49 protein-coding genes and 1 tRNA gene (1 of these 50 running past the window's edge) are annotated in these 56,417 nt (G+C 72.0%); 17 read left to right on the top strand and 33 right to left on the bottom strand.

All coding sequences use genetic code 11. The features are described 5' to 3' along the window. From ACYVO2_RS27845 to metH, 3 genes are all read right to left on the bottom strand, one after another. Window positions 1–1,289: the 5' portion of an ABC transporter substrate-binding protein gene (locus tag ACYVO2_RS27845; RefSeq protein WP_461010773.1), read on the bottom strand. It extends 283 nt beyond the left edge of the window; 1,289 of the gene's 1,572 nt are visible here — the first part of the coding sequence; the start codon lies at window positions 1,287–1,289; the stop codon falls past the left edge of the window. Between the two features lie 394 nt (window positions 1,290–1,683). Next, window positions 1,684–2,418, bottom strand: a complete 735-nt coding sequence (locus tag ACYVO2_RS27840) for an HAD family hydrolase (RefSeq protein ID WP_461010772.1) — start codon at window positions 2,416–2,418, stop codon at window positions 1,684–1,686. Between the two features lie 316 nt (window positions 2,419–2,734). Continuing rightward, window positions 2,735–6,262: a methionine synthase gene (gene metH, locus ACYVO2_RS27835; RefSeq protein ID WP_461010771.1), complete on the bottom strand. Its 3,528-nt coding sequence runs from the start codon at window positions 6,260–6,262 to the stop codon at window positions 2,735–2,737. A gap of 540 nt (window positions 6,263–6,802) precedes the next feature. Between metH and ACYVO2_RS27830 the strand changes: the two genes are divergently transcribed. The 5 genes from ACYVO2_RS27830 to ACYVO2_RS27810 all read left to right on the top strand — a co-directional run bounded on the left by ACYVO2_RS27830 (window position 6,803) and on the right by ACYVO2_RS27810 (window position 13,490). Further along, window positions 6,803–7,567, top strand: a complete 765-nt coding sequence (locus ACYVO2_RS27830) for an IclR family transcriptional regulator (protein ID WP_461010770.1) — start codon at window positions 6,803–6,805, stop codon at window positions 7,565–7,567. 358 nt (window positions 7,568–7,925) lie between these two features. Next, window positions 7,926–8,735, top strand: a complete 810-nt coding sequence (locus ACYVO2_RS27825) for an MIP/aquaporin family protein (protein ID WP_461010769.1) — start codon at window positions 7,926–7,928, stop codon at window positions 8,733–8,735. A 100-nt stretch (window positions 8,736–8,835) separates the two neighbouring features. Then, a complete protein-coding gene (glpK, locus tag ACYVO2_RS27820; protein WP_461010768.1) occupies window positions 8,836–10,359 on the top strand; it encodes a glycerol kinase GlpK in 1,524 nt (507 codons plus the stop codon). Then, a complete protein-coding gene (locus tag ACYVO2_RS27815) occupies window positions 10,359–11,960 on the top strand; it encodes a glycerol-3-phosphate dehydrogenase/oxidase (protein WP_461010767.1) in 1,602 nt (533 codons plus the stop codon). The genes glpK and ACYVO2_RS27815 overlap by 1 nt, the downstream gene beginning before the upstream one ends. 294 nt (window positions 11,961–12,254) lie before the next feature. Then, window positions 12,255–13,490: a PAC2 family protein gene (locus tag ACYVO2_RS27810; protein WP_461010766.1), complete on the top strand. Its 1,236-nt coding sequence runs from the start codon at window positions 12,255–12,257 to the stop codon at window positions 13,488–13,490. Window positions 13,491–13,566: 76 nt separating this feature from the next. Here ACYVO2_RS27810 and ACYVO2_RS27805 read toward each other — a convergent pair whose 3' ends face one another. The 5 genes from ACYVO2_RS27805 to ACYVO2_RS27785 form a co-directional block, all read right to left on the bottom strand. After that, window positions 13,567–13,698 carry a hypothetical protein gene (locus ACYVO2_RS27805; RefSeq protein WP_461010765.1) on the bottom strand — a complete coding sequence of 44 codons (132 nt, stop codon included), beginning with the start codon at window positions 13,696–13,698 and terminating at the stop codon, window positions 13,567–13,569. Between the two features lie 129 nt (window positions 13,699–13,827). After that, window positions 13,828–15,057, bottom strand: coding sequence for a cysteine--1-D-myo-inosityl 2-amino-2-deoxy-alpha-D-glucopyranoside ligase (gene mshC / locus ACYVO2_RS27800; RefSeq protein ID WP_461010764.1), 1,230 nt, complete (start codon window positions 15,055–15,057; stop codon window positions 13,828–13,830). 191 nt (window positions 15,058–15,248) lie between these two features. Next, entirely contained in the window at window positions 15,249–16,103 is an 855-nt protein-coding gene (locus tag ACYVO2_RS27795) for an SCO1664 family protein (protein ID WP_461010763.1), read from the bottom strand. Continuing rightward, window positions 16,064–16,660: a DUF3090 domain-containing protein gene (locus ACYVO2_RS27790; protein ID WP_461010762.1), complete on the bottom strand. Its 597-nt coding sequence runs from the start codon at window positions 16,658–16,660 to the stop codon at window positions 16,064–16,066. Before ACYVO2_RS27790 ends, ACYVO2_RS27795 begins: the two co-directional genes overlap by 40 nt. A 271-nt stretch (window positions 16,661–16,931) precedes the next feature. Next, on the bottom strand, window positions 16,932–17,639 hold the full coding sequence (locus ACYVO2_RS27785) for a histidine phosphatase family protein (protein WP_461010761.1): 708 nt from the start codon (window positions 17,637–17,639) through the stop codon (window positions 16,932–16,934). Between the two features lie 143 nt (window positions 17,640–17,782). Here ACYVO2_RS27785 and corA point away from each other — a divergent pair, with 143 nt between their 5' ends. Continuing rightward, window positions 17,783–18,775: a magnesium/cobalt transporter CorA gene (gene corA, locus ACYVO2_RS27780; protein WP_461010793.1), complete on the top strand. Its 993-nt coding sequence runs from the start codon at window positions 17,783–17,785 to the stop codon at window positions 18,773–18,775. A gap of 22 nt (window positions 18,776–18,797) precedes the next feature. On the opposite strand, the gene ACYVO2_RS27775 is transcribed toward corA, so the two are convergent. Next, complete coding sequence (locus ACYVO2_RS27775; protein WP_461010760.1) at window positions 18,798–19,583, bottom strand: ferritin-like domain-containing protein; 786 nt, start codon at window positions 19,581–19,583, stop codon at window positions 18,798–18,800. 466 nt (window positions 19,584–20,049) lie between these two features. On the opposite strand from ACYVO2_RS27775, the gene ACYVO2_RS27770 reads away from it, so the two are divergent. After that, window positions 20,050–20,658, top strand: a complete 609-nt coding sequence (locus ACYVO2_RS27770) for a hypothetical protein (protein WP_461010759.1) — start codon at window positions 20,050–20,052, stop codon at window positions 20,656–20,658. A 67-nt stretch (window positions 20,659–20,725) separates the two neighbouring features. Here ACYVO2_RS27770 and ACYVO2_RS27765 read toward each other — a convergent pair whose 3' ends face one another. Further along, complete coding sequence (locus ACYVO2_RS27765; protein WP_461010758.1) at window positions 20,726–21,775, bottom strand: LLM class F420-dependent oxidoreductase; 1,050 nt, start codon at window positions 21,773–21,775, stop codon at window positions 20,726–20,728. A gap of 320 nt (window positions 21,776–22,095) precedes the next feature. Between ACYVO2_RS27765 and ACYVO2_RS27760 the strand changes: the two genes are divergently transcribed. Together ACYVO2_RS27760 and ACYVO2_RS27755 are read left to right on the top strand one after the other, a co-directional pair. After that, window positions 22,096–23,076 carry an aldo/keto reductase gene (locus tag ACYVO2_RS27760; protein WP_461010757.1) on the top strand — a complete coding sequence of 327 codons (981 nt, stop codon included), beginning with the start codon at window positions 22,096–22,098 and terminating at the stop codon, window positions 23,074–23,076. Then, on the top strand, window positions 23,061–24,890 hold the full coding sequence (locus ACYVO2_RS27755) for a helix-hairpin-helix domain-containing protein (RefSeq protein WP_461010792.1): 1,830 nt from the start codon (window positions 23,061–23,063) through the stop codon (window positions 24,888–24,890). Before ACYVO2_RS27760 ends, ACYVO2_RS27755 begins: the two co-directional genes overlap by 16 nt. A gap of 13 nt (window positions 24,891–24,903) precedes the next feature. Here ACYVO2_RS27755 and ACYVO2_RS27750 read toward each other — a convergent pair whose 3' ends face one another. After that, window positions 24,904–25,539 carry a hypothetical protein gene (locus ACYVO2_RS27750; protein WP_461010756.1) on the bottom strand — a complete coding sequence of 212 codons (636 nt, stop codon included), beginning with the start codon at window positions 25,537–25,539 and terminating at the stop codon, window positions 24,904–24,906. 47 nt (window positions 25,540–25,586) lie between these two features. On the opposite strand from ACYVO2_RS27750, the gene ACYVO2_RS27745 reads away from it, so the two are divergent. After that, window positions 25,587–25,772: a DUF5703 family protein gene (locus tag ACYVO2_RS27745; RefSeq protein WP_461010755.1), complete on the top strand. Its 186-nt coding sequence runs from the start codon at window positions 25,587–25,589 to the stop codon at window positions 25,770–25,772. Window positions 25,773–25,869: 97 nt separating this feature from the next. On the opposite strand, the gene ACYVO2_RS27740 is transcribed toward ACYVO2_RS27745, so the two are convergent. The 3 genes from ACYVO2_RS27740 to ACYVO2_RS27730 form a co-directional block, all read right to left on the bottom strand. Beyond that, window positions 25,870–26,817 carry a chaplin gene (locus ACYVO2_RS27740; protein WP_461010754.1) on the bottom strand — a complete coding sequence of 316 codons (948 nt, stop codon included), beginning with the start codon at window positions 26,815–26,817 and terminating at the stop codon, window positions 25,870–25,872. 350 nt (window positions 26,818–27,167) lie between these two features. Then, entirely contained in the window at window positions 27,168–27,425 is a 258-nt protein-coding gene (locus ACYVO2_RS27735; protein WP_461010791.1) for a chaplin, read from the bottom strand. Window positions 27,426–27,612: 187 nt separating this feature from the next. After that, window positions 27,613–28,965: a M20/M25/M40 family metallo-hydrolase gene (locus tag ACYVO2_RS27730; protein WP_461010753.1), complete on the bottom strand. Its 1,353-nt coding sequence runs from the start codon at window positions 28,963–28,965 to the stop codon at window positions 27,613–27,615. Between the two features lie 130 nt (window positions 28,966–29,095). Here ACYVO2_RS27730 and ACYVO2_RS27725 point away from each other — a divergent pair. Beyond that, a tRNA-Leu gene (locus ACYVO2_RS27725) sits at window positions 29,096–29,180 on the top strand. 3 nt (window positions 29,181–29,183) lie between these two features. Here ACYVO2_RS27725 and ACYVO2_RS27720 read toward each other — a convergent pair. Next, a complete protein-coding gene (locus ACYVO2_RS27720; RefSeq protein WP_461010752.1) occupies window positions 29,184–29,354 on the bottom strand; it encodes a hypothetical protein in 171 nt (56 codons plus the stop codon). Between the two features lie 705 nt (window positions 29,355–30,059). Between ACYVO2_RS27720 and ACYVO2_RS27715 the strand changes: the two genes are divergently transcribed. From ACYVO2_RS27715 to ACYVO2_RS27700, 4 genes are all read left to right on the top strand, one after another. Beyond that, the gene (locus ACYVO2_RS27715) at window positions 30,060–31,100 is read left to right on the top strand and encodes an NAD(P)/FAD-dependent oxidoreductase (protein ID WP_461010751.1); all 1,041 of its coding nucleotides are present in this window, start codon (window positions 30,060–30,062) and stop codon (window positions 31,098–31,100) included. An 809-nt stretch (window positions 31,101–31,909) separates the two neighbouring features. Next, on the top strand, window positions 31,910–32,866 hold the full coding sequence (locus ACYVO2_RS27710) for an ABC transporter ATP-binding protein (RefSeq protein ID WP_461010750.1): 957 nt from the start codon (window positions 31,910–31,912) through the stop codon (window positions 32,864–32,866). Window positions 32,867–32,901: 35 nt separating this feature from the next. Next, window positions 32,902–33,663, top strand: coding sequence for an ABC transporter permease (locus tag ACYVO2_RS27705; RefSeq protein WP_461010749.1), 762 nt, complete (start codon window positions 32,902–32,904; stop codon window positions 33,661–33,663). Window positions 33,664–33,671: 8 nt separating this feature from the next. Then, the gene (locus ACYVO2_RS27700) at window positions 33,672–34,472 is read left to right on the top strand and encodes an ABC transporter permease (RefSeq protein WP_461010748.1); all 801 of its coding nucleotides are present in this window, start codon (window positions 33,672–33,674) and stop codon (window positions 34,470–34,472) included. 247 nt (window positions 34,473–34,719) lie between these two features. Here ACYVO2_RS27700 and ACYVO2_RS27695 read toward each other — a convergent pair whose 3' ends face one another. The 17 genes from ACYVO2_RS27695 to ACYVO2_RS27615 form a co-directional block, all read right to left on the bottom strand. Beyond that, a complete protein-coding gene (locus ACYVO2_RS27695) occupies window positions 34,720–36,039 on the bottom strand; it encodes a glycosyltransferase family 4 protein (protein WP_461010747.1) in 1,320 nt (439 codons plus the stop codon). A 129-nt stretch (window positions 36,040–36,168) separates the two neighbouring features. Continuing rightward, window positions 36,169–37,614: an NAD(P)/FAD-dependent oxidoreductase gene (locus tag ACYVO2_RS27690; RefSeq protein WP_461010746.1), complete on the bottom strand. Its 1,446-nt coding sequence runs from the start codon at window positions 37,612–37,614 to the stop codon at window positions 36,169–36,171. Continuing rightward, the gene (gene mpaD, locus ACYVO2_RS27685) at window positions 37,611–38,882 is read right to left on the bottom strand and encodes a daptide-type RiPP biosynthesis aminotransferase (RefSeq protein ID WP_461010745.1); all 1,272 of its coding nucleotides are present in this window, start codon (window positions 38,880–38,882) and stop codon (window positions 37,611–37,613) included. Before mpaD ends, ACYVO2_RS27690 begins: the two co-directional genes overlap by 4 nt. 34 nt (window positions 38,883–38,916) lie before the next feature. Beyond that, window positions 38,917–39,675: an SDR family NAD(P)-dependent oxidoreductase gene (locus ACYVO2_RS27680; protein ID WP_461010744.1), complete on the bottom strand. Its 759-nt coding sequence runs from the start codon at window positions 39,673–39,675 to the stop codon at window positions 38,917–38,919. Beyond that, on the bottom strand, window positions 39,672–41,516 hold the full coding sequence (locus ACYVO2_RS27675) for a M3 family metallopeptidase (RefSeq protein ID WP_461010743.1): 1,845 nt from the start codon (window positions 41,514–41,516) through the stop codon (window positions 39,672–39,674). Before ACYVO2_RS27675 ends, ACYVO2_RS27680 begins: the two co-directional genes overlap by 4 nt. Window positions 41,517–41,552: 36 nt before the next feature. Beyond that, complete coding sequence (locus ACYVO2_RS27670) at window positions 41,553–42,233, bottom strand: pentapeptide repeat-containing protein (RefSeq protein ID WP_461010742.1); 681 nt, start codon at window positions 42,231–42,233, stop codon at window positions 41,553–41,555. A 26-nt stretch (window positions 42,234–42,259) separates the two neighbouring features. Next, the gene (locus ACYVO2_RS27665; RefSeq protein ID WP_461010741.1) at window positions 42,260–42,907 is read right to left on the bottom strand and encodes a DUF6445 family protein; all 648 of its coding nucleotides are present in this window, start codon (window positions 42,905–42,907) and stop codon (window positions 42,260–42,262) included. A gap of 2 nt (window positions 42,908–42,909) precedes the next feature. Next, complete coding sequence (locus ACYVO2_RS27660) at window positions 42,910–43,419, bottom strand: hypothetical protein (RefSeq protein ID WP_461010740.1); 510 nt, start codon at window positions 43,417–43,419, stop codon at window positions 42,910–42,912. Window positions 43,420–43,456: 37 nt separating this feature from the next. After that, window positions 43,457–44,086, bottom strand: coding sequence for an O-methyltransferase (locus tag ACYVO2_RS27655; protein WP_461010739.1), 630 nt, complete (start codon window positions 44,084–44,086; stop codon window positions 43,457–43,459). A 29-nt stretch (window positions 44,087–44,115) separates the two neighbouring features. Continuing rightward, complete coding sequence (locus ACYVO2_RS27650; protein ID WP_461010738.1) at window positions 44,116–45,933, bottom strand: M3 family metallopeptidase; 1,818 nt, start codon at window positions 45,931–45,933, stop codon at window positions 44,116–44,118. Continuing rightward, complete coding sequence (locus ACYVO2_RS27645; protein ID WP_461010737.1) at window positions 45,924–47,711, bottom strand: M3 family metallopeptidase; 1,788 nt, start codon at window positions 47,709–47,711, stop codon at window positions 45,924–45,926. The genes ACYVO2_RS27650 and ACYVO2_RS27645 overlap by 10 nt, the downstream gene beginning before the upstream one ends. Further along, on the bottom strand, window positions 47,708–48,844 hold the full coding sequence (locus ACYVO2_RS27640) for an outer membrane protein assembly factor BamB family protein (RefSeq protein ID WP_461010736.1): 1,137 nt from the start codon (window positions 48,842–48,844) through the stop codon (window positions 47,708–47,710). Before ACYVO2_RS27640 ends, ACYVO2_RS27645 begins: the two co-directional genes overlap by 4 nt. A gap of 40 nt (window positions 48,845–48,884) precedes the next feature. Next, window positions 48,885–50,099 (bottom strand): hypothetical protein, encoded by a 1,215-nt coding sequence (locus tag ACYVO2_RS27635; protein WP_461010735.1) that lies wholly within the window; start codon window positions 50,097–50,099, stop codon window positions 48,885–48,887. A gap of 71 nt (window positions 50,100–50,170) precedes the next feature. Beyond that, window positions 50,171–50,326, bottom strand: coding sequence for a hypothetical protein (locus ACYVO2_RS27630; protein WP_461010734.1), 156 nt, complete (start codon window positions 50,324–50,326; stop codon window positions 50,171–50,173). A gap of 878 nt (window positions 50,327–51,204) precedes the next feature. Beyond that, on the bottom strand, window positions 51,205–52,029 hold the full coding sequence (locus tag ACYVO2_RS27625) for an alpha/beta hydrolase family protein (RefSeq protein ID WP_461010733.1): 825 nt from the start codon (window positions 52,027–52,029) through the stop codon (window positions 51,205–51,207). Between the two features lie 140 nt (window positions 52,030–52,169). Then, window positions 52,170–53,066, bottom strand: a complete 897-nt coding sequence (locus ACYVO2_RS27620) for an RNA polymerase sigma-70 factor (protein WP_461010732.1) — start codon at window positions 53,064–53,066, stop codon at window positions 52,170–52,172. A gap of 105 nt (window positions 53,067–53,171) precedes the next feature. Then, window positions 53,172–54,371 carry an NAD(P)/FAD-dependent oxidoreductase gene (locus tag ACYVO2_RS27615; protein ID WP_461010731.1) on the bottom strand — a complete coding sequence of 400 codons (1,200 nt, stop codon included), beginning with the start codon at window positions 54,369–54,371 and terminating at the stop codon, window positions 53,172–53,174. Window positions 54,372–54,750: 379 nt separating this feature from the next. Here ACYVO2_RS27615 and ACYVO2_RS27610 point away from each other — a divergent pair, with 379 nt between their 5' ends. Then, on the top strand, window positions 54,751–54,984 hold the full coding sequence (locus ACYVO2_RS27610) for a hypothetical protein (RefSeq protein ID WP_461010730.1): 234 nt from the start codon (window positions 54,751–54,753) through the stop codon (window positions 54,982–54,984). Window positions 54,985–55,022: 38 nt separating this feature from the next. Here ACYVO2_RS27610 and ACYVO2_RS27605 read toward each other — a convergent pair whose 3' ends face one another. Next, window positions 55,023–55,400 carry an ArsR/SmtB family transcription factor gene (locus ACYVO2_RS27605; protein ID WP_461010729.1) on the bottom strand — a complete coding sequence of 126 codons (378 nt, stop codon included), beginning with the start codon at window positions 55,398–55,400 and terminating at the stop codon, window positions 55,023–55,025. 216 nt (window positions 55,401–55,616) lie between these two features. Here ACYVO2_RS27605 and ACYVO2_RS27600 point away from each other — a divergent pair. Then, window positions 55,617–56,417 (top strand): FAD-dependent oxidoreductase (locus tag ACYVO2_RS27600; RefSeq protein ID WP_461010790.1); only part of this gene is annotated, 801 nt, incomplete at its 3' end.

Raw genomic sequence — 56,417 nt, 5'->3', positions numbered from 1 at the left:
GGGTCCGGGAAGTCCGGGTACCAGCCGAGGCCGAAGACCGGGTACTGGTCCTCGTCGAACGCGGCCTTCTGGTACTGCTCCCAGGCGCTGCTGTCGAGGTTGACCTTGAACAGGCCGGACTCCTCGAGCTGGCGCTTGATCTCGGTGAACTCGTCGGTGGTGACGGCGCCGTACTTCTCCGGGCTGTACCACATGTCGACGCTGACCGGGGTCTTGACCTTGGCCTTCTTCAGCAGCTCGGCGGCCTTGTCCTTCGACGGGGTGCCGTACTTGTCCTTGAAGGACTCCACCGCGCCGTCGACGCCCTGCGGGACCATCGAGTACAGCGGCACGACGTTGTCGTTGTAGACGTTCTTGGCGATGGACTCGCGGTCGACCAACTGGGCGATGGCCTGGCGGACGGCCTTGTTGTCCACGGGCTTGCTCTTGACGTTGAACGTCAGGTAGCGGATGTCCGCGCCCTGGCCCTGGACGACCTTGACGCCCTTGGAGGCGCCGGACTTGCCGATGGCCTCGAGGGTGGTCGGCGACAGCTTGCCGTAGGCGACGTCGACCTTGCCGTTCTCGACGGCCTGCTTGAGGGTGGACTCCTCGCTGAAGAACTGGAGCACGAACTGCTTGTTGTTCGCCTTGCGAGCACCCTTGTACTGGTCGTTCGTGACGAACGAGATGAGCTGCTTCGGCTTGTACTTGTCGATCTTGTACACGCCGGAGCCGATGCTGTCGCCGTCCTTGATCTTGTCCGCCGGGTACTTGTCCGAGGGAACGATCGCGGCGGCGCCGGTGGTGAGCACCTGCGGGAAGGTGGCGTCGGGGCGCTTGAGGTTGAAGACCACCGTCTTGGGGTCCTTGGCCTCGACCGACTGCATCGAGCCGAACAGCGAGGAGGCGCCCACCGGGTCGGCGATGGTGACGACGCGCTTGATGGAGAACGCCACGTCCTCGGCGTCGAGCGCGCTGCCGTCGGAGAACTTCAGCCCGTCCTTCAGGGTGCAGGTGAAGGTCTTGGGGTCGGTGAACTCGCACTTCTCGGCGGCGTCACCGGTGTACGCCGTGGCCCCGGCCTCGTACGTGAGCAGCGTCTGGAAGGTGTTGTAGATGACCGTCCAGGAGCCCAGGTCGTAGGTCTTCGCCGGGTCGAGCGACTCCACGGGCTCGGTGGTGCCCATGATCACGGCCTTGCCGCCGCCGCCGGACTTGGAACCGCTGTCGCTGTCGCCGCACGCGGCCACCGTCAGAGCCATCAGGCCGACGGTGGCGGCAGCCACGACGCGCTTGCTGCGTGACATCAAAGAATCCCCTTGCTCAAACACCGACCGAGATTCGGCATTGATCAGGCAGGAACCCTAGTGCGATGACGTCTCCGGCTTATGACACGGAACAGTCCCGGCGGAATCACGCGCCGATAACAGCAGCCCGGTGACCGATTTCCGGACAGCAGAATCAATGGCTCCTACTGCCATCAAAGCGGACACAAGGGCCGGGCCCGACCCCCTCTCAACCCCCTTGAGAACAAGGTCTACCCGCGTTGTCGATGGGGTCGGGTGTGAGATTAATCACGAAGAGGTTTGAGACCGGGGGAACGCGAATCGGCCACCGCCGGAGTCACGGGGCAGCACCGTGCCACGACCCAAAGTAATGAGCGAGGGGAATTACTTCGTAATCACGGCGGGTCCGGCACGCTCAGTGCGCGGCCATGACCACAGAGCGCAGGAAAGGCAGATCGACTTCTTCCAGCGAACTCACCACCGTGCGTCCCGGCGCGGTTTCGATGGGTGCGATCGAGGGCACGGCGACGACCCGGCAGCCCGCCGCCTCGGCGGACGCCACACCGGTCGGGGTGTCCTCCACGACCACGCAGCGGGACGGGGCCACGCCGAGCCTGCGCGCGGCCGTCAGGTACGGCTCGGGGTGCGGCTTGGTGTGCTCGACCTCGTCCCCGGCGATGGAGAAGGCGAACCGGGAGCGGCCCAGGGTGCGCAGCACCACGTCGATGATCCGCCGGTGCGAGGCGGAGACCAGGGCGGTCGGCACGTGGTGCGCGGCCAGCTCGGCCAGCAGGCGCTGCGCGCCCGGCATCAGCGGCACCCCGCGGGAGATCAGCTCGGTGAAGCGGTCGTTGATCAGCTTGGACAGCTCCGGGTAGGTGATGCGGGCGCCGGTCTCCTTGATCAGGTAGGCGCCGACCCGGGTCATCGGGCCGCCGACCACGTGCGCCCGGTGCTCGGGCCGCAGCTCGTGGCCGAGTTCGGCGAAGACCTCGACCTCCGCGTCCCACCAGAAGCCCTCGGTGTCCACGAGGGTGCCGTCCATGTCCAGCAGGACGGCGTCCGGCCCCGGCCGCCCTCCGGCGGCGGTCACCGGGCCCCGCGAGGCTCCGCTCCGATCGGTTCTGTCACCGGGGACGGTACTGGTCACGTGGGTCCTCTCTTCCTCGTCTGCGCGTCGTGCTCCCGCCGGGCGCCCCGGGGCCTGTTTCCTGCCCCGGAAGGCCGCCGGAGACACCACGGCCGGTCGGGAGGCTCCCGCCGCCTCCGGGGGGGCGTCCGTCCCCCGTGAGGGACGGCTGCCCGCCCCCTGAGGGACGAGAAGGCCGGCCGCCTGCCCCCCGTGGGGGCGGCGACCGGCCTGTGCCGGACCATCCAGTCTACGACGGATGCTCCGGAACGCCCCGAACGCGCGCCTCCGCCCCCGGGGACGGGCCGCGGGAGGGCGGGGCGGGACCCCCGGCCGGCTACCTGGCGTTGAAGTACTTCGCCTCCGGGTGGTGGATGACGAAGGCGTCGGTGGACTGCTCCGGGTGGAGCTGGAACTCCTCCGAGAGCCGCACCCCGATCCGCTCCGGCCCGAGGAGGTCGGCGATCTTGCCGCGGTCCTCCAGGTCGGGGCAGGCGCCGTAGCCGAGCGAGAACCGGGCGCCGCGGTACTTCAGCGCGAACATGTCCTCGACATCGGCGGGGTCCTCCCCGCCGAACCCGAGCTCGGCGCGCACCCGCGCGTGCCAGTACTCCGCCAGGGCCTCGGCCAACTGCACCGAGAGGCCGTGCAGCTCCAGGTAGTCCCGGTAGGCGTCGGACTCGAACAGCTTCGCCGTGGCCTGGGAGACCCGGTTGCCGACGGTGACCACCTGAAGGCCCACCACGTCGGTCTCGCCGGACTCCTGGGGGCGGAAGAAGTCGGCCAGGCACAGCCTGCGGCCCCGGCGCTGGCGGGGGAAGGTGAACCGGGTGCGCTCGCTGCCGTCCTCGTGCAGCACGATCAGGTCGTCGCCCTTGGACACGCAGGGGAAGTAGCCGTAGACCACCGCGGCCTCCAGCAGGCCCTCGGTGTGCAGCCGCTCCAGCCAGCCCCGCAGCCGGGGCCGGCCCTCGCTCTCCACCAGCTCCTCGTAGGTGGGGCCCTCGCCGGTGCGGGCCTGCTTCAGCCCCCACTGGCCCTTGAACAGCGCGCCCTCGTCCAGCCAGGAGGCGTAGTCCGCCAGCGGGATCCCCTTGACCACCCGGGTCCCCCAGAACGGCGGCTCGGGGACGGGGTTGTCGGTGGCCACGTCGGAGCGCACCTGGCCCTCGGGCTCGTCCGGCGCGCTCTCGGCGGTGACGCCCTCGCGGGCCGGCACCCGGCGCTTGCGCAGCTCGGGCAGCTCGGCGCCGGGCACGCCGCGCTTGACGGCGATCAGGGCGTCCATCAGCCGCAGCCCCTCGAAGGCGTCCCTGGCGTAGCGGACCTCGCCCTCGTAGATCTCGTGCAGGTCCTGCTCGACGTAGGCGCGGGTCAGCGCGGCGCCGCCGAGGATCACCGGGTACTGGGTGGCGAGCTTGCGCTGGTTGAGCTCCTGGAGGTTCTCCTTCATGATCACGGTGGACTTCACCAGCAGCCCGGACATGCCGATCACGTCCGCCCGGTGCTCGACGGCGGCGTCCAGGATCGCGGACACCGGCTGCTTGATCCCGAGGTTGATCACGTTGTAGCCGTTGTTGGACAGGATGATGTCCACCAGGTTCTTGCCGATGTCGTGGACGTCGCCCTTGACGGTGGCGAGCACGATCGTGCCCTTGCCCTCGGTGTCCGCCTTCTCCATGTGCGGCTCCAGGTGGGCCACCGCTGCCTTCATCACCTCGGCGGACTGGAGCACGAACGGGAGCTGCATCTGGCCGGAGCCGAACAGCTCGCCGACCACCTTCATCCCGCCCAGCAGCGTCTCGTTGATGATCTCCAGGGCGGGGCGCTCCCGGAGGGCCTCGTCCAGGTCGGCCTCCAGGCCGTTGCGCTCGCCGTCGATGATCCGCCGCTGGAGCCGCTCGTCCAGCGGCAGCGCCGCGAGCTCCTCGGCCCTCCCGGCCCGGACCGACTTCGTGTCCACGCCCTCGAACAACTGGAGGAAGCGCTGGAGCGGGTCGTAGGCGGGCTCGTCTGCGGTGGCGGGGCGGCGGCGGTCGTGGATCAGGTCGAGGGCGACCTCGCGCTGCTCCTCGGGGATCCGGGCGATGGGCAGGATCTTGCTGGCGTGGACGATGGCGGAGTCCAGGCCGGCCTCCACGCACTCGTGCAGGAAGACGGAGTTGAGCACGATGCGGGCGGCCGGGTTCAGCCCGAAGGAGACGTTCGACAGGCCGAGGGTGGTCTGCACGTCGGGGTGGCGGCGCTTGAGCTCGCGGATGGCCTCGATCGTCTCCACGGCGTCGCGGCGGGACTCCTCCTGACCGGTGGCGATGGTGAAGGTCAGGCAGTCGATGATGATGTCGCTCTCGTGGATGCCCCAGTTGCCGGTGAGGTCGGCGATGAGCCGCTCGGCGATGGCGACCTTGTTCTCGGCGGTGCGGGCCTGGCCCTCCTCGTCGATGGTGAGCGCCATCAGCGCGGCGCCGTGCTCGACGGCCAGGGTGGCGATCCGCGCGAAGCGGGACTCGGGTCCGTCGCCGTCCTCGTAGTTGACCGAGTTGATCACGGCGCGGCCGCCGAGCAGCTCCAGGCCCGCCCGGATGACGTCGGGCTCGGTGGAGTCCAGCACGATCGGCAGGGTGGAGGCGGTGGCCAGCCGGCCCGCGACCTCCTTCATGTCGGCCACGCCGTCCCGGCCGACGTAGTCCACGCACAGGTCCAGCAGGTGGGCGCCCTCGCGGATCTGCTCGCGGGCGATCTCCACGCAGTCGTCCCAGCGGCCGTCCAGCAGGGCCTCGCGGAACTTCTTGGAGCCGTTGGCGTTGGTGCGCTCGCCGATCGCCAGGTACGAGGTGTCCTGCCGGAACGGGACCGTCTGGTAGAGCGACGCGGCGCCGGGCTCGGGCCGGGGGTCGCGGTGCCCGGGCGCCAGGTCCCGGACCCGCTCGACGACCTGCCGCAGGTGCTCGGGGGTGGTGCCGCAGCAGCCGCCGACCAGGGACAGGCCGTACTCGCGGACGAACAGCTCGTGGGCGTCGGCCAGCTCCGCGGGCGACAGCGGGTAGTGGGCGCCGTCCTTGCCCAGCTCGGGCAGGCCGGCGTTCGGCATCGCCGACACCCTGGTGCGCGCGTGCCGGGACAGGTACCGCAGGTGCTCGCTCATCTCGGCGGGACCGGTCGCGCAGTTCAGCCCGATCATGTCCACGCCGAGCGGCTCCAGCGCGGTCAGCGCGGCGCCGATCTCCGAGCCCAGCAGCATGGTGCCGGTGGTCTCCACGGTGACCTGGACCAGCAGCGGCAGGCTCAGGTCCGCCTCGGCCAGCGCCCGCCGGGCGCCGATCACCGCGGCCTTGGCCTGGAGCAGGTCCTGCGAGGTCTCCACCAGCAGGGCGTCGGCGCCGCCCGCGATCAGGCCGGCGGCGTTGGCCTGGTAGGCGTCGCGCAGCGCGGCGTAGGGGGCGTGGCCCAGCGTGGGCAGCTTGGTGCCGGGGCCGATGGAGCCCAGCACCCAGCGGGGGCTGCCGGGGGTGGTGAAGCCGTCGGCGACCTCGCGGGCGAGGCGGGCCCCGGCCTCGGACAGCTCGAAGATGCGCTCGGTGATGCCGTACTCGCCGAGGTTGGCGAAGTTCGCGCCGAAGGTGTTGGTCTCCACACAGTCCGAGCCGACCCCGAAGTAGGCCTCGTGCACGGAGGTGACGATGTCGGGGCGGGAGACGTTGAGGATCTCGTTGCAGCCCTCGTGGCCCTGGAAGTCGTCCAGCGTGGGATCCTGCGCCTGGAGCATGGTGCCCATGGCGCCGTCGGCGACGACGACTCGTGTGGCCAGTGCCTCGCGCAGTGCTTCGGCTCGTTGGACGCGGGCGGAATGGGACGGCGAGGCCATGAAGACTCCCTGGGGTGCGACGGCTGTCGGCTTGGCGTGCCCGGGCACGGCCGGGGCACGTGGCCAGCGTAACCGGGGAGTCTCAAGCGACCATGGAGCGAGGGGGATCCTCTCAAGGAGTGGACACCGGGCGGGGGCGCGGCGGGCCGGGCGGGGTTGCCCCCGAAGCGCCGGATCAGGGGTGCTGTGCGCCGTTTCGCCGGGGGTCCGGGCGGGGTCCGCGGGGCCGGGGCGGGCGGTGCGCCCGGGGCGGGGGCGGGCGCGGCGGCGGGGGCGGCCCGGGCGAGGCGGCGCGGGGGCGGGGGCGCTGCTCGGGCGGGAGGCGGCGGGTGGGCCGCGGAGCGGGGGACGGCCGGGGTCCGGGGGCGGGATTGGGCACGGGGCGGTGCGGGGAGCCTGGGTTTGGGTGGATGATTCGGCATAGCCCGATACCGTTCTGCATTGCCGACCACTTGTCCGACCGTTCACCCGACCGCCCCGACGACGGCTCCGCCCACCGCCCGTCCGCCCCAACTCCCCTACTGCGCGTGGAGGTTCCCCATGCCCGGACCCATCCAGTCCCTGGAGCGGGCCGCCGCGATCCTGCGGCTGCTCGCCGGCGGGACCCGGCGGCTGAGCCTGTCCGAGGTGTCCTCCACCCTGGGCCTGGCCAAGGGCACGGCGCACGGGATCCTGCGCACCCTCCAGCGGGAGGGCTTCGTCGAGCAGGACCCGGAGTCCGGAAAGTACCAGCTCGGCGCGGAACTGCTGCGCCTGGGCAACAGCTACCTGGACGTGCACGAGCTGCGGGCGCGCGCCCTGGTGTGGGCGGACGACCTGGCCCGCGCCAGCGGGGAGAGCGTGTACATCGGGGTGCTGCACCAGCGCGGGGTGCTCATCGTGCACCACGTGTTCCGGCCGGACGACAGCCGCCAGGTGCTCGAGGTGGGCGCGCTGCACCCGCTGCACAGCACGGCCCTGGGCAAGGTCCTGGCGGCGTACGACCCGGTGGCGCACAGCGAGGCGCTGGAGGCGGGCTGCACCTCGTTCACCTCGCGCACGGTGGTGGACGTCGCGGAGTTCGAGGGACTGCTCCAGGTGACCCGCGAGCGCGGCTGGGCGTGCGACCTGGAGGAGACCTGGGAGGGCCTGGCGTCGGTGGCGGCGCCGATCCACGACCGGCGGCGGATGCCGGTGGGCGCGGTGGGCGTCACCGGCGCCGTGGAGCGGGTCTGCGCGGACGGCGAGGTGCGCCCGTCGCTGGTGGCGGCGGTGCGGGACGCGGCGCGGGCGGTCTCGCGGGACCTGGGCGCCAGCCCGTTCTGAGCCCGGGCTCCTCCCCCGGGCCCGCGGCGGGCCGCCCCCGCGCCGCCGGGCGGCCCCCGGCCCCCGACCCCGCGGACGCCCTCGCCCGGCGCCGCGCCCGGGCCCCGTCCCGTCTCCGCCCCGTCTCCGCTGCCTCTCCGGCGCCGCCCCGGCCGCGTCGTAACCGAAACGACTCCGGGCGTATGCCGCTGAACCCTTGACGATTAACCCGCCCGGTACAAAACTGGCGCGCGGCGGTCGGCATTGTCGAACACGCGTCGGCAGAGTCATACAGTGTTCTCGTCCCTACGGCGTGTCACTCACCGTCAGGGTGTTCACCGCCCAAGTCCCCACCTGGGCAGGCCACAAAGGAGTCGCGATGTCCAGCGGCAACATCTTCATCGGCGAGATCATCGGTACCGCCATCCTCATCGTCCTGGGCGGCGGCGTCGTCGCCGCCGTCGTCCTGAAGAAGTCCAAGGCACAGGGCGCCGGTTGGCTGGCGATCACCTTCGGCTGGGGCTTCGCGGTCCTGACCGGCGCCTACACCAGCGCGTCGCTGTCCGGCGCCCACCTCAATCCCGCCGTCACCTTCGGCGTCGCCGTCAAGACCGGCGACTGGGGCGACGTCCCCGTCTACCTCGCCGGGCAGCTCCTCGGCGCCATGCTGGGCGCGACCCTGGTGTGGCTCGCCTACTACGGCCAGTTCCAGGCGCACCTCACCGACCCGGAGATCGTCGGCGCCGGGCAGGCGTCGGGTCCCGGCGCGGACCCCGCGGGCCCGCTGACCAAGTCCGAGCAGGCCCGCCGGCAGCCCGGCGGCCCGGTGCTGGGGATCTTCTCCACCGGCCCGGAGATCCGCAACCCGGTGCAGAACCTCACCACCGAGATCATCGGCACCACGGTGCTGGTGCTGGCCATCCTCGCCTTCGGCGACGACAAGGGCCTGGCCGCCTCGGGCACCACGATCCTGATGGTCGCCCTGCTGGTCGTCGGCATCGGCCTGTCCCTCGGCGGCCCCACCGGCTACGCCATCAACCCCGCCCGCGACCTCGGCCCGCGCATCGTCCACGCCCTGCTGCCGCTGCCCAACAAGGGCGGCTCCGACTGGGGCTACGCCTGGATCCCCGTGGTGGGCCCGCTCCTCGGCGGTCTTCTCGCCGGCGGCATCTACAAGCTGGCGTTCTGAACGTACAAGCTGGCGTGGCGGACGGCTGCCCCGGCGAACGCCCCGGCCCGGCCCGTCCGCTCCTCCCGACGACCACCTCCACTACCGCCCGGAGCCTGACATGACCGACACGCACAGCACCGGCCCGTTCATCGCCGCGATCGACCAGGGCACCACCTCCAGCCGCTGCATCGTCTTCGACCGCGACGGCCGCATCGTCTCCGTCGACCAGAAGGAGCACGAGCAGATCTTCCCCAAGCCCGGCTGGGTCGAGCACGACGCGGCGGAGATCTGGCGGAACGTCCAGGAGGTCGTGGACGGGGCGCTGGACAAGGCCGGGATCACCGCAGCCGACATCAAGGCGCTGGGCATCACCAACCAGCGCGAGACCACCCTGCTGTGGGACAGGAACACCGGCGAGCCGGTGCACAACGCCATCGTCTGGCAGGACACCCGCACCGACGCCCTGTGCAAGGAGCTGGGCCGCAACGTCGGCCAGGACCGCTTCCGCCGCGAGACCGGCCTGCCGCTGGCCAGCTACTTCGCCGGGCCGAAGATCCGCTGGCTGCTGGACAACGTCGAGGGCCTGCGGGAGCGCGCCGAGCGCGGCGAGATCCTGTTCGGCACCATGGACTCCTGGGTGATCTGGAACCTCACCGGCGGCGTGAACGGCGGCAAGCACTACACGGACGTCACCAACGCCTCCCGCACCCTGCTGATGAACCTGCGCACCCTCGACTGGGACGAGCGCATCTGCTCCTCCATCGGCGTGCCCATGGCGATGCTGCCGGAGATCCGCTCGTCCTCCGAGGTGTACGGCACCGCCACCGGCAGCCTCGCCGGCGTGCCGGTGGCCTCCGCGCTCGGCGACCAGCAGGCGGCCCTGTTCGGCCAGACCTGCTTCTCGCCCGGCGAGGGCAAGTCCACGTACGGCACCGGCACGTTCCTGCTGATGAACACCGGTGAGGAGATCGTCAACTCCTACAGCGGACTGGTGACCACGGTCGGCTACCGCATCGGCGACCAGGCGCCCGTGTACGCGCTCGAGGGCTCCATCGCCGTCACCGGCTCGCTGGTGCAGTGGATGCGCGACCAGATGGGTCTGATCAAGAGCGCGGCCGAGATCGAGACCCTGGCCAGCTCGGTGGAGGACAACGGCGGCGCCTACTTCGTGCCCGCGTTCTCCGGCCTGTTCGCCCCCTACTGGCGCCCCGAGGCGCGCGGCGTGATCGCGGGCCTGACCCGGTACGTCACCAAGGCGCACCTGGCCCGCGCCGTGCTGGAGGCCACCGCCTGGCAGACCCGCGAGGTCGTGGACGCGATGACCAAGGACTCCGGGGTGCGCCTGTCCACGCTCAAGGTGGACGGCGGCATGACGTCGGACAACCTGCTCATGCAGATGATCGCCGACTTCTGCGACGCGCCCGTGGTGCGCCCGATGGTCGCCGAGACCACCTGCCTGGGCGCCGCCTACGCCGCCGGGCTCGCCGTCGGGTTCTGGCCGGACACCGACACGCTGCGGGCCAACTGGCGGCGGGCCGCCGAGTGGACCCCCCGGATGGACGCGGAGCTCCGGGACCGCGAGTACCGCTACTGGCTCAAGGCCGTGCAGCGGACCATGGGCTGGCTGGACGAGGAGAACTGATGAGGACCGTTGGGAGCGTGCCGAGCCTCGGCACCCACGTCGCCGAGACGCGCAACGCGAGCCGGGCCGAGACCCGTGACACCCTCGCGGGCGCGGCCTACGACCTGCTGGTGATCGGCGGCGGCATCCTGGGCACCTCGGTGGCCTGGCACGCGGCGCAGTCCGGCTTGCGGGTGGCGATGGTGGACGCGGGCGACTTCGCGGGGGCGACCTCCTCGGCGTCGTCGAAGCTGGTCCACGGCGGTCTGCGCTACCTCCAGACCGGGGCGGTCCGGCTGGTGGCGGAGAACCACCACGAGCGGCGCGTCCTCAGCCGGGACGTGGCCCCGCACCTGGTGAACCCGCTCACCTTCTACCTGCCGGTCTACAAGGGCGGGCCGCACGGAGCCGCCAAGCTCGGCGCGGGCGTGTTCGCCTACTCGGCGCTGTCCGCGTTCGGCGACGGCGTCGGACGGGTCATCAGCCCGGCCAGGGCCGCCCGGGACGTCCCCGGGCTGCGCACCGACAACCTCAAGGCCGTGGCGGTCTACGGCGACCACCAGATGAACGACGCGCGCATGGCCGTGATGACGGTGCGCGCGGCCGTGGAGGCCGGGGCCGTGGTCCTCAACCACGCCGAGGTCACCGGGCTGCGCTTCACCGGCGGCCGGGTCAGCGGGGCCGAGCTGCGCGACCGGGTGGACGGCAGCGAGTTCGGCGTGCAGGCCCGGCTGGTGCTCAACGCCACCGGTCCGTGGGTGGACCACCTGCGGCGCATGGAGGACCCGGGGGCCGCCCCGAGCGTGCGCCTGTCGAAGGGCGCGCACCTGGTGCTCAGGCGCCGGGCGCCGATGCGGGCGGCGCTGGCCACGCCGGTGGACAAGTACCGCATCACCTTCGCCCTGCCGTGGGAGGACCACCTGCTGCTCGGCACCACCGACGAGACGTACGAGGGCGACCCGGGCGAGGTGCGGGCCACCGAGGCGGACATCGCGCAGATCCTCGACGAGGCGGCGTTCTCGCTGCGCGACGAGCACCTGACGCGGGAGCTGATGACGTACGCGTTCGCGGGTCTGCGGGTGCTGCCGGGCGGGCCGGGTGACACCGCGTCGGCCAAGCGGGAGACCGTGGTCACCGAGGGCCGCGGCGGCATGCTGTCGGTCGCGGGCGGCAAGTGGACGACCTACCGGCACATCGGCCGCACCGTGATGGACAAGCTCGCCAAGCTCCCCGGCGCCCCGCTCGCCGAGGACATGGAGCCGGTGGACCGGCTGCCGCGCCGGCTGCCGCTGCCCGGGGTGGCCAACCCGAACGCGGTCGCGCACCGCCTGCTGGTGGACCGCGAGCCCAGCGCCCGGCTGGACCCGCTGACCGCCCGGCACCTGGCCACCCACTACGGCGCGCTGTCCTTCGAGATCGCCCGCCTGGTCAACGACGACCCCTCGCTCGGGGAGCGCATCCACCCGGACGCCCCGGAGATCTGGGCGCAGGTGGTGTACGCCCGGGACCACGAGTGGGCGGTCACCGCGGACGACGTGCTGCGCCGCCGCACCACCCTGACGGTGCGGGGCCTGGACACCCCCGAGGTCCGGGAGCGGGTGGAGGCGATGCTGAAGCGCTGAGCCGTCCGTGCCCCGCGACCGCGCCCCCGCCCCGCCCGCTCCCCCTCCGGGCCGGGGCGGGGGCGTGCTCCCTCCCGCGCCGGGCCGCGCGCCGGCGACCCCCGCGCCCGGCCCGCGGGCCGCCCCCTTCCGCCACTTCCGCCGCTCGCGCCGCACGGACCCCGGCCGCCCGGGCCCCGTCGCGGAGCCCGCCGCGGGCTGCGGCGGCGGGGGAAACTGCCCGTAGGCTTTGCTGGTACGGCCGCACGCGAGACCCTTTCGCGGCGGCATGGCATGAGGCAAAGGAGGCACTGGGTGATCGAGCTCGAGGGTGTGCCCGAGCTGATCGACCCGGTCATGGTGGCCGCGTTCGAGGGCTGGAACGACGCCGGGGACGCCGCCTCCACCGCGGTCGCGCACCTGGACCGGGAGTGGAAGGGCGAGGTCTTCGCCGCGCTCGACGCCGAGGACTACTACGACTTCCAGGTCAACCGGCCCCATGTGTGGCTGGACGGCGGCACCCGGCGGATCACCTGGCCCACGACCCGCCTGTCCGTGGTCAGGGTCACCGATCCCAAGCCGCGCGACCTGGTGCTGGTGCGCGGCATCGAGCCCAGCATGCGCTGGCGCTCGTTCTGCAACGAACTGCTCGGCTTCGCGCACGAGCTGGGCGTGGAGCTGGTGGTCGTGCTGGGCGCGCTGCTCGGCGACACCCCGCACACCCGGCCGGTGCCGGTCAGCGGCACCACCTCCGACCCGGCGCTCGCCAGGACCCTGAACCTGGAGGAGAGCCGCTACGAGGGCCCGACCGGGATCGTGGGGGTGCTCCAGGAGGCGTGCACGCACGCGGGCGTCCCGGCGGTGAGCCTGTGGGCGGCGGTGCCGCACTACGTCTCGCAGCCGCCGAACCCCAAGGCCACCCTGGCGCTGCTCAACCGCCTCGAGGACCTGCTGGACATGCGGCTGCCGCTGGGCGAGCTGCCGGAGGACGCACGGGCCTGGCAGTTGGGCGTGGACCAGCTCGCGGCCGAGGACAGCGAGGTCGCCGAGTACGTGCAGTCGCTTGAGGAGGCGCGGGACACCGCGGAGCTGCCGGAGGCGTCCGGCGAGGCGATCGCCCGGGAGTTCGAGAAGTATCTGCGCCGCAGGGACGGCCACGGCCCGCACGCCCGCGAGGGCGGGGAGGGCGGCGAGGCCGGGCAGTTCCGCAGGGGCGTCCCCGGGCCGCAGCCGGGGCCCGCGCGGCGCGGCGAGGACCCCGCGGACGGCCCGGGGTGGGCCCCGGGCGCGGACCCGGGGGCCGCCGAGGCGGACGGCGCCGACAGGCCAGGCACCGACAAGCCCGGCTCGGACAGGCCCGACGCCGAGAAGCAGGGCTCCGAGCGGCACGGCGCGGAGCGGCACGGCGCCGACAAGCCCGGTCGCGACAGGCCCGGTCGTGAGAACTCCGGCGGCGAGGGCTCCGGTCCTCAGGCGCCGGGTCCCGGGGCGTCCCGTCCCGAGGGCCCGGGTCCCGACACGTCCGGCGGCGAGGAGCCCGGCGGGGAGTGAGTCCCCGGACGAGGGGCGGCCGTGACGTTTCTCCCCGGGCGGGCCGGGCGGTGGCGGCGGCGCGGCGGCCGCTCCCTCACCCGGCCTCCCGGGACACGCACCCGGGTCTGGAGCGCTCGTCGGGAGCGGCCCCGGCGCCGGTCAGCAGGCCCAGCCACGCCATGGCGACCAGCCCGGCCATCAGTCCCGCCGTCACTCTGCGTCTCACGCGCATACCCGTCAGTGCACTGAAGGCCGGGGGACCTGTCAAGGTCTAGACCTTGGTCCAGACCTCTCGCCGGATAGAACCGGCCCGCACCCGGGAGGCGCGACGGCCCCGCCCCCCGGGTGCGGGCCGTTACAGCGCCACGCCGAGCAGCGCGTCCACCGTCCGCGTGACCAGCCCCGGCGCCGCGGGGTCGGCCCCGCCCGCGGCGAGCTGCGCCGCCGCCCAGCGGTCCACCGCGGCGAGCGCCGCGGGGGCGTCCAGGTCGGCGGCGAGCGCCGCGCGCACCTCGCCGACCAGGGCGTCGGCGGACGGCCCGTCCGGCCGGGACACCGCGGCCCGCCAGCGCGCGAGCCGGTCCGCGGCCTCGGCGAGCACCGCGTCCGTCCACTCCCAGTCCGCCCGGTAGTGCCGGGACAGCAGCGCCAGGCGTATCGCGGCCGGGTCGACGCCGTCGCGGCGCAGCCGGGAGACGAAGACCAGGTTGCCCCGGGACTTCGACATCTTCTCGCCGTCCAGGCCGACCATCCCGGCGTGCACGTACGCCTTCGCGTACGGGTGTTCGCCGGTCAGCGCCTGGGCGTGCGCCGCGCCCATCTCGTGGTGCGGGAAGGCCAGGTCCGAGCCGCCGCCCTGGACGTCGAAGCCCATGCCGAGCCGCTCCAGGGCGATGGCCACGCACTCGATGTGCCAGCCGGGGCGGCCCGGGCCGAGGCTGCCGCCGTCCCAGTCGGGCTCGCCCGGCCGGGCGGCCATCCACAGCATCGGGTCCAGCGGGTTCTTCTTGCCCGGCCGGTCGGGGTCGCCGCCGCGCTCGGCCGACAGGTGCCGCATGGTGTCCGCGTCGAGCCGGGAGACGGAGCCGAAGCGGGGGTCGCTGCCGACGGAGAAGTAGACGTCGCCGTCGAGCTCGTAGGCGGCGCCCGCCGCCACCAGCCGCTCCACCAGCGGCACGATGGCCGGGATGGCCTCCACCGCGCCCACGTAGTGGTCCGGCGGCAGCATCCGCAGCGCGGTCATGTCCTCGCGGAACAGGGTGGTCTCCCGCTCCGCCAGCTCCGTCCAGTCCTGCCCGGTGGCGCGGGCCCGCTCCAGCAGCGGGTCGTCCACGTCCGTGACGTTCTGCACGTAGAGCACCCGGTGGCCCGCGTCCCGCCACACCCGCTGCACCAGGTCGAAGGCGGTGTAGGTGGCCGCGTGGCCCAGGTGGGTGGCGTCGTAGGGGGTGATGCCGCACACGTAGAGGCGGGCGACCGGGCCGGGCCGCAGCTCCACGGTGCCGCCGGTCGAGGTGTCGTGCACCCGCAGGTTCAGGCCCTTGCCGGGCAGTGCGGGGACATCGGAAGCGGGCCAGGCATACATGCAACGAGAGTAACTGTATGCACGTTCATCATACGAAGGGGGATCATGGATACGCGCCGGGCGCACGCCCCCCACCAGGACGTTTCCGGTCCAAGGCGGCGGACGCGGCCGCACCCGGACGGGCGGCGGGCGCACCCGGCGGGGCCAGAGGGGGCCGCCCGCGCCCCGAGCCGCGAGGTCCGCCCGGCCGCTCAGATCGGCGGCCAGGGCACCGAGGGCCAGTCGCCGCCGGGCTCCGGGTGGCGCCCGGTGGCCAGCAGGGCGGCGACGCGCTCGCGCAGCGCCTCGACCTCCCGCGCGGTCAGCAGCTCGCCCAGCCGCTCCCCGAGCCCTCCGGCGAGCTGCCCGCGCAGCTTCTCCAGCACCCGCACCGCGTCCTCGGGCAGCGGCTCGCCCGCCCAGCCCCACAGCAGGGTGCGCAGCTTGTTCTCGGCGTGGAACGTCACGCCGTGGTCGATCCCGTACAGCCGGCCCTCGGCCGTGGGCAGCAGGTGGCCGCCCTTGCGGTCCGCGTTGTTGATCACCGCGTCCAGCACGGCGAGGCGGCGCAGCGCCGGGTCGTCGGCGTGCACCAGCAGCGCGGGGCGGCCGTCCTCGAGCCGGACGTCGCTCACCGCCCGCCAGCCCTCGCCGGGCTCCCCCGGCTCCTGCACGGCGAGCAGCGGCACCTGCGGCGCCGCCTCGATCCAGAGCTGGCACATGCCCCGGCCGTACGGCCCGTCGCGCAGCACGGTGGGCGGCACCAGGCCCCAGCCGGTCGCCTCGGAGACCAGGTGGGCGGCGACCTCCCGCTCGGCGAGGGTGCCGTCGGGGAAGTCCCACAGCGGGCGCTCGCCGCGGACCGGCTTGTAGACGCACGCCGCCCGGCGGCCGTCCCGTTCGACCTCGCAGTACAGCACCGCGTTGGACGCGTCGCCCACCCGGCCGCGCACGGTGAGGGTGCCGTGCTCCAGCAGCCCGGTCGCGTCGTCCGCGCCGTCCGTCCCCGCGGGCAGGTCCGCAGCGGTCAGGAGGCCCCTCGCAGGTACCCGTTCTGGCGCGGGCATACGTGTCCTCCCGGGTCGAGGGGCAGGTTGCAGAACGGGCAGGGCGGGCGGCCGGCGGCCACGACCTCCAGGGCCCGCTTGGCGAAGCCGCGGGCCATGGCGCCGGTGAGCCGCACCCGCAGCAGCGGCGGCCCGTTGTCGTCGTCCCGCAGCAGCATCTCCTCGGCGGCCTGGAGGTCCTCCTCCGCGGCGAGGTCCACCTCGACCAGCGCCTGCGCCTCGACGACGACGCGCTCGTCGTCCGCGTCCCAGGCCAGGGCCATGGTGCCGACCCGGAACTCCACCGGCTCCACGGGGCTCTCCAGCGGCCCGGTGTCGATCGTCTCCGCGGGGGCGACGGCGGGCACCGGCGCGCTGCCGCCGCTGCGCCGCACCACCTCGTCCAGCAATTCGTCCACGCGCTCGGCGAGCGCGGCGACCTGGGCCTTCTCCAGGGCGACGCTGGTCGTCCTCCCGGCCCCCGTGGCCTGGAGGTAGAAGGCGCGCTCGCCCGGCTGTCCGACCGTACCGGCGACGAACCGCTCCGGCGGGTCGTAGAGGAACACCTGACGGGGCACGTCCTGCTCCGAACACTCGACTCGACTGACGACTGATCCGCCCGACGACTTGGTCGACCGACGACCCGGGCTGCGACTCGGCGGCCGCCCCGCCGCTTCGCGACCTGGTGCGGCACGGCGCGGTGAGTGAGGCGCACGGCCCCGGCGCGCTCCGCCGGCCGGTGCCGGTCGGGCTGGTGCGGCCGGGAGAGCCCGACCCGTGGTGGCTCCAACCCTACTGACGGACGAGGCCCGCTGCGAAGGAGGGCCGGTGGCGCACCCGCGGGCCGGCTCAGTCCGTGCCCGCGCCGCCGCCCACCACCGCGTCCCCGTCCTCGGGTCCCGACGCGCTGCCGGGCGGGGGCGGCGCCAGCCCGGCCAGGTCGCCGGTGTCCCCCAGACGGACCAGGAACGGGCGCGCGGCGGTGTACCGGATCGCCGTCACCGAGGCCGGGTCGACGGCGATGCGCTGGAACAGGTCCAGGTGCAGGCCGAGGGCGTCGGCGACCACGGACTTGATGATGTCGCCGTGCGAGCAGACCACGAACAGGGCGTCCTCGCCGTGCTCGGCCGCGACGCGCCGGTCCCACTCGCGGACGGCGTCCACCGCGCGGGTCTGCATGGCGCGCATCGACTCGCCCTCCGGCCCGGGGAAGGCGGCCCGGGAGGGGTAGTCCTGGACGGTGCGCCACAGCGGCTCGTCGGCGAGCTCGCTGAGCTTGCGCCCCGACCAGTCGCCGTAACGGCACTCCCCCACCCGGTCCTCGGTGTGCAGCGCGAGCCCGGGGCGCACCTCGAGCAGCGGGGCCACGGTCTCCCGGCAGCGCTGGAGCGGGCTGCTGACCACGGCGGCCAGCGGCAGGCCGGACATCCGGGCGGCGAGCGCGGCGGCCTGCTCCCGCCCGCGCTCGTCGAGACCGACGCCGGGGGTCCAGCCGGCGAGGATTCCTGAGCTGTTCGCGGTCGAGCGGCCATGGCGGACGAGCAAGACGGTCGGCATGGCACCACTGTAGACACCACGTCCGGCAGTCCTGCTCGAACGCCCGTCCGGGGCAGCGTCCGCGGCGCAGGGGACGGCCGGTGTCCGCTGCGCAGCGGAGGGCCCCCGGCGAAGGTGGTGCGATCGCGGCGGAACGGGGCAGAATCCACGGGGTGATCGTTGACTGCGCGATTTACCGGGAGGGCCGCCGGGTGCCCGGACCCTCCGACTTCTCCGAGGCCCTCGACGAGGCGAGGACCTCCGGCGACGCCTTCTTGTGGATCGGCCTGCACGAACCCACGGAGAAGGAGTTCGAGCTGGTCACCAACGAGTTCCGGCTGCATCCGCTGGCGGTCGAGGACGCGCTGACCGCGCACCAGCGGCCCAAGCTGGAGACGTACGACGACGTGCTGTTCCTGGTGCTCAAGCCGGTGCTGTACGACGAGCGGGCCGGGCAGGTCTCCACGGGCGAGCTGATGGTGTTCGTCGGGGACGCGTTCGTGGTGACCGTCCGGCACGGCGAGGCCAACCCGCTGGCCGAGGTGCGCTCCCGGCTGGAGAAGGACCCCGAGGTGCTGCGGCACGGCCCGGCCGCGGTGATGTACGCGGTCAGCGACGCGGTGGTGGACCGGTACACGGTCATCGCGGGCGAGCTCCAGATCGACCTGGAGGAGCTGGAGGCGGACGTGTTCGCGCCGCGCGGCGCGGACTCCGGGAGCGTCGCCGCGCGGATCTACTCCTTCAAGCGGCAGGTGCTGGAGTTCCGCCGGGCCACGTCGCCGCTGCTGGAGCCGATGCAGCGGCTCGCGGCCGGCGCCGTGCCGTTCGTGCCCCCCGACGCCCGCCCCTACCTGCGGGACGTCAGCGACCACCTGATCCGGGCCAACGAGCACGTGGAGGGCCTGGACCGGCTGCTGTCCGACATCCTGGGCGCCAACCTCGCGCAGATGGGCGTGCGGCAGAACGACGACATGCGCAAGATCTCCGCGTGGGCGGCCATGGCCGCGGTGCCCACCATGATCGCGGGCATCTACGGCATGAACTTCGACCACATGCCCGAGCTGCGCTGGTTCTGGGGCTACCCGGCGGTGCTCGCGGTGATGGCCGGGGCGTGCCTGGCGCTGCACCGGTTCTTCAAGCGGCGCGGCTGGCTGTGACCGCCCCCGCCCCGCGGCGGTCTCAGGCGAACTCGGGCCCCGCCTGCTGCGCGGGGCCGCCCAGCGCGTTGCGGCGCCCGGGCATCCGCAGGGTGACCATGCGCCGCCACCCGCCGAGCCGCTCGTAGGCGTACACGGCGTGGATGCCGAGGCGCAGCGCCGCCGACTTCCCGCGGGACCAGCCCAGGATCCGCCCCATGTGCGCCATGACCGCCAGGCTGACGTCCCGGTAGATCCGGATCTCGGCGAGCGCGGTCTGCCGCAGCAAGGACCTGATCGTGTCCCGGTGGCCCCGGCCGGCCAGGCGCAGCAGCTCCTCGTGGCAGTAGGCGAGGTGGTTGTCCTCGTCGGCGGAGATCATCCGCACCGCTCGGCCGACGTCGGGGTGGCCGCCGAAGACCTTCCGCAGCAGCCGCATCTGCTCGGCCGCGCGCTGCTCGGTGACCCTGCTGTGCGCCAGGTAGACGATGACGTCGCGTTCGGTCAGCGGCTCGTCGCGGCGCAGCTTGTGGTGGGCGAGGCCGATGCCGCGGCGCTCCAGGCGCATGGTGTAGTCGGTGTCGTCGGGCACCTCGCACGGGGTGAGGCCGCGCTTGCGCAGCAGGGCGGTGAAGATCCGGCCGTGCTTGTCCTCGTCGGCGCCGTGCCGGGCGACCTTGGGCGCCAGCTCGGCGTCCCGCACCAGCGCGGCGATGCGGCCGTTCTCCCACCCTCCCTGGTCCTCGCCCTTGGCGGCGATGCTGCAAAACAGGCGGAAGGACTCGTCGTCGTCGTGGATCTCCTGGAACAGGCTGCGGGCGGAGAGCATCGGGACCACCTTTCCGCGTGGCGGCGCGTCACCGGCGCACCGGCCGGACCCGCCGAACGACACCGGTCGACTCACCAAATAAGCCGAATTACCAGACTAAGCGTCAAGAGCGCCTGCCCCGGGAGGGCGGCGGCGGCCCGCCCCGCCTTTGCACCCGTTCGCCCGCAAGTGCCCGCAAGTGCCCGGCCGGGGCGTTCCGCGCGGGCATCCGTAACCGGTCGTCCCCCTGCGGCGTTGAGGGGGTGACGGCCGTGGCGGGGTCGACCCCCGAGCCCCCACCACGGCCGTGGGAATGCCGTGTCCGCCTCCTCTCGGCCGGGCTCCCGCGCCCCCTCGCCTCCCCGCCCCCGCGCGTCTCCCCGCCGGCTCGCCCGGGCCCGGGGCGGGCGGCCGCAACCCCGGGTGGGTGCGGAGCGCGCTCCGGGCAGTGCGGTGGAACGGCGCGGGGACGCGGAGCAGGGTGAGCATGTTCGGCAGGGCGACGAGGAGCCGCCCGGCGGCGCGGCCGCTGGGCCCACCGGGCGCGGACTGGTCGCGGTACGAACGGCTGGAGGACGCGGCGGCGGCCTACTTCCTGCACGCGGACGTCGCCGTGGACGCGCTGCGCGGGGTGCTGGGCCGCCGCAGGGTGCGCGGCTTCACCCTGGAGCGCGTGGTGGACCTGACGGAGGCGGGCGCCTCGGTGTGGCAGGAGGCCGCCGTGTGCGACGGCCGGCGCCTGCTGCTGTGGCACAGCGAGGAGCTCGCCGACGCGGACGCCCCCGGCGGCACCGTCCTGGACTCTTCGGTGCAGGTGCTGCCGCTGGACGCGGTGGCGCACGTGGGCATGCGCACCCTGGTGGGCAGGGACGGGCAGGGGCGCCGGGTGGACCGCGGGGTGCACCTGGTGGTGGCGACCGGGACGCCGCACGAGCTGACGGCGGTGCCCGGGGAGCCGGAGCAGTCGCCGCCCGCGACGGCGCGGTTCCGGCCGGAGGCGTTCCGGTTCAGCAAGTCGCTGGACGACGGGGGCGCCGGGCAGGTGGCGCGGCTGGTGCAGTTCGGCAGGCTGCTGGGGCGGCTGGTGCCGCGGTAGGGCGCCGGCCGGCGGCCCGGCGGGCAGGGGCCCGCCGGGCCGCCGGCCGCGTGCGGCGCGGGGGTGGTCAGGCCAGTCCGGCGTGCTCCAGCGCGGCCACCCCGGCGCGCAGGCCCGCGATCCGCTCCTGAAGGGTGAAACCGGCGGGCGTGAGGGTGAGCGTGGTCACCCCGGCGTCCGCGTACGCCCGCATCCGGTCGGCGATGCGCTCCACCGGGCCGAGCAGCGCCGTGGAGTCGATCAGGTCGTGCGGCACCGCGGCGGCGGCCCCGTCCCGGTCCCCGGCCAGGTAGCGGTCCTGGATCTCGGCGGCCTGCTTGCCGTAGCCCATGCGCGCGGCGAGCCGGTTGTAGAAGTTCTGCTCGCGGCTGCCCATCCCGCCGACGTACAGCGCGGTGTACGGGCGGAACTGGTCGGCGAGCGCGGTGACGTCGTCGCCGACGGCCAGCGGCACGGTGGGCACCACGTCGAACCCGTCCATGGTCAGCCCCGCCTTGGCGCGGCCGGCGCGCAGCGGGCCGAGGGTGGTCTCCTCGGCGTGCTCGGGGGCGTAGAAGAGCAGCAGGGCGCCGTCGGCGATCTCGCCGGTCTGCTCCAGGTTCTTCGGGCCCATCGCGGCGATGTACAGGGGGATGTGCTCGCGCACCGGGTGGACGGTGAGCTTCAGCGGCTTGCCGGGGCCGCCGGGCAGCGGCAGCGTCCACGCCGTGCCCTGGTGGACCACGCGCTCGCGGGACATGGCCTTGCGGATGATCTCGACGTACTCGCGGGTGCGGGCCAGCGGCCGGTCGAACTTCGTGCCGTACCAGCCCTCGGAGACCTGCGGCCCCGACACGCCGAGGCCGAGGCGGAACCGGCCGCCGGACAGGGAGTCCAGGGTGGCCGCGGTCATCGCCGTCATGGTGGGGGTGCGGGCCGGGATCTGGAAGATCGCCGAGCCGATGTCGATGCGCTCGGTGCGCGCCGCGACGTAGGCCAGCACGGTCGCCGCGTCCGAGCCGTACGCCTCGGCCGCCCAGCACACGGAGTAGCCGAGCCGGTCCGCCTCCTCGGCCACCGCGAGGTTGTCCGTGTCCATCCCGGCTCCCCAGTAGCCGAGGTTGATGCCGAGCCGCATGGCGCACCCCTTGTCCGTGGTCGTGTGTCGCTGGTTGTGTGTCGCTGGTCGTGTTCGGGCCGCCCCGGCCGGCCGTGGTCCGCGCCGCGCGGGCGCGGCGCCGCCGTCCGGGCGTGCCGTTCCGGACCGGCCGTTCCTACTGGCCAGTAATGTCCGTGGTAGGGACCCTAGCGCGCCGCCGCACCGCGAGGGAACGGGGCCCGCCGGTGATCTCCCCGACGCCGCGCGCGGCGAAGGGATGTCCCGACGGTCCCCCGCAACGCGGCACCGCGGGGCCCGCGCCGTGTGCGCGCGCCCCGCGGACAGTAAGGTTCGCGGACATGGAGCGAAGGCACCTCGGCCGCACCGGGCTGCGCGTGTCCCGGCTCGGCCTGGGCACGCTGACCTGGGGGCGGGACACCGGCGAGCACGACGCCGCCGAGATGGTGAAGGTGTTCCTCGACGCGGGCGGCAACCTGGTGGACACCGCGGACGTGTACGCGGACGGCGGCGCCGAGTACCTCGTCTCCCGCCTCCTGGACGGCGTGGTGCCCCGCGCGGAGCTGGTCCTCGCCACCAAGGCGGGCAGCGTCCCCGACCCCGACCGGCGGTTCGACGGCTCCCGCGGGCACCTGCTGACCGCGCTCGACGCCTCCCTGGAGCGGCTCGGCACCGACTACGTCGACCTGTGGCAGGTGCACGCCTTCGACCCGGCCACCCCCGCCGAGGAGACGCTCGGCGCGCTGGACATCGCCGTGGCCTCGGGCCGGGCCCGCTACGTCGGGGTGTCGAACTTCTCCGGCTGGCAGCTCGCCAAGGCCGCCACCTGGCAGCTCGCCGCGCCCGGCCGCACCCCCCTGGCCAGCACCCAGATGGAGTACTCGCTGCTCCAGCGCGGCATCGAGCGGGAGGTGCTGCCCGCGGCGCTCGACCTGGGCGTGGGCGTGCTGCCGTCGTCGCCGCTGGGGCGCGGGGTGCTGACCGGCAAGTACCGGCACGGCACCCCGCCGGACTCCCGGGGCGCCTCCGAGCACCTGGCGCCGTTCGTCGAGCCGTACCTGGACGACTGGGCGCGGGGCATCGTGGACGCGGTCGCCACCGCCGCGGACGGGCTCGCGGTCACGCCGCTGCACGTGGCGCTGGCCTGGGTGCGGGACCGGCCAGGGGTGGTGGCGCCGATCCTGGGGCCGCGCGACGCCAGGCAACTGGAGGCGGCGCTGTCGGTGGAGGCCCTTACTCTTCCCGGTGAGATCCGCTCGGCGCTGGACGACGTCTCGGCACCGGTGCACCGCTATCCCGACCAGGACTGGAGCACGCTCTGAGCACCGAACCCGCGGGCGCCGTCCCGCACCGGCCGCAGCCCCCGTCCCCCGCCGCACCCGCGGCCCCACCCGGCCCCGCGCCCGGCCGGGCCGAGGCGCTGCGGGCCGTGACGGCCCTGCTCGCCGAGGGCGGCGCTCCCCCGGCCCTGGCCGGACCGGCCGTGGACGCGCTCGGCGACGCCGCCGCCCGCCTGCTGCGCGAGGACCCGTGGCAGGTGCTGGCGCTGCCCGGGGTGCGGGTGGAGCAGGCCGACGCCTTCGCCGGGGCGCTGCTCGGCCGGGAGGCGGGGCCCGGCGACCCCAGGCGGGCGCGGGCGCTGGTGGTGTGGCTGCTGGAGCGGGCCGCGCTGGAGGGGCACACGGCCGTGGAGTCGGCGGCGCTGCGGGAGCGGCTCGCCCGGGCCTCGGTGCCCGATCCGGACGAGGCGCTGCGGGAGGCCGTCACGGACGGGCGGGTGCTGGTCTTCCAGGACGAGGACCTCACGGCGCAGGTGCGCCGGGGAGCCGCGGAGGAGGGCGAGGAGCCGCCCGTGCGGGTGCTGCTCGCCCTGGACCGGTACGCGCTCGCCGAGGAGAGCCTGGCCGACGGGCTGGTGCGGCTGCTGTCCACGCTGGAGCCGGGCGGCGCCGACTGGGCGGCGGCGCAGGCCGGGGCGCCGTCCCCGTCGGCGGCCGAGCTGGTGCGCGCGGTGGCGGGCAGCGGCCTGGTGGTGCACACCGGCGGGGAGGCGGCCCGCGCCGAGCCCGCGGCGCTCACCGCGGCGGCGCGGGGCCTGGGGCTGCGGGCCTGGGCGGTCGCGGCGGGCGAGGACAGCGCGCGGCGGCTGGCGCGGACCCTGCCGGAGGGCGAGGCGCGGGAGGCCGTCGTCACCCTGCCGGGGCTGCTGTCCGGTCAGGAGGGCCCCGGCCGGGCCGAGGACGGCACGCTGGCGCTGGACCTGCTGGTGGTGTGCGACGCGCCGCAGCTCGACGTGGAGCAGGCGGCCACGCTGGTGGAGGCGGTGCCGGACGGGGCGCGCCTGGTGCTCAGCGGCGACCCCGGCCTGCTGTGGTCGGCCGGGCCGGGGCGGGTGTTCGCGGACCTGGTCGCGGCGAAGGCGTGCCCGTCCGTGGCCTCCCGCACCCCGGACCCGGGGCCGCTGGGGGAGCTGGTGTCCGGGATCGGCGTCGGGGAGCTCACCAGCGTCGAGGCCCCGGGCAAAGAGGTCGTGATCGTCCCGGTGCGGGACGCGGGCGAGGCCGTGCACCGCACCGTCCAGTTGGTCACGGACTCGGTGCCGCGGGCCTTCGGCGTCCCGCCGGAGCAGACCCTGGTGATCACCCCGGGGCACGGCGGCGCGGTGGGCACCCGGGTGCTCAACGAGGCGTTCAAGGCACGGCTGAACCCGGGCCCCGGCCGGTTCGGGGGCTTCGACCCGGGCGACCGCGTGGTGCACGTGCCCGCGCCCGGGCGGGCGGTGCCCGGCACGGTGGTGTCCGCGGACGCGGACGGCCTGCACCTGGACTGCGAGGGCCGGCGGGTCACCGTGGAGCGCGAGCGGATCGGCGAGGTGCGGCACGGCTGGGCGCTGACGGCGCACCAAGCGGTGGCGCTGCGCCGCCCCGCCGCCGTGGTGGTGCTGCCCGGCGACGAGGCGGCCCGGCTCACCCGCTCGTGGGTGTACACGGCGTTCGGCCGGGGCGAGCGGCACCTGTCCGTGGTGCACGGCGTGGAGCAGGCGCTGGCCAGGGCCGTGGCCGAGGTTCCGGCCAGGCCCCGCACCACCAGGCTGCGCGCCATCCTGCGGGAGCTGCTGCCCGGGGACGCCGGGTGACCGGGCGGCGGGCTCACCGCTCCAGCCCGAGCACCCCCGGCTCCTCGTCCTCGTCCCAGGCGGCGCTGACCGCGAAGCGGTAGATCAGCGTCTGCGGATCGACGTCGTCGAACGGGGCGGTCAGCCACTCCCCCGGCTCCGCGGGCTCCGCGGCGGCGACCCACAGCGTGGAGTCGCCCTCCTCCAGGCCGAAGTCCTCGCAGCGGGAGGCGATCTCGTCGGGTTCGTACTCGCCGAACAGCACGCCGACCGCCGAACTCAGGGAGCGGCCCGCCCCGGTCTCGCCGCGGTCGGACCGACCGGACCGCCCGGCGACCCGGTCGGCCTGCTCGACCAGCCGGTCCGGTTCGGCCACGGTGTAGTCGCGGCGGATCAGCACGCTGATGGCCTCGGGTTCCTCCGGGCCCGTGTACTCCGTCCCGCCGTCGCCCGGCACCTCGAACGGGGTGACCTCGCCGTACACCACGTCGAGGAGCTCGTCGTAGGCGACGGCGGCGGCGGCCAGGGCGTCGTAGGCGGCGAACACTTCGGGGTCGTGGCCGCCGCCCCCGCTGTTCTCGACGGCGGCCAGGTGGCGGTCCAGCGCGGCCTTGACCGCGGCGGCGGCGGTGCGTACCTCGGCAACGGTGGGTTGCGCGGCATCAGACATGGTGCAGACGCTATCCGTATCGGGGCATTGCCCGCACAATAGATGTGATGCCGGAGTACGAGTTTCAAGAGCTGTATGTGCCGCGCGGGGTGTCCCGCAACGAGGCGCGGCAGTTGCTGACCGACCACGCCGAGTACGGCCACTGGGAGCTGGACCGCCTGAGGCTGTACGCCGACGGCAGCCGAAGAGTGCGGCTGCGGCGGCGGATCATCCGCGCCGTGCGCACCTGGTAGGGGCCCGTGCCGCCCCCATGAGAGGCGTTCCGACGACACGGGAGGGCCCGCGCGACGACGTCGTCGCGCGGGCCCTCCCGTGTGCGCCCGGCGCGGGTCACCGCTGTCCCGGGCGGAACCTCCGGTAGAGGACGACGCCCGCAAGCAGCGCGCCCGCGGTCACGGGCAGGGTCAGCTCCAGCTCGCCGGCGCCGGTCTCGGCCAGGGCGTCCGCGGGCACGGCGGCGGGGCGGCCGTCGCGCTCGCCCCCGCGGCCCTGCGCGGATCCGGGGGCCTCGGGCACCGTGATGCCCTGGGGGCCGGCCGGCCACGGGCGGCGCGGGTCCTTGGGGCCGCCGGGGGCGTGCTCCCACTCGCCGGGCATGCCGATGCGCACCTCGCCGGGCCTGCCGGGGCCTTCGGGGTTGCGCTGGCCCTCGTCGGCCGGCCGGTCACCGTCGGGCTTGCCGGGCTTCGCGGGCTTGGCGGGGTCGCCCGGCTTCCCCGGATTCCCCGGCTTGGCGGGATCGCCCGGCTTCCCCGGCTTCGCGGGCTTGCCCGGCTTGCCGGGGTGGTGCGGCTTGCCCGGGTCGTGCGGGCGCTCCGGCTTGCCCTGGTCGCCGCCGGGGCGGGGCGACTCGGGGCGGGGCTTGGCGGGGCTGCCCGGCCGGCCGGGGTCGCCCGGCCGCGACGGGCTGGGGTCGGCCTCGGGCCGGTCCGGCAGGGGGCGGCTGGGGGCCGGCCGGCCGTTGTCCACCGAGGTGTGGCGGTGGTGCACCAGGCGGTGGTGGTGCTGCTGGTGCCGGCTCCGCGCCGTCTTGTCCTGGCTGTTGACGCACGTGTTGCCGAAGGCGGGGTTCAGCGCGGCGATGACGTTGACGGTGTTCCCGCACAGATTGACCGGAATGTTCACGGGAACCTGGATCGCGTTGCCTGACAGGACCCCGGGGGAGCCCTTCACCGAGGCGTTCGCCTCGCCGTCGGCGTGCGCATGGCCCGCTGCGGCGGCCAGCATGCCCCCCGTGGCCACGGCCGTGGCCAGGCCCCTCTTGGCGACCTGTCGCATTGATTTCCTGCCTTCCGGAATACTCGCGGAACGTGTGCCCGCGTGGAAGACAACGCTCGGGAGGCGAAGCGGTTATGGCCGTAGCGGGTTTCACCCGTTGAGCGGTCAATTTCCACGATTTTCCCGCCCGCCTTTCACTCCCGCCGCCCATTCCGTCCCACGATCAGCCCAGTCCATGACCGGCCCAGCCGATATCCAGACCGTCACACGAAATCCCGCCCCCCATCGGCCCCTCCTTCCCCCTACCCCTCCCCTTCCCCTTCCCCTTCCCCTTCCACGGGAAAGCCCCGGAGCGCCGAAGCACTCCGGGGCCGCACGCTCCCCCACCTCCCCGCGGGAGTGGGCCGGGTTCAGCTCCCGTGCCCGTGGTGCCCCTTCTTGTAGACGCACCCGCCGTTGAAGGTCGGGTTCAGCAGGGCGATGACGTTGACGGTGGTGTCGCAGGGCTTCACGTCGAGGTGCACGGGCACGGTGACGGCGTTCCCGGACAGGATCCCGGGGCTGCCCACGGCGGCGGCGTGACCCCCCGCGTCGGCCGCGGCCACGCCCGAGCCCGCGAGGACCAGTCCACCGGTGAGCGCCGCGGCGGCGACGACCTTCTTCATCACTTCTTCCTCCTTGACGACCATGCGATCACATGCCCGGACCGCACAGACCCCAACGAGAAAGGAGTAATAGAGCTACGAGCTTATAGAAAGCTTCACTCGCCCCAGTCACTTCCGCACACCTGACCGAATCCGGTCACCGGTTTCCCCGGTTCCCGACCCGCTCGGCCCTCGTCCGGAAAGCGCGCGCTCAGCACTGGTCCAGGAACCTGTCCAGCACCCGCACCCCGAACTTCAGGCCGTCCACCGGCACCCGCTCGTCCACGCCGTGGAACATGCCGGCGAAGTCCAGCTCCGGCGGCAGCTTCAGCGGCGCGAACCCGAAGCAGCGGATCCCGAGGTCGTCGAACTGCTTGGCGTCGGTGCCGCCCGACAGGCAGTACGGCACGGCGCGCGCGATCGGGTCCTCGGCCTTCAGCGCGGCCTGCATGGCCTCCACCAGCGCCCCGTCGAACCCGGTCTCCAGCGCCTTGTCCGCGTGCACGTCCTCCCGGCGCACCCGGGGGCCGAGGATCCGGTCGATGTCCGCCAGGAACTCCTCCTCGAACCCGGGCAGGAAGCGGGCGTCCACGTGCGCGGTGGCCTCACCGGGGATCACGTTGACCTTGTACCCGGCGCCCAGCATGGTCGGCTGCACGGTGTTGCGCAGCGTCGCCCCGATGATCTTGGCGATGCCGCCCAGCCGCGCGAGGGTCTCCTCCATGTCCTCCGGGTCCAGCTCGACGCCGAGCGCGTCGGACAGCTCGTCGAGGAACGCGCGCACCGTCTTGGTCACCCGCACCGGGAACTTGTGCCAGCCCAGCCGCGCGACGGCCTCGCACAGCTCGGTGATCGCGTTGTCGTCGTTGGTCATCGAGCCGTGCCCGGCCGTCCCCTCGACCGTGAGCCGCATCCAGTGCATGCCCTTCTCGGCCGTCTCCACCAGATACAGGCGCAGCTCGTCGTTGACCGTGAACGAAAACCCGCCGACCTCGCCGATCGCCTCGGTGACGCCCTCGAACAGCTCGGGGTGCCGGTCCACCAGGAACCGCGCCCCCAGCTTGCCGCCCGCCTCCTCGTCCGCGAGGAAGGCCAGCACCACGTCCCGCGGCGGGCGGCGCCCCGCGCGCATCCGGTCGCGGACGACGGCGAGCACCATGGCGTCCATGTCCTTCATGTCCACCGCGCCCCGGCCCCACACGCACCCGTCGGCGACCTCGCCGCTGAACGGGTGGTGGGTCCAGTCCGCGGCGTTGGCCGGCACCACGTCGGTGTGGCCGTGGATGAGCAGCGCGGGCCGCGAGGAGTCCTCCCCCTCGATCCGCACCACGGTGGAGGCCCGCCCCCGGTCCGACTCGAAGATCCGCGGCTCGAGCCCGACCTCGGCGAGCTTCTCGGCGACGTACTCGGCGGCGGCCCGCTCCCCCGGCCCCGACCCGTCCCCGTAATTGCTGGTGTCGATCCTGATCAGCTCACGGCACAGGTCGACGACCTCGTCCTCACCGGTCACCGGTACCGGGCTCGGCTCACTCACGCTGCCTCCTCGAATATCCACCCGAACCATCACCGCCATCCTCCCGCGCCCACCCCCCGCACCCAAGGCCCACCCCCTGACCGGCGTGATCAGCGCCCCCGGATTCTTTGCTATCGTTGAGCCCGGTGCGGGGCCACGGCGCCCCACACCCACAACCCAGGTCCGGGTGGCGGAATGGCAGACGCGCTAGCTTGAGGTGCTAGTGCCCTTTATCGGGCGTGGGGGTTCAAGTCCCCCCTCGGACACATTCAGTAGTCACAAGCGGACGGTGCTGGCCGGGTCTCGGCCAGCACCGTCTGTTTTTCATGATCGTAGGACAGGTGCAGGCCGGGATCGGCCTCGGCTTCCAAGGCGGTCAGGGAGTGCTCGATACGGTGCGGGGCGCAAGCGTCGGCCGGCCATGCGTCCAGCGGCTCCAAGACGGCGTCCTCTGCGTCCGGGGTCGTGGGCAGACGGGCACGGGATGCCGTCGGCGGTCAGCCGCCGCGGGAATGGTGGAGATCCCGAATCCGGCCAGGCCCTCGGGGAAGATCCGCTGCACCACCGGAGCGGTGACCGGTCCGACTCCAGGCGGCACAGCCGCGCTTGCCGTCTGCGGCCTTGGCCGGGTTCGGGTGGGCACCTGCATCCACCGGCCGCCCCGGTCGGGACGCTTGAGCGCATCCACCAGGCAGATGCTTGCAGGCGGCGCTTCCACGGGATGAAGCGGGACTGCCCGACGCCGAAGAACTCCACCGGGCCCTCGTGACAACATCTGGTTGTGCCGACCGGAGCGAAAAAGCCGGAGACCGCCACATCTCAGCCCAGCGCGATCTGTTCAACCGCTTCATGGGCATGCTGCACTACTACCTTCGGCACGAGGTGATCCACGACGAGTCTCGAGCGTTTCCGAGCCACCAATGTCCAGAGCGACCAGCTAGGCAGCCTGACAGCCTGAGTGTGTCGGACACCTGCCGCCTCGCCCACACCAGAGCCCGGGCCGAACGGGCCGAACGAGCCGAAGCCAGTCCGGACACGATGAGTCGCAGCAATGCCGTTGCGTGACACCAGCAGCTAACCGGGCTGTGTCTCTACGGGGCGGCAGCCACAGCCTGAACGGCCGTTGACCTATCGAAAAGGACCTCATGTCAGCCGTTGTCGTTGTCGGTGCGGGAATCGTCGGCGCCTCTGTGGCCTACCACTTGGCACGTCGGGGCGTCCCGGTCACCCTGCTCGAGCAAGGACCTGCACCGGCCACCGGGGTCACCGGAGACTCCTTCGCCTGGGTCCGCGGCTCGGGAGGCCACTGGCCCGGCGGAGCTCAAGACCTTCGCGAACACGTCCTGGCGGACTACCGGCGCCTGGAGAACGAACTGCCCCAGGTCACCGTCCGCCGCACCGGCTCGCTGTCCTGGACCGACACACCGGTGCAGGACTCACGGCCGGGGCCGGGCCAGTTGCGCATCGGACGAAGTGACATCGCAGCCTTGGAGCCCAACCTCCGACACCCACCCGACCAGGCCATCCACACCCCGAGCGACGCAGGCGTCGACCCAACGGCCATGACCCGCGCACTCGCGGCAGCCGCCGGCGCCCATGGAGCGACCGTGCTCCACAACACCGCGGTCACCTCCTTGCAGGTGACCAACGGACGCGTCGAGGGAGTGCTGACCTCGACCGGACCCCACGCCGCCGCAACCGTCGTACTCGCTGCCGGAACGCGGGTCCCCAAGCTCTGCGAGCCGCTGTCGGCCGACCTGGCCATTGCCGCCTCCCCGGCCACCCTCGCACGGGTGGCAGCACCGCCTGGCCTGGTCAAGACCATCGTGGCCAGGCGTGATTTCGAGGTCCGAGAGGTACGGGACGGCGACCTCTTGCTGGTCGTGCCGCACGCTGAAGGCACAGCGGCATCATTGGAGAAGGCCGCTCAAGACGCGCTCCGGCACCTGAAAACGGCCTTCCGAGGAAGCGATCAGTGCCGCTTGCTGGGCTACCGCACCGGCAAACGCCCAATGCCCGCTCACGGACCCGTCATCGGATACGCGACACACGACCGATCCGTCTACGTCGCCGTCATGCACTCCGCCATGACCCTGGCGCCCACCGCCGGACGGCTCATCGCAGACGAACTCGTGACCGGCAGGCCGGCCCCCGAGCTACGCCGTTGTCGCCCGCGCGCCCGCTGACATCACTTCTCGACGACATTGATCAAGAAAATCGGAGCTCAGTGGCTCCCACGGTCATCGCGACACGGCACCTGTAGGGCCTGTCGTCGAATCCGCGTCGTCACCCGAAGGGCGGCCCCGCCGCGTCCGGTGCGTGCCCTCGGCATGCCAGGCGTCGCAGGGCAGACGGGGATTTCACGTCAGGCCCTAGGAGGCCACCGCGGCTTATCCCGTTGAGGACACGGACGCCCAGTGCGTGCCGCAGGCCAAGGACAATCAGCCGCCGCCCGGCAGGCCGTGTGCGGACCGGCCCGGCGGTCGGACGGTGCTACAGGAGGCCGGCCATGTGGGTTGTTCACGGGGGCACCACCTGACGCCGCAGTGGGGCGGCGCGGCCGGGATCCTGGCTGGACACGTGGCCAGTGGGGCATCGAAAACAAGATCCAGTGGGTATGCGATGCCGTGCGGCGCGAGGACCCCTCACAGGCTCACATCGGCAACCGGGGAACCCGGGACATGGCGGGTTCCAGGAACCCGGGCATGGGACCGATCCGGCTGTCCGGCATTGTCTCGATCAGGCGAACCTCCAGCGTCCGGGCCGAAACCCGGCCACTGGAACTGGCCGGCCGGTGATGGAGGAGGCACTTTCCCGTTGCCCTGCCCGAATATCCGGTCATCGACGTGGTGTTGGGCGAACGTACGGGATACGGTCTTGTCCGAACCTGCTACCAGGGCAATCCGGCCCTGGTTACGTAGCACCGCCACGTGCAGCCGGAGTGACGGACCTCGAAGGATTGAATACAACATTGCCACGAGACGCTCTTATCGAGGTGGAGGATCTCGTCAAGGAGTTCCGCAGGCCAAAGGTGCCGGACGGGGCGTTCGCGGGTTTGCGGAGCCTGTTCACACGCCAACAGACGGTGCAGCGGGCGGTGGACGGCGTCAGCTTCAGTGTCGAAGCCGGCGAGGTGGTCGGCTACCTGGGGCCCAACGGAGCCGGGAAGTCCACGACCGTCAAGATGCTCACCGGCATCCTGGTGCCGACCTCGGGCCGGGTGACGGTGGCCGGGGTGACGCCGTGGCAGGCACGGGAGCGCAACGCCAAGCAGATCGGCGTGGTCTTCGGCCAGCGCAGCCAGCTTTGGTGGGATCTTCCGCTGCGCGAGTCGCTCGTGCTGATCAGCAAGCTCTACGACATGCCGCAGGCCCGGTACGCCGCCCAACTGGACCGGTTCACCGAGCTGCTGGACCTCGGCCCCTTCCTCGACACCCCGGTGCGCCAACTCTCGCTCGGCCAGCGGATGCGCGGCGATCTGGCCGCCGCGATGCTCTACGCCCCGCGGATCCTCTACCTCGACGAGCCGACCGTAGGCCTCGACGTCGTCGCCAAAGACCGCATCCGCCGCTTCGTCGCCGAGCTCAACCGCACCTCGGGCACGACCGTCATCCTCACCACGCACGATCTCGACGACGTCGAGCAACTCTGCGAGCGCATCGTGATGATCGACCGCGGCAAGGTCGTCTACGACGGCGGCGTGCCGGAGCTCAAGGCCCGGTACGCACCCTACCGAGAGCTGGTCGTGGAGACACAAGGGCTGGTCGAGGTCGACGACGCCGAGGTCGTCAAGCGTGAGGAAGGGCGGGTGTGGTTGCGGTTCGACCCGGCGCGCACCAAGCCAGCAGAGCTGATCGCCGCGGTGCTGGCCCGCTGCGAGGTGACGGACCTGGCCATCGTGGAGCCCGAGTTGGAGGGCGTCATCCACCGGATCTACCAGGAACGCGGATGAGTCGACGCCTTGCGCGGTGTCTTGCCTTCGCCCGCATGGAGTTCAAGGTCGCGCTCGCGTATCGCTCGGCGTACTTGTCAGTGTTCGTGATGATGCTGCTACAGATCTATCTGCTGCGGGTGGTGTGGGCGGCCCTCTACGGCGACCGCGGAGAGGTCGGCGGCGTCGGGATCCGGACGATGACGGCGTACGCGACGCTGGCCACGATCCAGTACACCCTGTTCAACCCGTGGCAGCTCTCACCGATCGAGCAGCGCGTGCGGGACGGAAAAGTCGCGGTGGATCTGCTGCGTCCGGTCGGATTCCCGTCCCAGATGCTGGCCGGACAGCTCGGCCGGGCGTCGGCCTCGGTCCCGGCACTGCTCATCGCGCTGCCGTTCGCGTTGCTCATCGGGACGGCCGAAGCCCCGGCCTCGGCGGTGGCCGCGGTTGCCTACCCGGTGACGCTGGCGGGTGCGCTGGTGGTGAACCAGTTGCTGTTCATGCTGCTGGGCATGGTGGCCTTCTGGACGCTGGAAATCAGTGGCATGCGCATGATCTACCGCTTTGTCGCCCAGTTCTTCTCGGGTGCTCTGGTGCCGCTGTGGTTCATGCCGGGCCCGGTCAAAGTCGTGGCCCAGGCGCTGCCTTTCCAGGCGACCAGCTATATCCCCGCGGCTGTCTATCTGGGCCGGATCGAGGGCGCCGGGGTCGGCGCGGCTCTCGGGGTGCAGCTCTTCTGGGCCGCAGCGCTGAGCGCGATCACGGCCGGGGTCTGGGCCCGGGCGCGGCACCGCGTGCTGGTGCAGGGCGGCTGAGGTCGGCGATGCGCTGGCTTCGCACCTACCGACTGCTCGTCGCCGCGGCCTTCAGTGCCGAGTTCCAGTACCGCAGCAACCTGTTGATCAACATCGTGGGTGGACTGTTCTACCAGGGTGTCGGGCTCGCCTTCCTCTGGGCCGTGCTTGAGCGCTTCGGGACGATCGGCGGCTGGGGGCTCGACGAGATCGCTTTCCTCTACGGCATGCGCCTGATGGCCCACTCGCTGTGGGTCGCGCCGGGGAACCAGCTCATCTACGTCGACGAGGTGATCGTCGGGGGCGAGTACGACCGCTATCTGGTGCGGCCCGCCCCGCCGCTCGTCCAACTGCTGGGCCGCCGGCTGCGCCTGACCGCGCTCGGCGACCTCATCGGAGGCGTGGCCCTGCTGGCCCTCGCCTCAAGCCGGGCTCCGGTCGACTGGTCGCCAGCGGCCACCGGCTATCTGGTACTGGCGGTCATCGGGGGTGCGCTGGTGGAGGGGGCGCTACAGCTCGCCGCTTCCGCACTGGCGTTCACGATGAAGAAGACCATGCCGATCAGGCTCACCATCGACACGGTCTTCAACGACTTCGGGCATTATCCCCTGAAAATCTTCGGGTCGGCTGCCAGCTTCGGGCTGACCTTCCTCTTCCCGCTCGCCTTCGTCGCCTACCTGCCGGCGACGATGCTGCTCAACCGGGAGGAGGAGCTGGCGGTTCCCATCTGGCTCGGCTGGGGCGCGCCGGCTGCGGGTGTGCTGCTGATGTGTGCGGCGTACCGGTTCTGGGTCCGGCAGTCCAGGTACTACGAGAGCAGCGGGCACTGAGGAGCCGGCGAGGCACGGGGGCGGCAGCGCCGAGCGAAGGCCCAGGCCCTGTGCGCCGGATCAGCGGGTCTACGACGGCCTGGGGGACGTTGCGCCGGCACACGGCGCGCCTCCAGCTCCTGCACCGGGCAGCAGAGGTACGGCTCGAGGTCACCGCGATCAGGATGGAGGGCGTCGCAGATGCCAGCCAGCCGCGGTCACCGCCGACCGCCGTGTCCCGACACCAGGGCCACGGGGTCACACGTGGTCAGGTGGCGGAGTCCGCCTGACCTCCTGTCGGGCGGTGTGCCCCCGCGCCGCGTCCCAGAAGCTGCACGATCGCGGCAGTGAAGTTCTTCGACATGTCGTACTCCCTCTGCACCAAGCGGGCGCCGGCAGCCGCGATCTCGGCCTTGCGCGCTCGGGGTAGGTGCAGGATCTCCCGCATCGTTCGGGCCACCTCGTCGACCCGCAGGTCCGTGACGAATCCGTCCTGCCCGTTGTGGACCTGTTGGGGCAATCCGTCTCTGTTGGAGACCAGGACGAGCGCCTTGCCGTACGAGCGAACCTCCATCGGTACCAAGGATTGGGCATCGACCCGCGACAGCACGGCCACCAGTTCGGTCCTGTCCCACTGCATCATCTGTCTCGGCAGGACGAAATCAAGGTCGAACAGCAGAGTGATGTTTGGGTGTTGCAATTTTTTGAGGTCCGCCACGATAGGGTAATCCATTGACGGTACGGCAGCCTGAAGGACGAAGTGGCAGTCCAGTTCTTCCAGATCTCTTGCGGCTCGCATGAAGATGTCGAAGCCCTTGTACGGCATCCCTCGACCGAAAGAGAAAATGATTGGCTTGTCCGTGGGGATCGATCTCCGCAGCAAGGCGCCGCGTATGTCGTCCTGCGGATGGACGGGGACCGCCTTCCTCGTGATCCCGTTGAGCATGGGGGTCAATTTTTCCGGCAGGACACCGTAATCACGTTCGAGGTGGTCGCGCATGTAGGGGCCGATATAACCGACAAACAGTCCAGGGGCTGCATTGATGCTCCTGACCGCGTTCAGCTCGAAATTCAGTCTGGCGGCACTGTATCTTCCGCGCTCTTCAATCAACGTGGTGGAATGGGGCATCCACACTGCGCGAATATTGATATCGAAGTCCACGTGCCGCCGGAGGATGGCCGGCGTTTTCGCGAACGGAGTGCATTCCGCGATGACAACAGCGTCCGCAGGTCTGTATTCCTTGAGCGCCTGATAGGCGAGCAGCGCCGCAGTCGGCGAAGTCACGGCCCAGTTTCTGGCGTCCCCATACTGATCGACACCGTCCGAGACGTGGCAGCATTCGAGAACATCACCTCCGGTTCCTTGGCAGATGCGACGAACTTTCTGGAGCTGCTCACGGCTGAAGCCGGCGTTCGAGTCGGCGATCCGGGGCGTGATGGCCCACACGCGGATCTCGTACTCCGCGTGGAGCTCGCGCTTCAGCCGATCGATGCTCTCGAAGTAGGCGTCGGTGGCCGCACCGACGCCTCCGTAGACACTGGATATCCCGTCATGCGCGCATATGATTATCCCCAGCTTCTTCTTCACACTTCCCCCCTTGTCGCGTCGATGCGCCATCCGCAGATTCATGCTCTCTACCGGACATCCTGTTCAGACGCCTCAGGGCGTCCTCCGTCCGCCGTCCGCTTCGGCCGGTCGCGGCAGCTCCCGCTGCCGTCATGCCGAGGCAGCGAGATAACGGCGGAACGCCGCGAGGGCCTGCTTCCGCCCCTTCCCCCAGTTGAGCAGCTCCAGCAGCTCCGGTGCCAGGCCGACCTCGCTGTCCAGCTCGCGGTAGGTCGCCTCGGTTCTCCTGCGCACCTGCCCCTCGATTCCCTCGGTGACCCTCATCCAGGGAGCCAGGCGCGGGGAGTACTGGTAGAACTGCGAGACGCAGTGCAGCACCATCTCGTCGACCGCCTGCTCCCGGCTCAGGGTGCGCAGCGGTGGCCGCAGCGGAGCGAACAGCTCATGGCCGAGCACGCCGGAACCGCCGCGCACCAGGTCTGCTGCGTGGCGCGCGAGGACCGGCGCGCAATGGAAGCCGTCGCGGTAGGTGCCGGACAGCACCCAGACGTTGTCCTGCCACAGTTGTCCGACAACGGGGTAGCCGTCCAGGGGCAACGGCCGGTTGCCCGCGTGCCACGCGGTGACCGGACTGCCGAACAGCCGCCGGTCGAACTGCTCCATCGCCCCGCCGGCCAGGAAGTGCGCCATGCCCAGGCTCGACCAGGCGCCGGGCTTGAGCAGCACGTCGTTCGTCGCGCCGATGTACACCGTGTCGCCGCCCGGCACCAGGTGCAGCCCGCAGCCACCCGACCGGTTCGGCGTGCGGACCACGTGCCGCAGCCCCGATGAGGTCGCCTCACAGGTGACGGCCACCCCCACGCCGGCGAGGATGGGCATCAGCGGGACCGCCGGGTCCGTCAGGTCCTCGACGAGCGCGGGGGTGAAGGCTCCGGCGGCGACCAGGAAGCGACCGCCGCTGAGCCTCTCCCCCGACCGCAGCACGACGCCCTGGGCGCGTCCGCCTTGCTGCTGCCAGCCGACGACGCTGTCGTCGTGAACGGTGACGCCGCGCCGCCTGGCTGCCTCGGTGGCGCGGTCGAGGAGGGCACGGGCGTCGAGGGAACCCTCCTGGGGGAGGTGCACCGCCTCCAACGGCCGGGCGTTCACCGCCGGGTCCAGGTTCGGGACCTCGCCCAGCGGCAGGACCTCGAACTTGCGGCCGTAGCAGCGCGCCGCATCGACAATCGCTCGGTAGTTGAGGCTGTCGAGCCGGCCGCCGCAGCTATTCAACAGGACATAGCTGCCTTCGCGGATGGTGAGCTGCCGCTCGTCGGGGAAGTCGTCGTTGAGCTCGCCGAGCCAGGCGGGCCAGTCCTCCAGTGCTCGGAGCGACAGCTCCAACTTGGTGCGGCCGGGCTCACTCGCCAGCGTCCGGTGGGTCACCTCACCGAAGCAGCTCAGCATCGCCCCAGCGGCCGCTGAGGCGCCGCCCGCACGGTCTGCCGGGCCGACGACCGCGACGCGCAGCGCCGGGTCGGCCTTGAGGAGTTCGAGTGCGCTCGCGGTCCCGAGAATGCCGTTGCCGACGATGACGATGTCGTAGGCCGCCGTCATCGCTGGCCGCCCGTCGCCAGGTGGTTGTCGAAACCCCTTCGGAGGATCGCCAGCAACTCCTCGATCTCCGCGTCCGTGTACACGAGGGCGGGGATGAGCTGGAGGCAGTGCGGACCGGGGTGCACGATCGCCCCGGCCTCCCGGACCGCCCGGACCAGCTCGGACACCTCCGCCTGCGCCATCGGCGCAGCGCCGCCCGGCGCGCTGAGGTGCAGCGCCCACATGCAGCCCCTGCCGGTGACCGAGGCGATGGCGGGCTGCTCGGTTGCCAGCGCGGCCAGTTCACTCCCGAAACGCCGGCCGGCCTTCTCGCTGAGCGCGGGGGTGTCCAGTCGGCGCAGCTCCGCCACCGTCGCGCTGATCGCCGCGCCCACCGCCGGCGTGCCGGCTTGTGTCTCGGCGTGGCCCAGCAGCACGTCGGGCGCCAGGAACGCCTCGGCTATCTCGCGCGAGACGATGGCCGCGGACGCCGCGAGCGTGCCGTTCGTCAGCGCCTTCGCGGTGACGAGTACGTCGGGCGGCTCGGGCCAGCGGTCACTGGCGAACACCGTGTTTCCGGTGCGGCCGAAGCCGGTGGACACTTCGTCGGCGACCAGCACGAACCCGTACTCCCTGCGCAGCCGCAGGATGTCGGCGACGAACTCCTCGGTGAGGGGGACGCATCCGGAGCCGAGGACGGGTTCGACGAACAGCGCGGCGATCCGTCCCTCGTAGCGCTCCAGCGCCGCCTGGAGTCGGGCCCCGTCGTTCGCCGGCACGTGTCCGACCAGGCGGCGGTCCACCCCGTACAGTTGCTGCCCGAGGTTTGCGTCGGTGAGTGCCGCCGCCCCGAACGTCAGCCCGTGGAAGGCGTTGCGCAGAGCGAGGATCCCGCGCCGGTCGGCCTTGCCCCGCAGGACCTGGTACTGGCGCACCAGTTTGATCGTCAGGTCGTTCGCTGCGCCGCCGGATGTCGAGAACAGCACCCGGCCGTAGTGGTCGGCTCCGGCGAGCTCGACCAACTCGGCGGCGGCCTGACGCGCCTGGACGTTCTCGGCGTTCCAGGCGCTGAGGTAGGAAGCCTCGCGCAGTGCGTCGGCGACCGCCTGGGCCACGGCCGGGTTGCCGTATCCGAGGTTGGAGTTCCACAGTCCACTGGTGGCGCAGAGCAGTTCGCGACCGTCGGCCAGCGTCACCCGTACGCCGCGCGCGGACTTTGCGCAGAGGTCCTCGCGCCCCTGCTGATCGGGAGGTGTCAGCAGCGGCCACAGCGGCTTATACGCAGTCATTCCGCCTCCTGTTCGCGGATGTTCGCCTCGGCCGTCACGTCAGCGACCCGGACGAGCCGCCGTCCACCTTGCACAGCATTCCGTTGGCGTCCCGGCCCAGGTCCGCGATCGTCAGCACGCTCTTCACGCAGGACTCGTAGGACAGGAACGAGTTGATCACGTATGCCTGGTTCGACCTGGCCAGATACCGGCGCGTGACCACGCTGATGTCCGCTCCCGTGCGATCAGCCACCTCCTGCAACTTCTCGAAGTTCTCCTTGTCGGCCAGGGGTCCGAGCACCAGGGTGGCGGCGGCGGCGCGGTGGGACTGGCAGGCACTGGCCAGCGCCGCGGTCAGCACCCGCAGGGCTGCTTTGCTTGCGGCGTAGATCCCCGAGTACTTGTTGGCGTGGTAGATCGAGTCCGAGTTCGTGACCACATAGGTGCAGAACTCCGCCGAGGACTCCTGGTTCACGTGGTTGAGCAGGAGGTGGTAGGGCACCAGCGCGTTGATCTTGAAGGTCGCCTCCAGGTCCTCCAGCGGCGGCAGTTGCGCGTCGCGCGGGCCGTAGGTGACCGCGTTGTAGACGACCAGCGCGGGGGCCTGCTCCCGGAGTTCGTCCTCCACGGCCTGGTAGCCGTCCGCGGTCGCCAGGTCGGCTTGCAGGTAGCGCAGCGCACCGCTGTCGGGAAGGTCGGGTTTCGGCCGCCGCCCTACCGCGGTGACCTCCCAGCCCTCCTCGGCGAGCCGGCCCGCGAGGTAGGCGCCCCACCCGTGGCTGGCGCCGATGACAATGCCCTTTTTCCTGTTCACGGGTGAACCACCTCCATGGGGCCGTCCGCAACGGCGGTGCGGAGAAACGCGAAGTACGGCTCGACCCCGGGCCGCGGGCTGCGGAGGTTCGGGTCGAGCCACAGTCGGCTGAGCTCGTCCGGCGGCCCCGGCGCGGGAAGGTCGGCGAGTCCGACCTGCTGGTACCGCTGGAAGGCCTCGGCGCTGCTGGCGGCCCCCCATAGGTAGAGGAATCCCGCACCGGGGGCGGCCTGCCACGTCAGGTGGGTGAAGTAGCCAGGAAGGTCCTCGAAGACGCAGTGGTCTTCGAGCGAGAACTCCCGGCTGAGGCGTTCATAGGCCTCTCGGTGGCCGCCCGTCGAACTGCCGTGCACCTCCATGTCGACCGCGGCGGCCACGGCGCACTGCAGCGTGGTGCTCCAGGTCTCCAGCGCTCTTAGCTGCCGGGCACGGGCCAGGGTCTGGAGCGCCTCGCCCGCCGGGCACAGTGCGCCGTCGGCGTCCGGATGGTACAGCCAGCGCTCCCACCAGGTGCTGGCGCATTCCAGGCGTTCCAGGGGCAGATGCCCGACGCCTGACTCGCTCGGCAACCGGTGGGAGGGCAGCAGATGACTGAGGGCGTGGCCGAACTCGTGAAAGATCACCTCCGCGGCGGCGAAGCTGACGCGGCCGCCGCTCCCGCCCCCGGCGCCTGAGCCGGCCTCGGGGTGCACCCGGCACAGCACGTGCGCCTTCGCCTTGGCCGGCCCCGACGTCCCGCTCCCGGCGCTCCGCGGGCCCGGGGTCGGAGGGGGGCTCGGTGCGCCGGGGCGCAGCAGGTCGAAGTCGATGCTTCCCAGCTCCTCGCCTCCGCGGTCCACCCGGAAGGTCAGGGCGTGCGCGGCCTGCTCCCGGGCTGCGGTGAGCTGGACACCCAGCACTCGCCGGGCCAGCGTGCCCAGCAGCTCCAAGCACGCCTCCAGCCGGAACGCCGGCGCACCGCCTCCCTGCACACGCATCCGCAGATAGCGCCCGAAGTGGTCCAACGGGCGTTCCGTGCACCCGGTCGCCGCTCGGATCGCGGACTCCAACTCACGCTGGCGGTCCCGGGCCCGCATCATGAACTCCCGCAGGAACGACCTGGCTTCGGCAGGGGGGACGGAACACCTCTGAAAGGTGTGCGCCAGTACGGTGGGGTACCCGTCCTCCCCCGCGCCGACAGCGCTTCGGCGCACGTCGACAGCCTCGTCGAGAACCCGGGTCAGCGCGACGACGTCCGGCTCGGAGTGCCGCCGCCAAGCCGTGGTGAGCTTGGTCCTGGTTCGGGAATCCCCGATTCGGCTGGCCGCCTGAGCCAGCGTCACCGACGGGCTCGCTCCAGTGGCGCTGATCCCGAGGCGCCGCAGGAACTCACCTTGCCGGGTGTCCATACGCCGCAGGACCGCCCGCATCTCCGCCCCGAGTCCGGCGTGGCGCCGCCGCACCGCCTCCGGCGCCTGCCGCAGCTCGACGAACCATGCCAGCCACCTCAGGCGCAGCTCCTCGTCTTCCCGCTCCGTGAAAGGACCGGCCGCCGCGAAGGCCTTCTCGGTTGCGGCGCTCAGGTCCCGGTCATGGAAGTAGGCCGCGTACCAGTCCAGGAGGTGCTGGTAGTCCTCGTACCGCTGGTTGCCTTCCAGGTAGGCGAAGGTCGTGGAGGCGTTGGTGTAGATCACGACGATCTCGCGCAGGTGCTCGACGCTCGGCACCCGGCCGCCGTGCCCGGCCGGTTCGCCGGCCTGCTCGAGCAGCAGGCGCAGACGGCGGACGCCTGCGGCCAGGTCCGCCGCGATGGCCAGCAGGTTGCCGCGGTAACTCGGCCGGCGGGTGGTGATGGTCGTCATGCGCACCTCCGTGCTGCGGCTGGGCTGGGCGGCGGGTCATCGTTCCGGCACCACCTTGCCGTTGAGGAAGTCGGCCCGGTCGACGTCGACGCCCGCGGTGAAGGCCGCCGACACGTCGAGGTCGCCGAGGAAGGCGTCCAGCAGATCGGCGCCGCGCAGCGCGGTGCGGACGCACGTCGAGCGCCGCAGGTCAGCGTGGCGGAGGTCGGCGCGGCACAGCGCGCTCTCGGTCAGGTCGGCCTCCCGGAGGCTGGCGCTGAACAGGCAGGCCGCCGTCAAGTCGGCGCCGGTCAGATTCGCGTGGGAAAGGTCGGCCTTGGTCAGGTCGGCGCCGGCGAGGTCGGCCTCGGACAGGTCGGCCGAGCCCAGTCGGGCGGCCTGCAACGCGGCACCCCGCAGCGGTGCGCCGCGCAGATCCGCCCCTGCCGCGCCGGCTCGCAGCAGGCGCCACCCGTCGACGACCCAGCTTCTGCACGGCCCGGTGTCCGACTGCTGGACCAGCACAAGGGTCTGAAGGGTGCCTGCGATACGGGCCGCGTCCGCCGCTGCCTGCGCGGTGCGACCGCTGTCCAGCGCCTCGCGTACCACGGCTGACGCCCCGCGCACGGCCAGGACCACGGGATCGACGGGGACGAAGAAGAAGTCCCGTACCTCGGCGTCCGGAGCGCAGGCGTGCACGGCGAGGTCGATGAGGCGTTTCTGCGGTGCTGTGGACACCGGCTCCGCATCCAACGGTGACACCCTCATGCCGCCGTCACCTCGTGCGCGACCGCGCCCACCGGCGGCAGCTCGTTGACGAAGAACATGTGCGTCAGCCGCGCCGTCTCCGGGCTGTCGCCGAAGCCGCCCATCGGCGCGTGGTAGTGCTTGCATCCCCGGAACAGGATGAGCCGGTTGTAGACCGGGCCGATCCGGGCTATCTGCTCCCACCGCGACGGGTCGGCCCTGTCCGGACGGATGACCCGGTCGTCGAACTCCCGGGCATCCGCGTAGCCCAGGGCGCGCGCCTCGCGGTCCGTCGGCGGCGAGGACAGGCCGGTCGGCCGGTGGCGGAAGAACGCGGTGCCCGCACTCATCGGGGCGTCCGGCGTGAGGTAGACCATCCCCGCCCAGTCGACGGCCGTATCGGCGTGCACGACCGCCGACTGCCCGGACTTCTCGGTGATGTAGCGGAAACCGCCCCAGGTGAACCGGCCTCGTTCGACTTTGAGCTCGGCGCCGATGAGCCCGGTGAACACCTGCTCCAACGAGCGCGACTCGATGACCAGCCGGCTGACGAAGCCGGGGTACTCGGACGGCTCGATCCTGCCGAAGCGGGAGCTGAGCGCCTTGGCCCTGACCGCTTCGGGTTTGGCGTAGAAGTCGTCGACGACGATGACCTTGCTGGACACTGCTACCGCCCTCCTTCCGGCTCGTCGAAGAGGAACAACTGGGCCATCCGGTCGTCCACCGGGCCGCATTCGATGCTGCGGACGGTGTACCGGTGGGCCACCGCCCCGTGGAACAGAACCATCCGATTGAAGGTCAGCGGCACGTACGCGGTCTCCTCCCAGGCCTCCGCCCGGGGGTTCCCGCCGGCGGCGTCCTCGGGGCGGTAGAACCCGATCCCGGCGGGGAACCAGCCCTCCGGCAGCGCGAGGTACACCAGAGCGGCCCACGCGCTGTCATAGGTGTGCGGTGCCACGCTCTCCTCCTCCCCGTCGGCACCGACGTGGGTGAGCCGGCCGGTCACCTCCGGAAGCGCGGTTTCGGCGCACCCGAGCAACCCGGCCAGGCGCGTTCGCGCCTCGGCGTCCGCCGCCGCAGAACCACCGGATGCGGTCGCGCCCCGGGCGAGCAGCCTCTCGCGCCGGGCGTGAGGATCACGGTAGAAGTCGTCGACGACCTCGATCGTCTTCCGCATGTCAGCGCCTCCCGGGTCGGCGGCAGTTGGCCCTTCATCACGTGTCACCGAGCTGGTCACCGAGCTTGCAACTGACCATCAAGCCATGGCCGGTGCCGATGAATGCCGACAGCAGCCGCGGACTGCGGGCGGTTGCCCGGTTGTACGCGTTGATGGCGCGGATCGCCCCGGCTCCGCCGTCGCCCGGGGATTCGCTGCTGAAGTCGCCGTCGGGGAGTGCGTCGTCGGCCACCAGCAGTCCGCCTTGGCGCAGCAGCGGAAAGCAGAGCTTGAGATAGGTGGAGTAGGAGACCTTGTCCGCGTCGATGAACACCATGTCCAGGGATTCCGGGGCCAGCTCGGTGAGATAGTCGGCCGCAGGGCCGGTCACGACCTCCACGCTGTCGGCCACGCCGGCCCTCTTCAGGTTGTCCCGCGCGAGGTTCGCCAGGTCGGCGTCGGCCTCCAGGCTCGCCAGGCGGCCACCGGGGGGCAGCCCGCGGGCGATGTGGATCGCCGAGTAGCCGATGTAGGTGCCGATCTCGACGACCCGCTGCGGGCGGTGAAGCAACGTCAGCAACTGGAGGACGCGCGCGGCATCGTCGTCGATCTGCATCGGCCGCAGACCGTTGGCCAGCAGGGATTCACGCAGGATGAGGTCGAGCAGCTTCTCTCGGGGCGGAAACACCGCACGGAGGTAACTCGCTGAGGGCGGCATTATTCGACCTTTCCCTCCCCCGCCGCCGCGTGGGCTGCTCCGGAGCGCGGCCTGGCTTCGTAGAACGCGAAGATGGCTGCGGTGTCCGGCTCGACGCCGGGTTGGTCGAACTCGAAGCACGAGGAGAATGCCTCCCGCACCTCCTCCGGTTCACCGGCACACTCGACGGCGGTGTCGAGGAAGGGGGCGAACATCAGCGCGCTGGTGCCGGCTCCCCACAGGTAGGCGAAGTTGGCACCCGGGTTGGCCTGGAACATCGGCCAGGTGAAGTACGGCGGGAAGTCGCCCAGCGTGCAGTGCGCGCCGATGCCGTACTCTTCGTCAAGTCGCTGGAACTCCTCCCGGATTCCCCCGTCCGGGCTGCTGTGCAGCCTGAAGTCAAGAGCCGCGGTGACGGCCCGGTCCAGGTGTGAGCGACGGTACTCCAGCCGCTTGACGTCCCGGCACAGCTCCAAGCCGTCCCGCTCAGCCGGCGACAGGTCCAGGTGGTCGGCGAGCTGAGGGTGGTACACCCACTTCTCGAACCACATGCTCAGATCCTCAAGCCGTTCCAGCGGCAGGTACTCCAGTCCGGACTGGGTGGGCAGCCGCTTGCGGATCAGCAGGTGGTTCACCGCGTGCCCGAACTCGTGGAAGAGGCTGTGCACGTTCTGGAAGGTGATGCGGTCCGAACCGTCCGCAGCCCGGCGGAACCGGCAGGACACATAGGCGACCGGCCGTTGCACGATGCCTCTCCACTCCGTCCGGTTCCGGATTCCCTTCGTGGTGTTGGCGGTGCGGCGCCGGGGGCCGGTTTCCCACAGGTCGAGGTGCACTTGGCCGATGAGACGTCCGTCGAGCGCGACGTCGAAGACACGTACCTGGGCGTTCGACCGGGCGGGCGCCTCGGTGAGCGTCAGGCCGAACAGGCGCAGTGCCACGTGCCGGATGAAGGACAGGCAGCCCTCCACCGGCAGCAGCGGGACCTCCCGGCCCGCCTGGAGCCCGCGCACGTAGTGGCCGAAGTGGTCCATGGCGTGGTCCGGGGCGCCTGTTGCGGCCAGGACCTCGGAGTCGAGCCGCTGCTGGTGCTCCAGGGAGCCGATCAGATACTGCTCGACGAGGCGCCAGGCTGCTTCCTCCGAGACCCGGCACCGACGCAGCGTGACCGCCAGCACCGAATCCGCACCCTGCTCCCGGCTTTCCCGCCGCCGCGCGTCCACCATGCGGTCGACCACCGCTATCAGGTCGCCCAGCCGGTGGTCGCGTGTCGCGCGCCACACTCGGCCCAGTTTGACGCGAGTCGCCGCGCTGTTGGTGGAGCTGGCCAGTTTGTAGAAGGCGGCGTACGGGTTGGCGGCTCGGCTGGTGCTGCCCATGCGCCGCAGCAGCAGGGCGCCGTCCTGCCGGATTCCGTCGAGGATGTCCTTGGCCTCCGCGAGCAGCCGCTCATGCAGGCCGTCGTCCTCATGCCCGGGCCCGGCCGCGAGTCTCGCGCGAAGGTGGGCGATGTAGGCAGTGCGCGCCTCCTCAACCTCCGGGTGCACGCAACGCAGCGTCAGGAGCCGGTCGAGCAGCGCCGCGTCCAGCTCGGCGTCACGATGGAACGCGTCCCGCCAGGGCAGGAGTCGCTTGTAGTTGATGTGTGCCTCGTTCGACTCCAGGTAGAGGAAGAGGTAGGCGACGTTGTTGTAGATCGCGCAGATCTCGACGAAGGCGTCCTCGCCCAGGTCGTCCAGGTCCAGCAGGGCGCGCAGCCGCGTCATCATCGCGTCCAGGGCCGCATCGGTCTGGCCGAGGCTCTCACCTTCGGGAATGGCGGGCAGGTCTACAGACATGGCTCACCGCTTGCGTCGTAGAACCGAAACAGGGGGTCGAGCTCGGGCGTCTCGCTGGGGGCGTCCGGGTCGAAGCACGGGGCAAGGCTCCGGTCGGCCCGCGCCCGTGCTGGAGCGCAGCCGCCCGGGCCGGTGCGCAGCCACGGGGCGAAGGCCTGGGCACCGAACGCGGCTCCCCACGAATACGCGAAGCTCGCGCCGGGATAGGCCCGGCAGAGCGGCGACAGCAGGTAGCCGGCGACCGTGTCGAGACGGCACAGGCCACCGAGCTGGAACCGCGTCTCGAGCCGGCGGAAGGAGTCGGCGTAGCCGCCGGAGTCCCGGCGGTGGACGTCGAAGTCGAGCGCGGCGACAACCGCCCGGTCGAGGTTCGCGCTGCAAAACTCCAGCCGTTTGATGCGGGAGCAGATGTCGAGTCCGGCCGCGTCCTCGGCGGTGAGCTCGAAGTGTTCGACGAGCCGTGGGTGGTATGCCCACTTCTCGAACCATGTGCTCAGGTCCTCGATGCGCTCGACCGGCAGGTAGTCAAGTCCGTTGTCGCTGGGGGTGTGCCGCCGCAGGAGCCAGTGGTTCACCACGTGCCCGAACTCGTGCAGCATGCTGTGCAGGCTCGCGAAGGTGACCACCGGCCTGCCGCGGGCGTCGGGCCGGTAGCGGCACAGCACGCGCGCTTCGGGGAGCGTTAGCGGCAGCTCTTCGGTCCGGTCGGCGCCGGCCGGGGCGTCCACGGGCGCGGCTGCCGCCCGGACGCCGGAACCGCGGGGCGGTGTTCCCATCAGGTCGAATGAGGCGACGCCGATCGCCCGTCCGCCGGCGGTTGCGAGGACGAGGTGCTCGTCCTGACGGTCCGAAGCCAGCGGTGTCAGGGCGATGTCGAGGACCTCTCGGGCCACAGCGGCCAGATAGTCCAGGCAGCCGTCGAGCGGGAAGGCGGGCAGCGCGGCACCTCCGGCCACCGTGCGCACGTAGGCGCTGAAGTGGGCCAGCGGATGGTCTGTCGCGCCGAGCGTCTCCCGGATGCGCGCCGCGAGGCGCTCAGTGCTGTCCGCCGCACGTTCCAGGTACGCATCGATGAACGCCGCGGCCTGCGCCTCGTCCACGGCTGACCGATCCAGGGTGCGTTCGACCACGCTTGACGCCCCCACCGCACGCGCCTGCTCACGGCGGAGCCTCAGGACCGCGTCGAGCTGCTCCAGCACCGAGCCGGTGTGCCGGGCCCGCAGCGCCTCCCAGGCGCGCACCAGCTTCTCGCGGGTGGAGGGCTGCGCCGTCGAGCCCACCGCCCTGGAGAACACGACGGCGGGCGCGGCCCCGCGGACGCGCAGTCCGAGGCGCTCCAACAGCGCCGCTTGAGCCTCGTCGACACCGTCGAGGGCATCTCGCGCCTGCCGGTACCCGGCGGCGACCTCCGCGGCCGTCGGGCTCTTCCGGGTCCTGGCCCGCTCGTGCAGCCAGCTCAGCAACTCGCATCGGGTCCGTTCGGCAGCGTCCTTGGTGCACACCGCGCTTTCCAGCGCGGCCAGCAGTGCCGCGTCGGCCTCCGGGTCGGCGAGCAGCCGCTGCCAGACGGATCGCAGTGGACGAGCGGGCCCGAGGTGGCGTTGGTTTCCCTCGGCGTACGCGAGCAGGTGCGCGGCGTTCGCGGACAGCAGCGCGAGCTCCTCCACCTCGGCGTCCCCGAGCCGGCCCCGCGCGGCCAGCCGGCCGAACCGGGTCGCCGTGCGGACCAGGGCCGCGCCGACCGGGTCGGTGTCCTCCGTGCACGCGGCGGCTGTCATGGCGAGTCCTGCCGCGGACGGAACCGGAAGCGGTAGGCCATCCCGGAGTAGGAGCCGCAGTACATGTTTCCGTCGGGCGCCACGATCGGGGTGACATCGAGCGAGGGGTCGTGATCGGCGAGGCCGAGGAGCTGGCTGGTCTCCCACAGGAACCGGCCGTCGTCCCGGCCGAGGCCCAGGACGTTGCCCCGTGCCGTCGTCACCGCGAAGCCGCCGCTCGGGGTGACGGTGTACGAGGAGTGATCCCGCGGCGCGGCGCCGGGTACCCGCCAGCACACCTCGTGCGTGCGCACGTCGACTCCGAAGCCGGCGCCGTCCTGAGTGCCGACGGCCAGGACGGTGCCGGACAGCGCGGGGCTCCCCACCACCTTGCCACCGAGCGCCACGGCGCCGCGCTCCTCACCGGTGCGGCTGTCGAGGAACGTGCAGCGGCCGTCCACGGTCGTCACGGCGACCGCACCCTCGGAGTGGACGGCCACCAGCGATGCCCGGACGGAGCTGCCCAGGTCCCGGCACCAGCGCTGCGCCCCGTCGGGGGTCAGGCACACCACGTGCTCGGCGCATCCGACGGCCACATCTCCGGTGTCGAGTGTCACCGGGCTCGCGTACGGGTCCCGATCGGCGGCCGAGCCGCCCCACCGGGCGTGCCACGGGCGCGGCAGCTCCCGGGCGAACACCTGCGCACCCGTATCGAGCCGCAGTCCGACGCACCGGCCGCCGAACGCCGCGATCACGAGCACGTCCGTGTCGGGCAGCAGCGTGGGGGTGGCATACACCGGCCCGCCCGCCTCGGCAGTCCAGCGCGGCCGGCCGCGCAGGTCGAGCGACCGGACGAGGCCCCCGGTGGTGGCGAGGACGACAGCCCGCCGAGCCGAGTCGGCCACCGGAGAGGCGTACACCGCGTTGTCGAGGCGGCGCTCCCAGTACAGCTTCTCCAGGCTGCTGTCCCAGAGCCGGACGCGGCCATCGTAGGTGGCGAAGACAGCGCCGAGGCCGGCTACCGCGACCGGCGTGGCACAGACAGGCACAGCGACCCGCTGCCCGTCCTTGCGCAGATGCGTGAAGCGGCGATGACCGCACACCACCGGCTCGCCGTCCCAGCGGAACGCGCTGTCGGTGAGTGTGGGCCACACGAGCACCGCCTTCCGCGGGTCGTGGCGAAACGCGGGCGCGTCAATCGGCGGCATGGGACTCGATCTCCCGTAGGCCGCGCTCGAAGACCGCCGCCGAGGGGTGCGCGAGACGGCGAGCCAGATCGAGGCCCGCCGACATGACCCGGCGGCTTTGCGGGGCAAAGGCTGCCAGCTTCTCGTAATGCGCCATCGCGCGCGAGTGGTCCCCGCACCGGTCACGGCACATCGCCGCTTTGAGGAGATGGTGCGCAACGTACGGGGGTCCGGTCGCGGCTGCCTGCTCGTACATCTGGGCGGCTCGCTCTACCCGTTTCGACCGCAGGTAGACCTCCGCGAGTTCTCCGTAGCTGACCGACCATACGGGGTCCAATGCAATAAGTGACCGGCCTGCCTCCTCAGCCGCATCGATGTCCCGCTGGACATAGAGGTACTCCTTGATCGCAGATTCGTAGTACGTCTTGATCATATTCATATCAGCAGCCCGAGCCTCGCTGCCGGTACACACATCGGCTGCCTCTCGGGCCCGGTCCATGGAACGGCGAGTGGCCACGGCATCCCCGCTCGCTGCGGGAACCATGGCGATACCGCGGTACCACGACGACAAGGCGCCAGGTTCGATCCGGTCCGAACTCTCGGAAAGCGAGGTTCCGAGCGCCAGCCATCGCTCGAAGTCCGCAGTCGGCAACTCGCGGCGCTTGATGTACCACACGACGGCCTGGGTGCAGGCGTCCAGCATCCGGCTGACCGGTACCGCACGCGTGATGACAGCCCGGCGCATCCGTTCAAAAGCCGCTGGGGAGCCGGCGCCACCTTCACAACGGTTGGAGACGAGGAACTCCAACCAGCCGATCTCGAAGTCCTCTCGGGGAGTTGTCCGGCGTTCGGAAAGGATGGCGAGCACGTTCCGCACGAGTTCGAACCGCGAGATACTGATCAAGGCCGACGCGACGTTCACCAGGTTGACCACAGTGAGTTCGGAGGCTCGGTCGAGCATCGCGCCGAGGCCGGCCAAAGCCTCGGTTCTGCGGTCTTCCAGCCTGGCGAGCGGCGCAAGCTGGACGCCTTCCAGCAGAGCGAGTTCGTAGAGCACAAAAGGCTCGAACACCTGAGTGAATTTGTAACCGAACTGCGCCCAGTTGCACGAGTCGAAGGATTCCACGCACGCCTGAGAGAAGATGTCGGCAGGGCGCTCCGGGTGGCTGCCGAAGTCGAGGCCAGTCATGGTGTCATGGAATGAGTTGCGCGTGAACTCCATCGACAAAACATTCCAGTCAGGGGAGGCGGAATGCCAGGAAGCGGACCTCGATCCCCTTCCTGGCATCAGAATCATTCCGAAGCGCCGGTCTGCAACATTTCGTCGAGCTCGGAGTCGAGCTCGTCTCCGAAATCGAGTTCCTCGACGTCGGACTCAGCCTCGAAGAAAATCTCCGCGCTAACGAACGGGAAAAACGCGGGCTCCTTTTCGAATAGCCGATCATCCATCTCGGCTGCCCCTTCTTTGCGGCCTTGACGCCAATCCAACAATCAGGCAATCAGGCAATCGGATAGCCAGTAGGCTGACATGCGTCGACACCCCTGTCAATACCTCCAGCCACGCGAGCACATGATCGCATCAGCGCGTAAGGCGGCACCCGTGAAGGGGTTTTCAGCAACGACCACCTCGTGCCGTTGCGCCACCGGCAAGCCGCCTACCAGCGAAAACGTTCCCGCATATAAAGATCGCACCGAACATTCCCGATCTACGCTCGGGTGAGTGAGGATCTTCAGTCCGGCCACTGGTGGAGTGACGGCTGGTGCCACGTAATGGGTGAAGCCCCGTGCAGTCGGCCCGAGATGCCTGACGTCACAACCGAACGTACGAGGGGCCTCGTTGCCGACCCGCCCTGCCGGTCTCGACCTGCCGCACGCACTCGCGACAGCGGGCTCACGAACCGTTTGTGCGTGCTCCCACACTCCGAACAAGCCGGGCGAGTTCCTGATTCAGCTCGTTCGCCGGCGCGGCCACACCAGTGCTCCTGCGGCAGATCGCCGCTGTAATCGAATATGGCACGGCGCAAGAGCGATCGGGGAGTTCTCGTGGATTGCATTGTTCCAGTGGCCGGCCCAGGGTCTCCGCCGAGATCGGCCGCTGGTACTCCTGCCGGTGTCGGGCACTTCCTGCAATGCGCGCCCATCAGCGGCAGCGGCCCAACCGCGTCGACCGCGGCCTTGCCGTATGCCGGGCGATCAGTGCTCGGCCGGGTTCAACGCCGTGTCGGTCCTCGGTGCCGGCCGGGATTCGGCCGGCACCGTCCGTTTGTGCGTTTCCGCGTTCACCGCCGCTGCTCGCGGTCGCGGTGGTCGGCCCGGGTGGGGTGGCCTCAGCTTGTGAGCAGCCGCCGGAACCACCGGGTGAGGAGTTCGTCGACCGCCCTGGTCGCGGGGAGCTGGGGGGCCGGTTCCAGGCCCGGTTCCTCGGCCAGGGGGTGTGCCAGGTCCGGGACGGTGGTCAGCTCGACCTGCTCCGGGTGGGGGTGCCGCTCGCGCAGTACGTCGATCAGGGCGGCCGCGTCGGTGCGCAGCGCCGGGTGGTCACGCTCGCCGCTGACCAGCAGCAGCGGGGGGCGCGCCGTGAGGTCCGCGGCGCGGGCGACGAAGTCGAGTTCGTCGGCGACCTTGTGGGACTCCTCGGTCCACCGGTACGGATGTCCGGCGAGGCCCTCCATGAGCGGGACGACGGACCGCAGCCGCACCGCCGGGTTGACCAGGGCGACCGCCCGGAGCGGAATCCGCTGCCTGGTCAGCACCTCGAGCGCCACGGCTCCGCCGAGCGAGGCGCCGAGGATGCCGACCGGCCCGTCGTCCACCGGCAACTGGTCGCGCAGCGCGGTGAGCGCGGCCGGGAACTCGTCGGCGGCCTGCCGGGCGAACGGGGCCAGGAAGGCCAGCAGCGCGTCCTGGCGGGCGAGCGCGAGGGCGGCGTCGAGGCGGCCGTCGACCATCCGCGCGCCGCACATCGGCATGCCCAGGTGGACCCGCCAGGCGGGCACCTGGGCCATCGGCAGTGCGGCCGCGAACGCGGCGTCGGTGCGCGGCGCGTCCAGCATGTGCCAGGTCACGATCAACGGCGCGGGTCCGTCGATCGGCTCGGTCGGCGGCAGCGCCGTGTACGGCACTCCGGCCGCGGTACCGGTGAGCGTTTCCATGTCTCTCCCTCGGTTCACGGCTTGCCACGGTAGGCAGTTCGCCGAGGGCCGCGAACCGGCTTCTGCCGACGGCGAATCCGCCGGAGGCGAAACCCGGGGGCCGCCGCCGGGCCGGCGACGGCCCTCCCGGGCCATCGTGGTCACCGCAGGGTGAGCGGGGTCTCGGCCTCCACATGGGTCAGCTTCTGCGGGTTGCGGACGAAGTACAGGCCGGTGATGCGGGCGTCCTCGACCCGGGCCGCGAGGATGCCGTCGATCTCGCCGTCCACGCGGAAGACGAGTGCCGGGTTGCCGTTGACCACGGTGGGCTCACCGGTGACCGCGGCCCTGTTCCTGTCCATGCCGGCGATGATGAAGCGGGCCACCTTGCCGGCGCCGGTGATCGGCCGCGGCGCGGCCTTCTTGACGCCGCCGCCGTCGCTGACCAGCACGACATCGGGGGCGAGCACGTCGAGGAGGCCTTGCAGGTCCCCGGTCTCGAACGCGCGCCGGAACGACTCCAGCGCCGCCCGGGTCGTGCTCGGGGAGACCGCCTGGCGGGGGCGGCGGGCCTCGACGTGCCGGCGGGCGCGGTGCGCGATCTGGTGGACGGCCGCGGGGCTCTTGCCAACGGCGGCGGCGATCTCGTCGTAGCCGACGTCGAACACGTCGCGGAGCACGAAGACGGCGCGCTCGGTGGGCGAGAGCGTCTCCAGGACGAGCATCATCGCCATCGACACGCTCTCGGCGAGTTCCACGTCCTCGGCCACGTCCGGTGCGGTGAGCAGCGGCTCGGGCAGCCAGGAGCCGACGTACGCCTCCTTGCGGCGCTTCATCGTGCGCAGCCGGTTGAGGGAGAGCCGGGTGGTGATCCGGACCAGGTAGGCGCGGTGGTCCCGCACCCGCTCCGCATCGATGTCCACCCACCGCAGCCAGGTCTCCTGGAGGACGTCCTCGGCGTCGGCGGCCGAGCCGAGCATCTCGTAGGCGACGGTGAACAGCAGGTTGCGGTGGGCGACGAACGTCTCGGTCGCCGCGTTGGTGGCCTGTTCGCTCATGTTCCGGGCCCTTTTCGTTCGCGGTCGGCATCGGGTGCCGGTGGCCTTCCGGCAGGGGTCCACAGCAAGGTCTCGATCTCGGTCTCTGTCTCGTCGGCGGTCGGGCTAGGCCGGCCGGCCGGCGGTGGACGACGCCTGGCCGCGGTCGGCCCGCAACTGCCGCCGCCGGTGCTTGTCCTTCTTCAGCCAACGGTGCGAACCGGGCTTGCGCGCCTCCTTCACCAGATGCTTGACGCTGAAGTCGCAGGAGATCTCCTTGAGCTTCGCGCCGGGTCGGCCGCCGATGTAGAGCCTCATCGCGGTGTCGTCCTGGTGGGCCAACTGGTAGACGCCGGCGCGGCGGCCCAGGCTGACGCACATGGCGGGGAACACCAGTTTGACGGGCTCGGGCTGCCGGCCCGCGATCCGGTTGAGCACCGTGTCGGCGGCGTGTGCGCCCAGGCAGCTCGCGGCGTAGGCGCTCATCCGGAACGGCAGGCCCGACGGTGCCGCCGAGTCCCCGGCCGCGACGATGCGCTCGTCGTCCACGCTGGTCAGCGTCTCGTCGGTGAGCAGGCGCCCGGCGGCGTCGGTGCTCAGCCCGCTGCGCGCGGCCAGGTCGGGCACGCCGAAGCCGGCGGTCCAGACGGTGACCTCGCTGGGCAGCTCGCGGCCGTCGCTCAGGCGCACGGTGTCCCGCGTCACCGCCGTGACCTTCGTGTCGGGGCCGTCGAGCACGGTCACCCCCAGCTCGGCCAGCCGCTTGGCGGCCGTGCGCCGGGCCCGGGGGTGCAGGTAGGGGCCGAGCACGCCTCCGCAGACCAGGGTCGGCCGGCGGCCCTGCTCCGCCAGTTCGGCGGCGGTCTCGATGCCGGTCGGGCCGCCGCCGACGACCGTCAGCGCGGCCGTCGCGGGAGCGGCGTCGAGCACCGCGCGCAGCCGCTGCGCCGCCTCCAGGGTCGCCACCGGGTGGGCGAACTCGGCCGCTCCGGGCACGAGCAGGTCGGCGCTTGTGCTGCCGACCGCGTACACGAGGTGGTCGTAGTGGAGCGCGCCGCCGTTCGCCGGCGTCACGGTGCGTGCGGCCGCGTCGATCCGCGTCACGGTGTCCACGACCAGCCGGACGCCCTCGGCCAGGGTCTCCCGGTAGTCGAACACCGCGTCGTGGGACCCGCCCACCAGTTGGTGCAGGCGGAGCCGCGCGACGAAGGCGGGGCGCGGATTGATCAGGGTCACGGTCACGTCGTCGCGCCGGGTCAGGCGGTTGGCCGCCATGACACCCGCGTATCCGCCGCCGACCACGACGACATCGGTGTTCTCAGCCACGGTGTCTCCTCCGCGTCAAGGGGGTTCGGCCTCAAGACACCGCGCGGCCGACCGCGCTGACAGCTTGTGAGGCAGGTCACTCCGCGGGTGCGGTCGTGGACGGTCTCAGTGCGGGAGGCGCGTCGACCGGAGGGCTGGGCGGTGAGTGCGGACAGGCAGGCGGCGACAGGCAGGGCCTCCGGCGGCCCCGCCGGCCGCGCGTGCGGGCGCGGGTTCGCGTCCGGTGCGCGCCCCGGCGGAGTGCTCGTGGGTGGCCATGGGGGTGATTCCGGGTGCGGTGCGTGTCCGGGGAGGTGGGCCGTGGAAGCAAGGGGATCTGGAGCGCGGCGCCGCCGGGGACGGATCCCGGACGGGTCGGTACAGGGAGGAGTGAGCGGTCATGGCCGTGTGCGAGGTCTGCAACAACGACTACGACTTGGCATTCGAGGTCCGGGCGGCCGGAGCCGTCCACGTCTTCGACAGCATCGAGTGCGCCGCGCAGCGGATGGCCCCGATCTGCGACAACTGCCAGTGCCGCATCCTCGGGCACGGCCTCCAGACCGACGGGCAGTTCTTCTGCTGCGCGCACTGCGCACGCCAGCGCGGCTACGACCGGCTGGTCGACCACGCCTGACCGCGGCGCGGACGGGCGCGCCGGGCCGGGTCCGGGGGTCAGGCCGCCCCGGCGGTGGCGAGCAGGCCGCCCATGGCGGCGAGGACGGAGGGCTCGACCCGGTAGTACACCCAGGTGCCGCGCCGCTCGGAGGTGAGCAGCCCCGCCTCCTTCAGCTTCTTCAGGTGGTGGGAGACGGTGGGCTGCGAGACTCCGACGTCGGAGATGTCGCACACGCACGCCTCCCCGCCCTCGTGGGAGGCGATCGCGGAGAACAGCCGCAGCCGGACCGGGTCGCCGAGCGCCTTGAACATCCGCGCGGCGGTCTCGGCCTCCTCCGCGGTGAAAGGCCGCTCGGTCAGCGGCGGGCAGCACGGCGCCACGGCATCCTGGCCGGCCTCGGGTTCCAGCAGCGGGAGCACCTTCGCGTTCGACATGCATCCAGATTGACACATGTCGATGGGGACCCGTTCCAGGAGGCCCGCGAGCGGCTCGGCGCCGCGGCGGGGCAGGCGCCGCGGCGGGCGGGCCGGCCGCCACCGAGCGGAGGAGGCCACTGATTCGGAGGGCTTTTATTTTGACAACTGTCGAATCCGGTGGGACGCTGAGCCCACAAGCGCATAGACAGTTGTCGAAGCATGCAGGGAGTCGCTGTGGACACGCCCGCCAACACCGATCTGCCCGTGGTCGTGATCGGGGCCGGACCGGTCGGTCTGGCCGCCGCCGCCCACCTCCTGGACCGCGGTATCGAGCCGCTGGTGCTGGAGGCCGGGGACACCGCGGGCGCCGCAGTGCGCCAGTGGGCGCATGTGCGGTTGTTCTCGCCGTGGGGTGAGGTGATCGACCCGGTCGCGGAGAAGCTGCTCGCTCCCACCGGCTGGACCAGGCCCGAGCCGGCCGCCTACCCCTTGGGCGGCGAGTGGGCCGAGCACTACCTCCAGCCGCTGGCCGACGTCCTGGGCGAGCGCGTGCGCTTCGGCGCCCGCGTCACCGGGGTCTCCCGCGCCGGCCGGGACCGGGTCGTGGACGCCGACCGCGACATCCAGCCCTTCACCGTGCACACCGCCACCCCCGACGGCCGCGAGGAGCGCCTCCTGGCCCGCGCCGTCATCGACGCCTCCGGCACCTGGGCCACCCCCGGCCCGGCCGGCGGGGACGGCCTGCCCGCCCTCGGCGAGAAGGCCGCCGCCGACCGCATCACCCACCGCGTCCCCGACCTGACCGACCCGGCCGTCCGCGCCCGCTACGCCGGGAAGCGCACCGCGGTCATCGGCTCCGGCGCCTCCGCCTTCACCGCCCTGGCCCACCTGGCCGACCTCGCCGCGGCCCGGGACGGCGCGGGCACGCACGCGGTGTGGATCCTGCGCCGCGGCATCTCCGGCTCCACGTTCGGCGGCGGCGAGGCCGACCAGCTCCCCGCCCGCGGCGCCCTGGGCCTGGCCGCCAAGGCCGCC

It is taken from the genome of Streptomyces capparidis, from assembly GCF_054782095.1.
Note: the sequence above shows the minus strand (reverse complement) of the source record. Positions and strands in the feature narration are given on the sequence as shown.

Excerpts from the sequence above, each read along its gene's own strand:
- metH (WP_461010771.1), bottom strand. The coding sequence starts at position 6,262 with ATGGCCTCGCCGTCCCATTCCGCCCGCGTCCAACGAGCCGAAGCACTG.
- ACYVO2_RS27830 (WP_461010770.1), top strand. The coding sequence starts at position 6,803 with ATGCCCGGACCCATCCAGTCCCTGGAGCGGGCCGCCGCGATCCTGCGG.
- ACYVO2_RS27825 (WP_461010769.1), top strand. The coding sequence starts at position 7,926 with ATGTCCAGCGGCAACATCTTCATCGGCGAGATCATCGGTACCGCCATC.
- glpK (WP_461010768.1), top strand. The coding sequence starts at position 8,836 with ATGACCGACACGCACAGCACCGGCCCGTTCATCGCCGCGATCGACCAG.
- ACYVO2_RS27815 (WP_461010767.1), top strand. The coding sequence starts at position 10,359 with ATGAGGACCGTTGGGAGCGTGCCGAGCCTCGGCACCCACGTCGCCGAG.
- mshC (WP_461010764.1), bottom strand. The coding sequence starts at position 15,057 with ATGTATGCCTGGCCCGCTTCCGATGTCCCCGCACTGCCCGGCAAGGGC.
- ACYVO2_RS27795 (WP_461010763.1), bottom strand. The coding sequence starts at position 16,103 with ATGCCCGCGCCAGAACGGGTACCTGCGAGGGGCCTCCTGACCGCTGCG.
- ACYVO2_RS27785 (WP_461010761.1), bottom strand. The coding sequence starts at position 17,639 with ATGCCGACCGTCTTGCTCGTCCGCCATGGCCGCTCGACCGCGAACAGC.
- ACYVO2_RS27775 (WP_461010760.1), bottom strand. The coding sequence starts at position 19,583 with ATGCTCTCCGCCCGCAGCCTGTTCCAGGAGATCCACGACGACGACGAG.
- ACYVO2_RS27770 (WP_461010759.1), top strand. The coding sequence starts at position 20,050 with ATGTTCGGCAGGGCGACGAGGAGCCGCCCGGCGGCGCGGCCGCTGGGC.
- ACYVO2_RS27765 (WP_461010758.1), bottom strand. The coding sequence starts at position 21,775 with ATGCGGCTCGGCATCAACCTCGGCTACTGGGGAGCCGGGATGGACACG.
- ACYVO2_RS27760 (WP_461010757.1), top strand. The coding sequence starts at position 22,096 with ATGGAGCGAAGGCACCTCGGCCGCACCGGGCTGCGCGTGTCCCGGCTC.
- ACYVO2_RS27750 (WP_461010756.1), bottom strand. The coding sequence starts at position 25,539 with ATGTCTGATGCCGCGCAACCCACCGTTGCCGAGGTACGCACCGCCGCC.
- ACYVO2_RS27745 (WP_461010755.1), top strand. The coding sequence starts at position 25,587 with ATGCCGGAGTACGAGTTTCAAGAGCTGTATGTGCCGCGCGGGGTGTCC.
- ACYVO2_RS27740 (WP_461010754.1), bottom strand. The coding sequence starts at position 26,817 with ATGCGACAGGTCGCCAAGAGGGGCCTGGCCACGGCCGTGGCCACGGGG.
- ACYVO2_RS27730 (WP_461010753.1), bottom strand. The coding sequence starts at position 28,965 with ATGGTTCGGGTGGATATTCGAGGAGGCAGCGTGAGTGAGCCGAGCCCG.
- ACYVO2_RS27715 (WP_461010751.1), top strand. The coding sequence starts at position 30,060 with ATGTCAGCCGTTGTCGTTGTCGGTGCGGGAATCGTCGGCGCCTCTGTG.
- ACYVO2_RS27705 (WP_461010749.1), top strand. The coding sequence starts at position 32,902 with ATGGAGTTCAAGGTCGCGCTCGCGTATCGCTCGGCGTACTTGTCAGTG.
- ACYVO2_RS27700 (WP_461010748.1), top strand. The coding sequence starts at position 33,672 with ATGCGCTGGCTTCGCACCTACCGACTGCTCGTCGCCGCGGCCTTCAGT.
- ACYVO2_RS27690 (WP_461010746.1), bottom strand. The coding sequence starts at position 37,614 with ATGACGGCGGCCTACGACATCGTCATCGTCGGCAACGGCATTCTCGGG.
- mpaD (WP_461010745.1), bottom strand. The coding sequence starts at position 38,882 with ATGACTGCGTATAAGCCGCTGTGGCCGCTGCTGACACCTCCCGATCAG.
- ACYVO2_RS27675 (WP_461010743.1), bottom strand. The coding sequence starts at position 41,516 with ATGACGACCATCACCACCCGCCGGCCGAGTTACCGCGGCAACCTGCTG.
- ACYVO2_RS27660 (WP_461010740.1), bottom strand. The coding sequence starts at position 43,419 with ATGCGGAAGACGATCGAGGTCGTCGACGACTTCTACCGTGATCCTCAC.
- ACYVO2_RS27650 (WP_461010738.1), bottom strand. The coding sequence starts at position 45,933 with ATGTCTGTAGACCTGCCCGCCATTCCCGAAGGTGAGAGCCTCGGCCAG.
- ACYVO2_RS27645 (WP_461010737.1), bottom strand. The coding sequence starts at position 47,711 with ATGACAGCCGCCGCGTGCACGGAGGACACCGACCCGGTCGGCGCGGCC.
- ACYVO2_RS27635 (WP_461010735.1), bottom strand. The coding sequence starts at position 50,099 with ATGGAGTTCACGCGCAACTCATTCCATGACACCATGACTGGCCTCGAC.
- ACYVO2_RS27630 (WP_461010734.1), bottom strand. The coding sequence starts at position 50,326 with ATGGATGATCGGCTATTCGAAAAGGAGCCCGCGTTTTTCCCGTTCGTT.
- ACYVO2_RS27625 (WP_461010733.1), bottom strand. The coding sequence starts at position 52,029 with ATGGAAACGCTCACCGGTACCGCGGCCGGAGTGCCGTACACGGCGCTG.
- ACYVO2_RS27620 (WP_461010732.1), bottom strand. The coding sequence starts at position 53,066 with ATGAGCGAACAGGCCACCAACGCGGCGACCGAGACGTTCGTCGCCCAC.
- ACYVO2_RS27610 (WP_461010730.1), top strand. The coding sequence starts at position 54,751 with ATGGCCGTGTGCGAGGTCTGCAACAACGACTACGACTTGGCATTCGAG.
- ACYVO2_RS27605 (WP_461010729.1), bottom strand. The coding sequence starts at position 55,400 with ATGTCGAACGCGAAGGTGCTCCCGCTGCTGGAACCCGAGGCCGGCCAG.